Here is a 57671-nt window from a genome sequence, read left to right on the forward strand (position 1 = left end):
GGAGATTCACATAGAAATTGTTGTAACGACTGTGAATTTGGCAAGCCAACAACTTTAGCAATAGCCGGTAAGGATTTGCGCTTAACCTCTGAAATCAGACCCACATGTAAATGTTTGAAGGCCTCAAAACTTCTGACTTCAGCGAACAGGTCTCGATAGGACTCGCAGTAGTCATCGATAAATTTGACGGTAGGTTGAGCAGCTCGGGGTGTCACCATGAGTACGGTTTGACCAACTTGGGCCGATAGCTACTCCTATTTTATACTGCTAGAGTCATTAAAGAGCGCTAAGGTTGTAGCTGGATTTGGAGTTCGTTTAGATAGAGCTCGGTGCCGATGGGGCCAGGTAGACCCAGACATAAATAGGCAGGGATAAAATAGACCCGTCCGGCTTTACTGGCGGTTAGGGACTGTGCGATCGCATTCTTCTCCCAAGCTTGTTTCAATGTTTGGGTTTGCTGCTGCTCAAATGCGGTCATATCGGTCAGACTAGATGTCTCCCAATCATAACCAAACAGTAGGATTGAATCAGCGTCATCCAGCTCTGGCAATGCTTCTATGGATATTTCAGCCACCGAGGTGGGGTCATCTGCTGCGACGTCTTCTAGATAAACGGGTTGAAACCCCAGGTCTTGCACCAAAGCGCCACAGCGACTATTCGTATGGCTAATCGTGTTGAATGCCTGCATATCCCCAGAGGTGAGCATGAGTACCTGGGGATGGTTTTTGACCACCGGGGCAAACTGGGCTTTGGCCTGCTCAATGCGAGTATTAGTTTCGGCTAGAAGTGCATCGGCGCGATCGCTCAGACCCAAGGCTTGCCCAATAGCACTTAGATTAGTATTGCCACCCACGATATTTAAGCTGAGTGTGGGTGCAATGGTCGTTAACTGCTCGTACTGAGTTGCTTCCAAGCCAGGGGCCAAAATTAGATCCGGTTGGGCTTTGACAATGGCTTCTATGGAGGGTTGGTAAGCTAACCCGACATTGACTGGCTGAGTGGTTACTTTGTTGCCTAAATAGGGGATTTGTTGGCTGGGGTTGTCGTAATCACCCTGGTGAAAGGCAATATGATCGCCATAGCCAGAGGGTTGTGCCCCTAGTGCTAACAGCTGTTCTAATAAATACGGACCCAGCACCACAATGGTTTGAGGCTGCCCGCAAATCTCGGTGTCGCCCATCTCATGTTGAACGGTGCGACAGTCTGTTGACCCAGCAGATGAGACTTCAGGAGTCTTGCCAGAGTTAGTATCTGGCTGTTGAGTGCTGCTCTGACAGGCAATAGCCCATGAGGCCAAGGATATTACTAATAGCCGTTTACACCATGTAGAAAATCTCACACGCGTTTATTCCCTGACGTCTACTGATTAGGATGACATCCTGATTGAGTGAATGCCGTGGACTAATGAAAACGTTACTGACACTGAACCCACTACCGAATTCTAGAACCACTTAGCTTAGCAGGACGTCCCCACTTGAGCCGGTGGAATCAAACGCCATGAGCGTTTGGTCAAAATGTGTAGGCAACAGACGCTCTGACCGTCAGCGGATCGCCAGGCATCACCTGTCTAAAATTCAACCCATCGACGGATTCAATGTAGTTTATGTCAAAGAGATTATTGATATTTAACCCTAGTCGCCAATTGTCTTGGCGATAGAATACCGCCGCATTGGTCGTGAAATAGCTATCGGCTGCAAAGTTATTGGCTAAATCTCCCTGGCGTTCATCGACAAAGTTAAAGCCCAGACCAAATCCCAATCCTTCTAAATCGCCTGACTGAATCTGATAGGTCGTCCACAGGCTAGCGCTATGCTCTGGAATGCCGATCAAGCGGTTGCCCACAATATCAGTTGTATCTTCTGTGATTTCAGCGTCAATGTAGGCGTAGGAGGCAACAATATTCCAACCCGGTAAAATCTCACCGGTTATGTCAAAGTCAATGCCTCGACTACGCTGTTTTCCTGTGGAGATAAAGGCAAATGCTACATCCGGATCGGCTACTAACACATTGCTTTTGGTGATATTAAAATAGGCAAGTGTGGCCGCTAACCTATTTTCAATCAGTTCTGCCCTCACACCCACTTCAAAGCCTTCACCTTCTTGAGAGTCAAATGCCTGACCTTGGGCATCGGTACCGGTATTGGGGTTAAACGACTGGGCATAGTTGGCATAGAGAGAAACTGGCTCAATCGGCTGATAGACAATACCGATGCGAGGGGTAATGGAATCGTCAAACTGGTCAGTTTCTAGGTCGGTCAAGACATTCGTTGTCTCTTGGTCAACGGTGTCGTAGCGTAATCCGGCAGCCAGGATAAGATTGTCTAACAGGTCAATTTGATCCTGCACATAAATGCCTAGGCGATTGGTTTTAATATCACTGCCAAAGGCAATGGGAATACTCTCGGAGTCCGGCTCTGGCGTACTGTAGTCTGGGTTGAAAACATCGAGAAACGTTGTAAATTCAGGCGTTGGCGAAAATCGGGTGATACTCAACCCTTCGGTACGGGAGACATCGACGCCAAACAGCAGGGTATGCTCAACAGAGCCAGTGTTAAACTCGCCTTGCAGGTTGGTATAGAGGGCGTAGACATCGTCGTCACTATCGCGATCGACAAATCCTCGACCAAGCGTACCGGTAGTGTCGTCAAAAAAGAAGGGTAGGTCAATGACACTATAGTCAAATTCATCGGAAATAAAGCTAAACCGATTGCGTAACTGCCAGTTGTCGCTAAAGCGATGTTCAAATGTGTAGCCTAGGCTTAGGTACTCTTTGGCGATGGTATCATCGGGATTGTTGATCACTCGGTCTTCCGGGATAATGGTATCTCCATCTCCTGATAGCACCGTGCCAAAATCAGCCGGATCGTTGTCGTCAATGTACTCCAGATTGAGGCTGAGGTCGGTGCGATCGCTAATGGCCCAGCTCACTGTGGGTGCAACAAAGAAACGATCAAAATTGCTGTCATAGTCACGAACGCTATCTTCATGACGGTAAAGGGCATTTAAGCGATAGAGCACACGACCGTCTTCGCTCAGGGGGCCTGAGAGATCAACACTCGGGCTAATCTCTCGATTGCCGCCCTGCAGCTGTAGATTGTAATAAGGTTCCGACAGCGGTTGCTTGGAGACTAAATTAATCAAACCACCTGGTTCTGCTTGACCATATAAAACAGAGGCAGGTCCTTTGAGCACTTCAACCCGCTCTAAATTCGCGACTTCTGGTGTGGTTGCTCCCCCACTACCAGCGAATCCCAGTAGCCGAAACCCATCTCGCAACAAGGGCGCATCATCAAAGCCACGCACGGCAAAATTGAGACCCTGGCTGTCAACATTACCTAAAAAGGTGACACTGGCTGCGTTATTGAGTACGTCCTCAATGCTGGTGGCCTGCTGGTCTTCGATCACCTGGCGCGGGATCACCTGAATCGATTGGGGAATATCGCGCAGGGGGGTATCAGTGCGGGTGGTGGTGCTGGCAGTGGGCACTAAATAACTGTCTTCGTTGTCACCGGTTACTACAATTCGAAGCGAGTCACTGGCTTGAGCAATTTGTGTCGGCTCTGCATTTTCTATCTCTATGGCAGCTCGCTCAATCTCGTTTACATCCGCTAAAGCCGGTTGCATGGCCACCAGGGCAAAGGCTCCTACCAGCTGAGTTAGCAATACCCGATTTACTACTGTCATCATGTTCTACCCACACACACCTCGTTGATCTGACTATTGAAATCTATTCCCATTAGTCAGATGAGGGCATGATAGGCCGAAACAGCGGTCATCATCTTTGTGAATCGGAATACTTTCTTTGGCAGTCGGAAAATTTATGTGTGTAGGCTGAGGACACTAGCAACGATGTCTAAGCTGATAAGCTTTGGGGCTGATGGCACACTGACGTTTAAAGGCGGTGCTAAACGCTTCGGGGTTGCGATAGCCCACCTGGAGCGCCACCTGGGCAATGGTGAGATGAGGGGCATGGAGCAGTAGCGTCTGAGCCTGCTCCATGCGACAGTCGCGTAAGTATCCAAATACCGTTGTACCCAATAATTGCCGAAATCCTCGTTTCAGGGTGCAGTCATTTAAGCCCACCTGATGGGCGAGTTCTAATAAGGTGGGGGGATCACATAGGTGTTGTGCCAAAATCGCCTGGGCGCATTGCACCCGTTCTACATCGCTGGGTTTCAATGTAATGGGTTTTGGTGTAGCCGCGTTTGCTTCCAGCTGAGCTATCTGCAGGGAAAATAGCTCCATGGCTTTACTTTCCAGGTACAGCTGCTGGGCCGAACCTTGATAGGGGCAGTAAAGAATTTGCTGCAAAACCTGGGTCATGGCCGGGGTGGTTTTTCCCAGTGATTGGTGAAATCGTTGGGTATCCTGCAGCATCTGCTGTATTGGCCGGGGCAAGCCGTCTCCTGCTAGGGTGAGTCCCTGGAAGTAGTCCATACTGGCACTGACCATCACCATCTGAATCGGTTGATTTGAGCACCATTCTTCGGTTTCAGTTAAATCGGGTAAATGATAAAGATAGTTATGTCCGGCGATTTCTTCATAGTCTGCTGCAATCCCCGGCACCTGAGGCGTCTTGACTCTAGAGCCACCTGCTAAGTAGAACTTGGCGGTAATGGGGAAAGAATCACCATGGGATCTTTTGAGTGCCATGGGTTGCTGCAATTGCGCCTTACGAATTTCAATTGTCAACCCTCCCCTTAACTCCAGAATGCAATTGTTTCCTTGACCGATTTGCGGTGGTAGCTGAACCTGATGGCCGAGAGCCAGCGGTTGATAAATGTGCCCATCTTGTTCATGGGCGTGCATCATCAGATTAAAAAAGTCGGTCTCGGTTAGCTCAAGGGCCATGCTTGCTCAAAAATCAATTAGGCTACTTTATACGCTGTGCATACTGGGATGTACTGAGAGCTTGCTGCTCAACTGCTTGCTGTACAGAGGTCCGTCTAGATTGATTTACCCATTCACTCAGCGTGATCTTGGGGCGATAGGAGTAGCTACTTTTAACAAGCTGTTTAGCGACTGGTCGTGATGCTTTTGCAATTGCTGGCAATAACTTTGGCCCTAATAACACCACACCCAGGCCCAGCAAAGATAGCTGATTGCCGTCATGTCCATCTTCTAAAAGTTCGCGAAAGTGAAAGGTAATGACTGACTTTTCTAAATGAATAAGAGACATAAAATCCACCTTGACCGCTCTTGACTGATTGCTTTTAGATGACGACGGGGTCGAATTGAAATGCCGCTGCTGATTTAGCTGATTTATAGGATCAATTCCTCTATATAAGAGTAAATGCTCTTGGATAGAACTCTTAGAATTAAATCCCGTTGCTAATCAGCAACATCAGGTTAGTTAATGACTAAAATTCTCAACTAGATACCCTGCTTTTAGTTGTACTCCATATCGGTTAAAACCGATGTAAATTTCTCTAACTCGCCATTGACTGAGGATTGAGCTGATGCTGCAATAGGAGCCTGAGGCTATTTAATCCAGCGGCGATGGCCGACCCATTATGAATTCCAGTTGCAATTGGGGTGACGCGACGAAGTGCGCATGCCAAGTAGCCAACCGCTAGTCAGGGCTAATCCAACTGCCAGACTTGGTTATGGCATTGATGCCATATTTCTCATTGATGAAGGGTACTTGTTAGGTCCTCATGTGTGTTGTTATTGTCAGGATTGTTTGTAAACCATTGTTGTCTACATCTGTTGTTTTGATTGCACCATATATATAAGAGCCACAAAGTTTAGCCAAAAATTGCAACAAAAGTTTTATATAGAGGTTTCCGGCTGGGATGAATACATTCTGGTGGCGTAAGTGAGTATTGAACTGAGTTAATAGGGAATCTTAGCTTGTTTTCTAGAAACATACGTTGCCATTTCCCCTAAGGCAAAGTCTTTACAGTCTCTGGCTCTTTTTGTCAGTGCATCATGGGGATTCACCGCACAGGCTAACTCCTTGCAACCAGTATAGTAAAGACAATGACCGCAGGGAGTCGTCTTCAGCTGATAAGCACGCCATAGCCAGTGGGCTATGTGCATGGCAGTATTGACGGTAAACCAGACCATAATGCCGAGTAGAAATAACGGTCCTAGCACAATTGCAATAAGTAGAAATGTAGTGGAGATCAGTTCATGTTCCATAGTCGAGAAAAAATCAGCTTCTGATTTTTTTTGCAATCAATTCATCTAGCGACCACTGTCCTGGACCATTGACTAAAAAGAACGTATAGAACGTTGCATATAATGATGCTGTTTCTAATGGAGTGACCTTCAGCCCGTTACCTTTAATATGAAAAAATATGGCAACCCCCATTGTTGCTAAAAGCGCCAAAGCGTTAGGGCGTGACAGCAGGCCTAACATAATCAACGCAGCACTAACCACCTCAATGTAGGCAGCACAATAGGTAAAAAATACCGGATAGGGCAGACCAATATAGCTGACAACATTATCGGCAAATCCTTGAATATCAGCGAGTTTGTCTAGACCGTTATGAATCATTAATCCCCCAGCAGCAAGTCTGGCAACGAGCCAGAAGACTTGAAATAAACTACTGTTAGAAGTATTTGATGCCAACAATACTTGAAGCAGCGATGGGGCTGTGGATACTTTTGGGGTTGCCTGAGGAGAAGCCATAAAACTATAGGGTAAGAGTGCTGGCAGGAAAACACAATTCTATCATTGTATTATTGCAATATTTTCTCAATAGTCAAGCCTTGGATTAAAAATTACTAGCCTGTTTATAGCTTGCCTGCCCACAGTGCGCTAATAGACTATGGTCAGCGGCAGCGGTGGAGAAGTGATTTATGATTAGCTATGCCGCACCACTATTGACTTGCGGATGAATTTACACGTGCCGCAGACGACGACGGGTTAAATAGTCCCCGCGGATACCGAACTCAAAAATAGGTCACTTCAGCGGGAGTGCGCTAATATTATTGAGAATTTATTCTATTAAGCAGAGATAACGCTCATGAGTTCATGTCCTTGTTGCTCTGGAAATTTACTGCGTCATGTTCGTGCGGCGGGTATCTATTGGATGTGTTTACGATGTCGCCAGGAAATGCCTCTAATCAATGGTGTGGAGTTTCCTCAACACTATCGGAATAAAACGACATATGTTGTTGAACGCGCCTAAAGCTAGAGCCCTATTATTCGTCAAACCAGGATTGAATGCTGTAGTCAGCAATTTAGATGTATTAGGATTAATTCTCAATAAAGCATGTATAACTTGCATCAGTGATAGTTAAGTTTTGATTGCTATTTATAGTCAAAGGTTTCAGATAGGGCGCATGCTAGATGAGACTTTTGGTTCTTCAGAATTTAGCTATTACATTCACTCGATTATCCATGGTTGAAATAGATTTTTTATTTTAACCATGGATTTTTTAGTCGCTGCTAGCGATGTTGTCGATTTTGAAATCAACTAATGCAGTGTAAAGTTAACGTTGGCAGACTACTCACCATTGTAAGCGTCTCCTAAGCGGAGTCGAAGAGGGGGCTGGCTGGGAAAGAATGAGAATAGTTATTAATATTATTAATATTAAGAGGGTTTACCATCATTTTCAGCAGCTGGAGTTTATTGAGCGCTCTGTTTTATGAGCTATCTCATAGAACAAACTAGGATTCTTTGACAAACTCAAACTATTGTCATCAGGTAACGGTTATGGCTCAGATTAACCTTAAAACCGCCCCAGGGCATCAGGTCTTAGCAGCAGCTGGTAAGCAAGCCCTGCGTCCAGGAGGATATACGGCTACTGAACAACTCTTTGCCTGGGCTGACTTTAAGCCCGGTGAAACTATCCTGGAATTAGCCGCCAGCTTTGGTTACAGTGCAATTTCCCTGGCTCAGCGCTATGGAGTGCGGGTGGTGGGGATTGAGAAAAACCCAGATAGCGTAGCTCGCGCCCAAGCAAACGTGGTAGCAGCTGGTTTGCAGGGCCAGGTCAGCATTATGGAAGGGGATATTTTTCACCTGGAACAGGTTACAGAACAGTTTGATTATGTGCTAGCAGAGGCTATTTTGACCATGCAGTCGGCTGGGGGCAAGGCCAAAATTTTGGCGGGTATTTGCGATCGCCTCAAAGCTAACGGCCAATTTCTCAGTCAGGAACTGCGGGTAAGCGGTACCGATACTAATGCCATCCATCGGGATCTGTCAACTACTATTCGGGTTAATGCGTCCCCCTTATCTACAGAAGGTTGGATTACTGCTTGTCAAACGGCAGGGCTGACTGTGGAAAAATATGACACTGGTCCCATGACACTGCTGAGCCCTCGCCGGATTGCCCAGGAAGAAGGATTAGCCTCACTGCTAACCATTGGTTGGAATATGCTCACCCGTCCGGTTCTCCGTCAGCGCATTCTCTCCATGCGAGAAACCTTTATCCGTCACAGCAGTGACTTGGGCTATGTCGTGCTTTGCGCCAGAAAGGAGGGGTAAACCATGTCTGTTACTCTGATTTCCGCTGATACCGCTTTTGTTCAGCTTAGAGACCATTTTGAATATCCTGAGTCGGGGATACTCAGCAAGGTGCTTTGGAAAAATGAGCTATGCCAGTACAGTTTGTTTTGCCTGGCAGCGGATACTGAAATTTCAGAACACACTGCTACGCGCAATGCTACGGTTCAAGTATTAGAGGGGACAGGATCGTTAACGTTAAACGGTGAGACTATTCCGCTAGCGCCAGGTGTGTTTATTTTCATGATGGCTAACGCACCCCATGCTCTAGAGGCCTCTTCCAATCTCGCGTTTATGCTCACATTGTCTGCTGTAGGTTAGTACTATGACAACTCTCTCAACAGAATCTCCCATTCATAATAAACAACAGTGATATCGCTCTACAGTATCCCCAGGGCATGGCGTATATGTCATGCCCTGGGGATGTTTTTTTGATCAGTGTGTCGGGATGGTAACGGCAGCAACATGCTCACAAAGATTCTGGAAGATTTCCTGGCTAAACATCGATATTCAGTAATGCATCTGACAACGTTTCAGGATAATCTTGCTAAGTGTTTACATGAGCGACTAGAATTCACAGTGTATAAGGAGTGCGGGTCCACAATTAAAATAGAAAAATAGTCCGACAACGTGTTGCACCGGAGCCGATAAGCGATATTGGTGAGCTTTAACGTTATGCTTATGAGGGGGAAGAATGAAATTGTTTTTTAAAAAACAGTCAGCTAACGAAGTCACACTGAAATGTGAGGATCTCCATTGTCAGATGTGCGTTCCAACAGTAAAACAGGCTTTACAACAGATAGATGGCATTTTAAACATAAGAGTACATCTTGGCAAAAAAACGATTGCTGTTTCGATTGATGAAAAAGCAGCGATAACCAGTGATGTACTGATAGACGCTCTAAAACCGACTGGTTACAGAGCTACTGCTCTTTAAGCTAAAACACGCTGGGAAAGTGTTAAGTGATTGGACTTTCTAGTTAAACTTTATCCACGTCCAGACCAGGAGTGTTTCCGTAGAAAAATCTACAGATTTCAATGCAGGAAAGCTACAAATAGTTAAGTTACGGCTGCTACCGGAAAGGAAACGTTAACCTCTCGTTTATTTCTAATCCCTTGTGCTATCGTCGAGATAAAGGCTCATGAAGCAATCCTCTGATGATTAGGCGTTTGGCACTTAGTTTGGGACTACTGGTTAGTATCTGGTCAGCCGGTACTACCTTCGCCACTGCTGCTGAGCTGGATGTTGTTGACTCTGCCACATTGGGCACTCACCGTAATTTACCCTGGTCGGAGCCGGTGCAAATTGACGATCCGTTTGAGGGTAGCTTTATTGGGGTATTTGACCGCCATTCCTTTAGCGATCGCTTTTTGAATACAACCGCTCGCATTGAGGTGCAAAGCCTCTGGAGTCGTGATTTTATTCGAGTGCTGTCGATTATTCGCGATCGCGACTGTCTCAGCGGGTCATTTCGTGTTTCTTCAGATCTAAGCTGCTCAGAATTTAGTAATGCTAGAAATATCATTCAACTTTTCATCAAATTTGATGGCGATGTGTTTCAAGTTGATGGACAAAATAATGTGTTCTCAGTCAGCGATGAGTTAGCCCAGGCGTTGCAAAACGCACCAGAGACAACGCTTGATATTCGATTGGTGACTGAAAGCGGCGAAGCAATCGATAGTAAGATTGGAGAGGGCACCGTTAGAGCTTGGAAAACTGTCTATGCCACTGATCTGGCTCAGCCACTCTAAGACAGCATTTGTACATCAATTCCGTGACAAATTGGCCAAACTTCCTGACTCTAATGACGATAAATGTATTCGCATTAGTAACAATGCTGCTATAACAGCAGTAACAGAACTGACATAAAAAGGAGCGGCTACTGATACTGTTGCATAGAGCCAGCCAGCTATGAGACTGGCGGGTAGTGCGGCCAAGCCAACTACCATGTGAAAGGTGCCGGTTTCAGCGCCTCGTCGATTTGGATGTACCAGATCGGCAACAAATGCTTTTTGGACACCCCGCGTTAAAGTGCCATAGAGACCGTACAACATAAACAGTAACCAAATAACAGCAGGAGTCTCGGCTCGGGCGAATCCAAGATAGGTGATAGCAAAGACAAGATATCCACTGACTAGTAGCGGTCGTCGCCCTATTTGGTCAGATAGACGACCGGCGATCAGTCCTAATCCAACGGCTACCAGGTTAAAAGCTGCGTATAGTAACAGAAGTGTTGGGCCGGTAAAGCTTAAATCTTGGGCTCGTAATAACAGAAAAACATCCGATGAATTTCCTAAACTAAAGAGGGTAACGGCTAGTAAATACTGTCGATAGGTGGGGCTTAATCCTCGTAATGTAAATTGGGGCCGTGCTTTTCTAGTTTGGGGACGTTGTTCTTTGACCTGAGTTAGTAAGATCAAAACACCCAGGAGAGCTGGGAAAAATGCGATCGCAAACACGCCTCGATAATTTCCTACAGAGTGTTGCAAAAAAACAAAACCCACCAGCGGTCCCAGCACTTCACCCACCGTTTCCAAACTATGGTGCAAGCCAAATGCCTGTCCCCGTTGAGCAACAGTACAATTCTCAACAATTAGAACATCTCGTGGTGCAGCTCGTAGTCCTTTGCCAATTCGATCAAACAAACGTGCCCCTAACACATGGACCCAGGTGCCTGACAGAGCTAACCCAAGTTTAGACAAAGCCCCTAAGCTATAACCGGCCAACGCAAATGGTTTGCGCCGACCGGCCCAGTCCGATAGCCAGCCAGAGTATAGTTTCAAAATACTGGCCGCGCTCTCAGCAATCCCCTCGATAATTCCCACTGTCCACACTGGAGCACCCAACATGCTCGTCAAGAAAAAAGGTGTTAGTGGATACACCATCTTGCTGGCAAAATCAGTCAGCAAGCTTACCCAGCCTAGAGCTTGAACGGTCCGTGTCAGCTTACGTGATTGATTAGTCATAAATCCTACTGGGGGTTCTCAGGATGAAGTAGCAGGGGGATAAGGTGATCTGTCCTATCCCCCTACCCTCAAAAATTAAGCTTGAGGCATGAACAGAGCCAAGCTGCCAAACAGTAAAAACAGTCCTCCACCTAATGCAGTCAGTGTACGTTCTGAAACCTTTCCACAGAGCCAACGGCCACAGTTGGTGGCAATAGCTGCACAAATAGCATGGCCCAGGACGGCACCCATCACTACTCCGACAGGTGGATTGGCTGCGGCCAGAGCAATGGTAGCAATTTGGGTGCGATCGCCCCACTCAGCGACAAAGGTTAATCCAAAGGCTTCCGCCATAATCGCCAGGGGAGTTTCTTTGGGTTTTCTCTGCTCTGCCTTCTGCACTGCCTCAGCAGCATCTTTCTCTTCCGAGCCTGTTTCGCGCATCTGACTGGCCTGATATAGCAGCCGAACACCAAAGATGATGAATAAACTAATCTCAGCCCATTTCACGATTGCATCAGGTAAAAGTGTGGCCACCTGCCCCATTAGCACTGATAGCAACGTCATCAACGCTAACGCTCCCACCGCCCCTGCAAATACCCAACGGCGACGATGGCGCATGGCTAAAATAGCAGCGATAAAAAAAGTCTTATCGCCTAGCTCAGAGACAGTAATCAATAACAGACTGGCCGTAAATGCAGCTAGCATCCTTTCAAATTCCTCAGATCGCAACGGTCTCTGACACGAATTTGACGAGGCACAAGACTCCACCAAATCCGCGTCAGCAGATTTAGTGAAGGTCTCGCTAATGACTAGTGGAAATTCCCTATCATTCTCTGAACCAGGCTCATCACCAGTATGTTGATTCAGAGATGTCGGCTAAACCGATAGCTACTCCCCTTCGAGAAGGATTATACGACAAATAGGGTCTTTATGATTTTTAATTGCATGATTTCCTATAAAATACATACACAAATGAAAAATATTAGCATTATGTCAGCAGGACATGGCCGACCTTGCCCTTACATTTTCCACCAGTAACCTTAGTGAAATGTTTGCCGAGGCGCAGCAGCAAACCGGTGCGGCCTGCCAGTCTAATGTACGTGAGTCTGTCTACACCTTAGAGAAACCCTTTGGTCGATTAACCTATCGCTGTATTCGCTTAAGGGAGGGGTTAGAACTATCCATTAACCAGTTGCAGCTAGAAGAGAATCTTCGAGTGATTCAAACAACCCAAAATTACTCAGCTTTGGGGCTGAGTTTTTGCATTATGGGAGAGTTTCAAGGACAATATAAAGGTTCATCAGCGGTGCAGTGTGCAGGACCGAGTAAAAATTTTCTGGGCCTTTCCCAAGGCGATTTTAGGTGTATTACTGACTATTCTGCCAAGCATCCCATTTCGATGCTGACCATCAATGTTTCACCAGAGTGGTTGGGGGAGCTTTGTCCTGAAACCTTTGAACGTAAGAGTCTGGGTAAAACCGTCAATGTCCAAACCTCCCAAGCAGAAATTCTCGGCACCGTTGGCTGGACGACGCCCACTATGTTAGCGGCGGTACAACAAATTTTAGCCTGTCCCTACCAGGGTAAGGTGAAACAGCTTTATCTAGAAAGCAAGACTCTGGAGCTGCTCGCACTCAAACTAGAACAAATGGGACAGCCAGAGTTATCGAATGACAACAAAATTACTCTAAAAACCGATGATGTCCACCGTCTTTACCAGGCCAGGAAAATTTTGCTGACAGACCTTGAGCATCCCCCATCAATTATAGAATTAGCGAGGCGGGTGGGGATCAACGACTTTAAGCTGAAGCGAGGCTTTCGTCAGATTTTTGGGACCACCGTATTTGGCTGTCTGTATGACTATCGTATGGAACGGGCCAAACAACTTTTGGATACCCATAATTTAAAGGTGGCTCAGATTGCCCAAACGGTAGGTTATGCAAATCCGAGTCAGTTTTCAGCAGCATTTAAGCGAAAATTTGGCTTTTCGCCTAAATACTATAGAAGCCAGCAGCAGGCACTGTAATCTATGGCCTAGTAGGTCCGTGCCCACCTTACAGATAAAAACACTCCCGCTTGGGGTTAAATAAACTCCGTTTCGGAGTTGAATTGTGTAAACACTATTGCGTATGTTTCTCAATTATGCCTTGGAGTGTGAGGAAATTGAGAACGATAGACGGTATGGCTTGGGGCGGCGTCATCGCAGTCATGGCAGCTGCACCTGTGAGCGCGTCGGTGGTGCAGGTCAGCGAGGTCAGGGTGAATCCGATTGAGGATGGGGTGGAAATTGTCCTGGTATTAGCAGACGGTGGTGAGCTAGAAGTATTGCCATCCCAAGATGGGGCGAGCTGGATTGCTAATATTTCCAACGCTCAGCTCAGTGAAGGCTTTGAGCAATTGAGTGTGACAGCAGGGATTGCGCAGGTTTCGGTGCAACCTTTGGATGACAATACTATCCGGGTGAGCGTGGTCGGTGAAAATGGAACGCCCGTGGGAATGGTGGATCAGAGAGATCGCAATCTCATCCTTACTATTACTCCGATCGAGTCAGCCGGAGAGGACCCACTACGCCTGGTAGTCATTGGCGAAACCGAGGGCAGCGACTATTTTGCTCCCCGTGCCAACACTGCCACTCGTACCGATACCCCTTTGCTGGATATTCCCCAGGCGGTGCAGGTGATTCCTGAGCAGGTGTTGGACGACCGGCAGGTGAGCGACCTGGACGAAGCGTTGGAAAATGTTAGCGGTGTGGTAGCTGACAATAGCGAAGGCGCGGGCGTTGAGTTTAGCCTGCGGGGGTTTCAGGGCGCACGAGTGTTACGTAACGGCTTTAATGTGGCTGGAGGAGATCCGTTATCAAGCATATTGGCTTTGCCGGAGGTGGCGAATCTGGAGCAGATTGAGGTGCTCAAGGGGCCGTCGTCGATTCTCTATGGTGAAATTCAGCCCGGTGGGGTGATTAACCTGGTGACCAAGCGCCCCACGGCGGAGCCCCTATATAACCTTGAGCTACAGGCTGGCAGCCTCAGCTTCTTTCGGCCTCAGCTAGATATTTCTGATCAGGTAGCGCCAGATGTCCGCTATCGGCTGAATTTCTTGGTGGAATGGGACGATGGCTTTCGTGATTTTGACCAGGAGATTGAGCGGGAGTTTGTTGCGCCGGTGGTGACCTGGGATATTGGTGACAACACCAACCTCACGGTTGATTTAGAGTACCTCACCGACGAACGTCCCTTTGACACTGGCCTGCTAGCCGTGGGCGATGACGTGATCGATGTGCCCCAGGACCGGGTAGTGGGTGAACTTGAGGATGTCGTAGAGCGCAGTTTCTTTAGTACGGGCTACGAGCTAAATCATCGGTTTAGTGAGAACTGGTCTGTGCGCAATGCCTTTCGCTACAGCAGTCAAAACTATGATTCTAATGCCTTTTTTCCCCTGGTCTTTGATGAAACGACCGGTTTGGTGGCCCGCCTGAATAGTGCTACTGACTGGTACCAGGACTATGCAGGGGTACAAACTGATTTGGTCGGCAAATTTGAGACCGGCAGCATTGACCACACCTTGCTATTGGGGTTGGACTACAGCCGCAGTCGTGCCGACATTGTTGCCCTGATCGATCCGCCAATCCCTACGAATCTGGCACCGATTAACATTTTTGATCCGGTCTATGGTCTGGCCCAACGCCGTTCATTTGATGAACTCTCAGCGGCAGCCAGGATACAGGAGGTCAACACGACGCGGTTTGGAGTATTTCTACAGGATCAGATTAGTTTCTCTGATGCCCTCAAGTTAGTAGCTGGGATTCGCTATGAGACTGTAGAACAAGATCTCACTAATGGGCAGGCGCTGTTTGACCCACTTGGCCGTTCCGTTAGTCAGAATGTGGACGATTTTACGCCACGACTGGGGTTGGTGTATCAGCCTATCCCCGAGCTGGCAATCTATGGCAGCTATTCTCGTTCCTTTGTCCCCAGCGGTTCCACAGACATTGCCGGAGATTTTCTCGCACCTGAAGAAGGAGAAGGCTACGAAATCGGTTTAAAAACAGAACTGTGGGACCAGCGGCTGATTGCGACATTGGCTTATTTTGATATTACTAAGCGCAATGTAGCGACCCCCGATCCTGATGCACCTGCATTTTTGAATGCTGCGATCGCAACCGGAGAACAACGCAGTCAGGGCCTTGAACTCGATATCGCTGGTGAGATTTTACCTGGCTGGAATCTAATCGCCAACTACGCCTACACCGATGCCAGAATTACCGAAGACAACCAATTCCCCGAGGGCAATGGTCTTGTCGGCATCCCCGAACACAGTGCTGGCTTATGGACCACCTACACATTTCAAACCGGTGCCTTAGAAGGGTTAGGATTTGGTCTTGGCTTTAACTATGTGGGCGAACGCCCTGGTGACTTGGCCGATAGTTTTAGGTTAGATGACTATTTCACCACCGATGCGGCAATTTCCTATGGGCAAGAGAATTGGCAGCTAGCGCTGAATTTTAAAAATCTTTTTGATGTTGATTTTATTCAGGGCATTCCGATTTCGAGAACACGGGGAATTGAACCGGGTGATCCGTTTACCGTTGTTGGGTCTATTGCGTTTGAATTTTAATTTCCCTATCGGAGTACAAGGGTGTGCCTTCAAAACAAACTCTTCAAAAATTTATTCTTCTGGGCAGCTTATATCTGTCCCAGTTTATGCCATTCTGGTTTTTATCTCAGGCTCTACCCGTCCTCTTGCGACAGCAGGGCATGTCCCTAGAAGCCATTGGCCTCTTACCACTGGTGGCCATTGCCATTGCGTTTAAGTTTCTCTGGTCGCCGCTAATTGATCGCTATAGCTATGCTCGCTGGGGTCACTATCGTTTCTGGATAATCTTGTTCCAGCTGTTAGTAGTGGCGATTACGGTTGTCTGTAGCCTGCTTAATTTAGAAACCCAGCTGCCGTTTATCCTGTTGGGGCTGGCTATAATGGGTACCTGTTGCGCCAGTCAAGATATTGCCACGGATGCTTTGGCAGTAAGACTATTAGAGCCTTATGAGCGAGGAATGGGTAATGCGGTTCAAGGGATTGGCGGTGCTTTAGGTAGAATGATCGGCGGTGGCGGTATGCTGATTTTGCTCAATCGCTGGGGCTGGACCAATAGTTTGTTGAGCTTAGCCGCTGTGATGGTGATTGCTCTGGTGCCGGTCTTGATTTATCGTGAACCCCACCGCAAGATTTCTGAGACAAATACTGTATTTGGGCAACAAAACTACTTCAAGGTTTTTATTAAGTTTGTACAGCGTCCTGGAATGGGGACTTGGCTGCTTGTTTTAGGGTTATATGCGGCTACCCATAATTTATCGGCAACAATGTTTACACCACTGCTGGTGGATGCAGGATTATCGATGGCAGACATTGGTTCACTACAGGGTGTTTTTGGTATCAGTGTGAGCATATTGGGGACGCTGGCTGCCGGAATACTGATTGGTAAGCTGGGTCGTAAAGGGACACTGCTGGTGGCAGGTGCGATCTCATTAACCGGAATTTTGTTTTACCAGCTACCCACCTTTGGGTTTACTCAATTACCTGTTTTGTACAGCATTGTCAGCTTTGCTTTTTTCTCATTAGGCATGGTGGGCACAACAGCATTTACCATCATGATGGATAAAAGCCGACCGGAGATGGCGGGGACAGACTATACGCTGCAGACCTCGTTGATTGCCATAGGCAGCGTGCTATCAGCTGCTGTAAGTGGCGTTTTGGCAGAGGCGATTGGCTATCGTGGAGTGTTTGCTCTGAGTGGTGTTTTAGGCATGGTGTGTTTAGCCGTCATTGCTAAAAAACTAACATTATCGACTCATTCTGTCTCTAGGGATGAACAAATAAAGTCTCAATTAGAAAAGAGTGTTTGAGACTTATCCTTAAAACAGCACATAGTTGCCGGGACATCTCTTATGGTCTATGTGGCTTGGCAATCGCCAACATCAAAGATTCCAAACATTCTGACTCAGATTGTCCAGCTGTATCAATTACAATTCTATTCTTTGTCCAATTGTGATACTCACGGTTCACGACATCGTTCCATGTTGGCAACTTCAAAGAACTTTATCAGGGTGTCGCCAGCATAAATTGAAAAGACTATAGTGACCAGGAAATTGGCTCAATGCCTTTTTCTTGCAAATACCCATTGGCTTTTGAAAAATGCCGGTTACCAAAGAAACCACGATGCGCAGATAGTGGCGAAGGGTGGGGCGAGGTCAGCACAAGATGCCGTTCACGATCAATAAATTTTCTTTTCTGTTGTGCATAACTGCCCCACAGCAGAAAAACTAGATTTTTTTGTTGCTGGTTTAAGGCATCGATAATGGCATCCGTAAATTGTTCCCAGCCTTTTCCCTTATGGGAAGCAGCTTTGTGTTGTTCCACCGTTAATACGCTGTTGAGCAGTAACACGCCTTGATCTGCCCAGCTTTGCAGACAGCCATGTCTGGGTGGTTTAATGCCCAAGTCTTGTTCAATTTCTTTGAAAATATTGACTAAGGAAGGTGGTGGTGCAATGCCCTGAGGAACAGAAAAGCACAAGCCATGGGCCTGACCTGGTCCGTGATAAGGGTCTTGCCCAAGAATCACAACTTTAACCTGGTCAAACGGTGTACTATCCATAGCATTGAAAATCAGCGAGCCACGTGGGTAAATTATTTTGCCAGCGGCCTTTTCCGCCTTTAAAAATTTTTTCAGTGCCTGCATGTAGGGAGTAGTAAACACATCTTCTAGAACCGCTTTCCAGGTGGGTTCAAGTTTAATAGTGTTAGTAGGAGGGGGAGTGGCGTCTGTTGTCATGGGAGGGGCTGTTCCAACGGCACAAAACTAACAGACTGCTAGGTCTGTCTTTAGGGCAGAGGTTTAGAATACTTATGATACCGTCAAAGTATGCCAATGTAATGATTCAACCTGTTTAGGACATACCATTGTTAGGTTGCTGAACTGTTGGATTGATAACTATGTGTGATAAGCAAACACAACTCAGAGCCGAGTATCAATTCCGCATAAACCGTGTATTTGACTACATTGAGGTTAACTTAGAGCGTAACCTGACGCTCTCTGAGCTAGCTGAGGTAGCCATGTTTTCCCCTTATCATTTTCACCGCCTCTTTCGGGCAATGGTGGGCGAAACACCTAATCAGTTCGTCCAGCGAGTCAGACTCGAAAAGGCCGCTGCCTTGCTTCTAAACAATCTTGCCCGATCTGTCACCGAAGTTGCGCTGGATTGCGGATTTTCGAGTTCGGCCACGTTTGCTAGAGCATTTCGTGACCAGTTTGGGCTAAGCGCGAGTGAGTGGCGCGCAGGCAAAGGGCAGATAAAGCGCAAGAATTGCAAAGTCGATAGCAAGCAGGGACAAATGCTTCGCAATTGGCGCAAAGAATATGACATCGTAGCTCTCTACAGTAGAGATACATTCAATCATTTGTTATGGAGATTAACCATGAAAAGTGGCTATCAAGGAGATCTCAAGTTTGATGTCGAGGTCAAAGAACTGTCTGATATGACAGTTGCCTATGTGCGACATGTCGGTCCATACAAGGGAGATTCCGAGTTGTTTGGGCGACTATTTGGTCAGCTCTATACTTGGGCAGGCCCTAGAGGGTTAATGGGTAGACCAGGCTCCAAACTGATGTCTGTCTACCATGATTCTCCGGAGATCACTGACGATTCTAAACTTCGTCTCAGTATCTGTATGACAGTGCCTGAGGATACGCCAGTCGATGGTGAGATTGGCAAGATGATTATCAATTCTGGGACTTATGCCGTCGGACACTTCACGATCAACGTCGATCAGTATGAGGATGCGTGGAATGCTTTGATGGGTGCCTGGCTACCGGAGAGTGGATATCAACCAGCGGATGGCTTATGCTTTGAAGATTATCTTAATGATCCCAAAACGCATCCAGAGGGTAAGCACATCGTAGATATTCATATACCAGTCAAGCCGCTTTAGGTCTACATCTAGGGATGTGAATGAGCGCGTGGTTTAAAGCTTTAACCACCGCTCAACTGCACTGTTATGCAAAGGGAGCGAAAATGTACCATCCAAGACTGAAAGGTAGTTACACCGAAATGGGTAAGAAATACGGTGCTTTACTATATAAAAATGGTTTCGTATTTCCAAAGGTTAGTAATGATCAAATAGAATTTGGGATAAATAGTTATCCTATTTTGAAAGACTTTTATCCAGGTATTTGTGAAGAGATAAAAGCTTTTTCAGAAGAAGTTAAGGTAAGCGAAATAGAGGTGGCGGCCTTTCTCCTTAGTATCGGTGTAATGTCAAATGCAGGGCAGTGTAGCATATTGGCGGCTAACACCAAGAACGGTGTTGTATTTGGCAGGAACTATGATTTTCTGCTGAGTTTAAAGAAATTTACAGAAAGTAGTCTCATTTGCCCTGACAACAAACTGGCATACGTTAGTCAGTCAGATGTCTTTATTGGGCGGGAAGATGGGCTTAATGAGGCAGGTCTGGCAATCGCTATGACTACTATTCTAGGGAAAGAAAAACAATATGGTGTGAATTTTTATTTTATAGTTCGATATATATTAGAACATTGCCAAACGACAGAAGAAGCAATAGATATTGTTGCTAATGTTGACACGTCTCAATCTAATAACTTTTTGATTGCTGACAAGAATGGGAGCCTTGTAGTTGTTGAGAAATCACCAGGCAAATATGCGATAAGAAAATCTGAGAATGTAATTTTTTGCACTAATCATTTTTTATCTAAAAAGATGCAAGGTGAACAGGCAGAAAAACCGGATTGGAGTAAAACAGAGGAGCGGTTAAAAACAATTGATTTAAGGCTTTCTTCCAGTAAAGAACTAAGTGTTGATGATATAAAAAATATTCTATGTGATAGGGATGGCTGTGTTTGTCTTAATCTTAAAAAAGAAAATTTTGGTACTTTATGGTCAATCATTTCAAATTTAAATACTTTAAAGTTATGGCGCTGTGAAGGACTCCCGAAGGTACAAAAATATAAAGAAGACACAAGGCTCAACGAGTGGCTAATCAAACATCATAAAAAAGTGAAGCGGATAAACCGCTGAATGCAATATTAGGCTGCATGAGCAGATATGTTGTTGAGCCGTTATATCTGTGAGAATGACGTTTACAGAAGAGTTAGGGAGTGAATTAATTTAAACAACCTGGGGAGGAATGATGCGGATAACTGGATTATTTTTATCTCGATTTGCGATCGCTCTTTGGATGGCCTTGGCGATCTCATTTTTGATGCTGCTAATGTCAAACGCTCCCAGCGTCCCCAACAATGCGCCGTTTGCAAGCTTGTCGATTCGGGAGAAAAGCTCTATCGTCCACTTGCCCAATCGCATTTTCCGCTGTGTGAGTGAAAATAAACAATTTGAATGTCAAACAGAAATCCACAATCGTTTGTTGCAGGTAAATCTGAGCCATAGCAATCAGCATCAATTTGGTGACTATCAATTCAGCGGATGCAATGCTTTTTATGATGGTAAATCGATTGATTGTGAAAACCGAGGTTCGACCTATGCGCCAGTCATCGCTCAAATTTACGAAGTCAAAAATCTAGATTTAACTGCCTCAGAACTGCGATCGCTCCAGCAGCAATATTGGGGAATAAACTTGCTGAGTCAGCTTGGAGAAGTGCGTCTATTCTGGATTAGCTCAGGATTGTCAGTCGCTGCTGGTTTAATTGCCGCAAGCTTCACCTGGCAATGTCCAAACAAGCTTACTAAAATTTTTTCCAGCCTATTTTGTGGATTTGGAGCCTCTCAAAGTGTGGGAGGTGTTGTATGGCATCTGCCGTTTGATGGGGTAATAGCCTACGGTATTGCTCCAAGCACTTTGATTCTTATAGTTATAGCGATTTCGATTATCAGTGGAATTGTGATTGCAATTACAACCTTATTTTTGCTGGCGCGGCGGACAGATCCCATGCTCACTGCGTTGCTGGGATTTGGCAGTGGTCTTGGTGTTTTTGGTTTAAGCAGGCAAGTTCTGAGTTGGAAAGTTCGTGAAATTCTCGATTTTATCCGTCTTACTTTTGGGCTAGAGACGTCAACGATGTCTCCAAGCATTCTTCAAGCCTTAATAATTGCAGTAGCGCTCGCTCTGGCAATTGCTGCTGCAACCTTACTTTGGTCGCGAACCAATCGATCAATCAAATCGTTTATGCTGCTAAGCAACGGTTTCGGTTCAGTGGCGGTTGTCAGTAGCTTCTTTGTATTACTGCTCCTTGGTTTGGGCTATGCAGATTAGAGAACAAAAAGTCTTGGTGATGATATAAAATTGCTTGTCGCTGCTAAACACGACTGTTAATTGTCAAGAAAGAAAAAATAGCTTAAAGCGGCTGCAGTCTCCTACAGATGCAGACCGGCTACAGTGGATTTTTGGTGCTTATTTCCAAAACCGAGATTTTCGCATTGGCGATGATCTTGAAGTCCCTCTATTCTTTGGAACGGAAGTGGGGGAATCAACCTATGATCAAACCACCTATGCAGGGTTTGCTCAGGTGGACTATGAGCCAACTGAAGATTTGACGCTAACTGCCGGACTACGATACGAATATTGGCAAGAGGAACTCAATCGTGATGCTCAAACCTTTGAACTTTTCGATGGCACCACTGCACCTGCTTCTTTCTTTCCAGTATCTGAAATTAGTGACTCTGACATCGATGGTGATGTTTGGCAGCCCAAGTTTGCAGTTAACTACCAGTTTAGTCCCAATGTGGCAGCCTACGGCAGCATCTCGTGCGGTTATCGACCCGGTACTTACAACTCTCTTACCTTTACTGATGATGAGCTGTTTGTTGAGCCAGAGAATTCCTGGAACTATGAAATTGGTCTAAAAACGTCCTGGTTAGATAATCGTCTTGGCATTAACCTTGCGGCCTTTTACAACGATATTGATAGTGTCCAGGTAGCTGGTGTTAGATAACTCGTTGCTATTTGCCGATATTTTTAATGCAGCAGCCCGCGCTGTGGGTGCTGATTTCTATACTGCTCAAATAGCGCTGATGTGAGAATCTGATGGCACCGCTAGAAAACTGTAGCTTAACCACGTAAATCAACATACTTCAAACGTCAATCCTGCATCTTTCACCAAACGTTTGATCAAGACATCGCCAAACATCGCTGCCGGTGTCCAAAATCCCCCCGCCTTAACAGACGGTGGAAAATCCTCTGCCAAACATAATCCCGCCTGGCCCAAAATCTTAGCTGTCGATCAAGTCCTTAAGCTGCATCATTTGAGGTAAAGGCCTGACAGTTCCAGAGAATCAGTTCATAGCTTACTTCTATAGGCTTTTGGCGTCATATTGCTATGTCGACGAAAGACCTTTGTAAAGTAACTCTGGTCACGAAAGCCCACCTGCTGACAAATATCAGCGATCGCCAGTGCCCTTTGAGCCAGCAGTGCCTTTGCCCGCTCGATGCGGCATCGTGTTATGTATTGCAGCAGCGTCTCACCCGTACTTTGCTTAAACAGAGTGGCAAAATAATGACTGCTCAGTGGCACAATACTAGCAACCTTCGTCAGGCTCAGGTCTTCTGCTAAATGCTCTTGGATGTAGGCCATCACCCGTCTTAAGCTAGACGGCGACAGACCCTCTTGAGCGGTTTGCATCGGCTGCTTCGCAGTTGAATAGTGCTTCAGCAGGTGCATCACCAGCGTCGTCGCCATCGACTCTACATAAAGCTGACTGTTAATCAGCGACGTTCCACCAATGTCTTGCTCTATCTCTGACTTGAGTAATAGCCCAATCTGTCGCAAAAACGGGTCGTAGACCTTACGGTGAGAAACAATCTCAACGCAGTCGAGATCCACGAATTCAGAGGCGATACAGGTTAAAAATGTCGGCTCCAAGTAAAGCGCAATGAACTCAGTCTCGCTCGGCCAGTGTTCTTTAAAGGTATGGTGCGCAGGGTAAATGCAGCTCTCGCCATAGCCTGAAATCTCTTGCTGCCGTCCATCGCCTTGCCTGGCGAGTGCTCCAGAAGACCACCCTAAATCGATGCCGATAATGTACTGCTTGGAAGCGTGCTCAGGTACTTCATGGGCGGGTTGCCGATAGTATCCCAAATGAAGACCTTGCCAAGCTGCACAACTGCTCGATAGCAGTGGCAAGCGAGGATACACCTGTAAGATATGGTCGTCCTTGGTGTAGTCGATTTCTAATGACACTTGCAAGCGCCTTATTGCGATATCACAACAGTCCAGCATTCTTGCATAGGCTAGCACGAATCAAATTTCCTCAGTTTGCTGATAAAGCGCCAGCTATAGACAGTGGCTGCTGTCGTTGCCCCCGAGTAGTAGCCTATCCACAAACCTTGTGCCCCTAGTCCGACCCAGAAACCCAGGGTGTAGCCGCTGATTAGCCCTACCCCGAGATAGGCCAGCATATTTAACAGCACCGGCACTCGAGTATCTTGCAGCCCATACAGTGCCCCGAGCGTCGTCTTCTGAATCCCGTCAAAGACATTGCCCAGGGCAACAACGACGATTAAAGGGTTCACCAGTTTGATCAACTCGGCATTCTCAGGGTCGCTGAGGTCAACATAAAGCCCAATTATAGGCTGCCGAAACAGCAGCAGGGCGATCGCCACCAGAGTTGTCATGCCAATTATTATGGCAATGCTGACACCCCCAGCCCGTCTCATGCCCTGAAGGTCTTGCCGCCCAAACCACTGGCCCACCAGCGCGGTCACTGCAAACGACATCCCTTGCGGAATCATGAATACTATTATTGCGGTCTGTAGGGCAACTTGATGGGCCGCTAGCGCGTCGGTCCCTAACAGACCAATGAGATAGATCACCACCAACATCAGACCATATTCAAACAAAATAGAAACGCCAATGGGCGTGCCAATCACAACAAGCTCCTGCATCAGGGAAAATCTGAGCCGATACCACCGCTGAAACAGCCTATAAACCTTTAGCTTTGGGTGCCAGAGCAGGTAAACCACCAGCGCAAAAAACATGCCCCACCAGGCCATCACGCTGGCCAGGGCCAGTCCCGCCAACTCCAGACGGGGCGCACCAAACTTGCCAAACCCTAAAGCGTAGTTGCCTGCAATGTTAAACAGCGTCCCCACTACCACAATGGTCATGATCGGTTGGGCCTGAGACAGACCGGAGACCACGCCTCGAAACATGGCGAAGCCCACCGCTGGAAACAGTCCCCAAAGCACTACATTGAGATAGCTCGTTGCCAGGGCAACAGTTTTTGGCTCCTGACCTAGACCCAACATCACAGCGTCCATGTGGCTCATGCCCACCATAGTCAAGACAGCCAGTCCTACCGTAAGCAGCAATCCCTGCTGCGCCACTTGCTCAATTCGTGTTTTTTGCTCTGCGCCATAGCCAGCCGCTACGAGCGGGCTTACCCCCATCACCACACCGGCTAGGGCATTGAGAAACACCTGAAAGGTAAACGATGCCAGTCCACCGGCAGCCAGCTCTTCTCGTCCTAGGTGCCCCATCATCACGGTGTCGACAAACCCGGTAGCGGCTTGGACAACTTGAGCACTGATAAGAGGAATAGCGAGCTGTAGAAGCGCTTTGATTTCAGTTCGGGTTGAAGAAACAGAAAGATTCGTCATAGGAGTCTAAGCGGTTGCGCATGAAAAGCTCAGGTTTGAAATTAAGGACAAGCGCCCCTATCCACTCACAGCATCAAAAAATGGCCACAAAGCCATGCTGTGATTTCAACCTAGAGCAGTTCAAAACAAAAGGCTGGTAGATTCTTCCTATAACTATGGCGATCTTCTGGTGTCTGCCTCAATCAACCACTTAGTAGCCACCACTACATCATTGCTGTTTATTCGAAGCGTAGGTTGTCTGACTTGGCTCTTTCCCCGGTTTAGGAATCAATGTATTCTCTACCAGATCACCACTGCCAGCGGTGAAAGAGGCCAGTGGTGCTCCCTGAGATGCGACCCTGGGTTGTTTTTGCGCGCATTTTGATGCGATCGCAAACTTGCCCACAATCTCTACTGCATACCTCACAATTTCCTCAGATTTCTAACTCAAACTTCAAAACAAGCAATGGGATACGTTGATTGACAATCCCGAAGCCAGAATCTGGAAGCAAGTATTTTGATTCCTGACTCCTGGTCAGCCAGCTCATTCTCATTGAATATCCTTCCACAGATAAAATTGATTCTTTTCGAATCCCATAAAAGTGTTAGATATCAAAAAGAATCAGCCCTATTACTCCGGCAATCAAACAGGCATGATTTTTTGTGTAGATCCCTTAAAATTGATTCTTTAAAAGGAGAAAAACCGCTCGAATCTCATAAAATTGTTAGGTATCAAAAAGAATCGGCCCTAACTTCTATAGGAGGCTTCCTATGTCGCATCAAAAAGTTGTTCTTCTAGATGGCAGAGGCGTAGGCGACGATGATCTGAGTCCAGTGTTAGAAACGCTCATGGACGAGCTGCGCAGTAGTGGCGCAACGGTGCAAACGTTTCCATTGAAAGACATCAAGATGGGCTCCTGTATCGGTTGTTTTAGCTGCTGGATAAAAACACCAGGGCTCTGTGTGGAGCCTGATGCGGGTCGTGACATTGTCCAAGCAATCGTCCAGAGTGATGTGACTATTCTATTCACCCCTGTGACATTTGGTGGCTATTCGTCAGAGATCAAAAAGATTCAAGATCGCTGGATACCATTGGTGTTACCTGACTTTTGTATCCATCACGGGGAAGTTCACCACCTACCCCGATATTCACACTATCCACGGCTGGTCGGCATTGGCATTCAACGTCAGCCGAATGACATGGAAGCTAACCTATTCAATGTGTTGGTAGGACGCAACGCCCTCAACTTTCATGCCCCTACCTATGCTGCAGAGGTGATCTTGAGTACCGATAGATCAGACAGAGTCCGTCAACAACTTCAAAAGGTACTGATTAGGAAGGATCCGTTTCCGGTTAAGAAAGTGGTCAAATCACTGATGCCAATGGCAGAGAGCACCACCATGACGGTTCCAGTCATGGCGACTCCTGGTCGAGCATTGCTGATCGTCGGTAGCCCTAGGGTTAAATCCTCCAGCAGCTCCGGTATTTTGGGTGGATACGTGTTGGAACAACTCAAACAGCGGGGCTGGGAGACTGAGTCATTGACGCTTAGGGGACACCTGCTGAAGGGTGTAGGGCAAGCCAAATTTCTCACGACTGTTGACCAGGCTGATTTAATCCTGTTTGCCTTCCCTTTGTATATCGATTCCCTGCCATTCCTAATGATGAGATCGCTTGAGGTGATGGCTAAGCATCTCTCTGCCCATTCTCAGGAAAGTCCAAAGCGACTCTTTGCGATCGCAAACAATGGCTTTCCCGAAGCCCATCACAACGCTCTGGCCTTAGCCATCTGTCAACAGTTTGCCCTCGATACCAACATGGTTTGGTTGGGGGGCTTAGCCGTAGGTGCTGGAACAGTTGTCTGCCAAAATCCACCTGTCGAGGGACTTAGGCAGGCAGGGCGACCCCCTATGAAGCATGGGATTCAGGCCCTGGATATAGTCAGTGCATCCCTGGCAGAGGGACAAAGCGTTCCTCCCAAAGCGGCTAAATTGATGGCTAAAACGCCGATTCCTTTGATGCTCTTTAGCCTGTGGCGATGGCTGTTTGTCACAATGGCCAAATGGGGCTGGCGACGAGGTGCTGCTATTAACCAGGTTGGAGCAAAAGATCTGTTGGCTCAACCTTATGGAACAGTATGAGAAGCACCTAAAACATTCTCACTTGGTAATTTCGAATTAAATAGTTGCACGCTTGAGCCAACAGTCAAATAAATAATCACCGCTATAAAAGTCACCGCTATCAGCACACTTCAAACGTCAACCCAGCTGCTTTCACCAAACGTTCGATCAAGACATCGCCAAACATCGCTGCCGGTGTCCAAAATCCCCCCGCCTTAGCAGACGGTGGAAAATCCTCTGCCAAACATAATCCCGCCTGGCCCAAAATCTTAGCTGTGGACCCATAGCCTGGATCGCGATCGCCCGTCACCTTCACCTGAATAGTTTGGCCCTCGGCAGTTGTCCCCCAGAACCGCAAATCATAAAACCCCTGCTCCTGGGCGGCCTGACTTGGCCCTTCCCCCGGTTTAGGAATCAGCGTATTCTCCAATAACCAGCGCGTCGGTGAGAATGCCATGGCCGCTGCTACACCGACTAAACTAACACTAAGACCCTGAGCCACCAGCCAACCTGTGGCATTAGCCCCGGTCAATACCGCCTCATCATACTGAAACTGTTTACCGTAGGCATAATCCAGCAAAGCATTCGACCGCAGCACGATTCGGGTATTAATGGCCGCCATCACAAAAGGCGACACCCACCCTTGAAAATCCGGATCGTACTGTACCGGAACCAGGATCGGGGGATGCTCCAAAGACTGGCTAGGGCAAAGGGAATAAGGGTTGTCCAACTCCTGACGCAGGGCCGGATCACCACTAGCCTCTTTTGCCAAATTAATACCACTGGCAGCAGTCCCCCCCGAGACACCACCTCGGGCTGCTATAAGGCGCATTTTGATGCGATCGCAAACTCCCCCAAACTGTTGTTTTGCCTGTTGCTGCAGATAGTACACACCTAAATCAGACGGAATCGAGTCAAACCCACAGCTGTGGACAATCCGTGCCCCAGAACGCTCAGCAGTGGCACTATATCGCTGAATCATCTGGCGAATCCACTGGGGCTCCCCGGTCAGATCGCAATAGTCAGTGCCAGTCTCCGCACACACCTTAACCAGCGGTTCCCCGTACAGGGCGTAGGGACCAACGGTGGAGATAACAACCTGGGTTTGGTCACACATATGCCGCAGACTGGCTTCATCGGCAACGTCTGCGATGATCTGGGGGAGGTTGCTGGCTCCTAGATCAGACACCAGGGCATTTAACTTAGCCTGGGAACGACCTGCGATCGCCCACGTAACAGAGCCATTTCCCCCAACCTGCTTTAGCAAATACTCACAGAGAATACGGCCAACAAATCCTGTTGCCCCAAAAACGACCAAATCATAGCGGTGAGTGTGATCAACCATGTCAATTTCTACCATTAATTGTTATCTCAGTGATGCTGTTGTCACAACCCCCAAATCTCCACTGCTTCCAGCTCTTCAGCAGGCTCAAACCCAAAGACCCGGCTATAAAAATAAAATTCAGCGTCCAAAGCCCGCTTGATGTTGTCCGCTTTGCGAAAACCGTGTTGTTCTCCTTCAAACAACAAATATGCCACCGGGATAGTCTTTTCCCGTAGAGCATTGACCATTAACTCAGCCTGGTTGGGGGGTACAATTTTGTCTTCATCCCCCTGCAGGAAAATAACCGGACAGGAAAGCTGGTCAGCAAAGTTGATGGGCGAGCGGGCCTCATAGAGGTCTTTGCGCTCAGGGTAGGGACCCACCAGGCTGTCCAGATAGCGCGACTCAAACTTATGGGTATCCATCGCCAGGGCTGCCATATCGCTAACGCCATAGTAGCTGGCTCCTGCCTTAAAGACATCGCGAAACGTCAGCGCTCCCAGGGTGGTGTAGCCCCCGGCACTACCACCGTCAATCGCTAGCTGCTCGGGGTCAGCTTTGCCCTGAGCCACCAGATAGTTGGCCCCGTTAACACAGTCATCAATATCAACAATCCCCCAGTTCCCCTTCAGCCGCTCACGGTAGGCCCGACCATAGCCCGTACTGCCACCATAGTTCACATCCAACACGGCAAAGCCACGGCTAGTCCAATATTGAATTGCGGGATTAAAGTTTGAAGAGGTGGCTGCTGTGGGTCCGCCGTGGCTCTTCACCAGCAGAGGGGGACGGCTACCCTCAGGGGCAATGTAGTCTTTGTTTTTAGGTGGATAATAGATGCCATAGGCAGAGAGATTGTTACTGGTTGGAAATGTAATCGTCTCCGGAGTTGAGAGATAGCCCTGATCAATTTCTAAGGTGCTAGAACGTCTGAGCTCAGTGGTCTCGCCCGTTAATAAATCGAAACGAACCAAAACGCTGGGCTGTCTGGGGGAACCCCCTAAAAAGACAATAAAATCGGCTCCTACCTGAAGACCGCCTATGCTGGCATAGGGTGTGTCAATTTTAGTGAGGGTGAGAGTCGTCGTATCTAGTTGCGCTAACTGTTGTATACCCTTGTGTTTGTAGGTACACACTAAAGTCTGAGCAGAGACAAACCCGTAGGTTGACATGCCAAACCCCCACTGGGGCAAGCCAAATTCAGCCTCTAATGGGTAGAGGGGTTCAATGGTTTGATGATGCCAACGATAGAGATTCCACCAGCCAGTGGCATCGCCAATAAAGTATAAAATTCCATCCGGGGACCACTGGGGTTGAAAGATGGACTCGTTCAGGCTACCCGCCACCTTTTGAGGCTTTGCCAGGGTGCCGTCAGTGGCAATCTTGGCTACCCAGAGTTCGGTGCCATCCCAGGGCATGTTGGGATGATTCCAGCTGAGCCAGGCTAGCTGTGTGCCATCGGGGCTGAGGCGAGGGGTGGAGTAAAAATCACAGCCCGAGACTAAAACTGTTTGGGTCTGATCGTCGAGGGCAATGGCAACAATGGTATTGATGGCAGCCTGGTCGCTTTGGGTATGGTCTTCGCGAACACAGATCAGTCGCTGCCGGGGGCGATCCACAACTCCATCGGCATACCGTAATGCTTGCTCGGGGGTGAGTGGCTTGGGTACTGGATCTGACGATTGCTGATACAGTCTCTGGTCTAGAAAATTGGCAAAGTATATCTCACCTTGATCTATCCAGTAGGCTCCACCGCCATATTCATGCACACGAGTGCGAACATTAAAGTCGGTGGGGGTAACATCCGAGATTTCTCCATCAGTCGTGCGGCGCACAATCAGGCTACGGCCTTTTTCAGTGGGGCGCAGCTCATTCCAGTAAATATCACTGCCATCCAGATGGATGCTCCCGAGGCGGATGGAATTAGACACAATTACCTCAGAAGTAATGGGGGATTGCCAAGCGCCGTAGGGTGCTGTTTTTGCCATAGATGTCCTCACTGTGTTTCTGATACCTCATTACATAATCAGGGAGTATGCTGATGTGTCTACCTGAATCAACAATGCTAACTAATATTCAGTCTCTTGAGAATCTATCTAAACACCTACAACGTCAGACCATATTTAGGAACATTTGTAATGTATTGAGCCTTGATTCAAGGTGCAAAGTCTAATAGCTTAGGTGGGGTGATAGGACATGCGATCGCACGTTTAGCAACTCTCGACTTCATCTATGTTGACCCTAATCAGCGTCCTTGCAGTTGTTTCAACAGGTGTAAAAAACCTTTGGATATACTGTCTGAGTGGATAGTTTGTTCTGATGATGAGCCCAGGTCTTTGGCCGTAACCAGAGTACTATTGGCGAGCACCTGGGTCATCTCTTGGGCCGCTTTGTAGGGCACCATAGCATCATGCTCCGCATGCCATAGCGTCACCGGTTGTTGAAGCGCTGAAATATCAAACCCCCAAGGGCGAATCTGCAGCTGACTTTCTCGGGCCATACCGATATGGTGGTTGGCGCGAGCATCTTTCAATATATTGAGCATGTGGGGATGATCAGATTGCTGCACAGAAAAAGCCTCTAGCCATGTTGCATAGTCAGCCTGAATCTCGGCCATGGGTCTGACTAAAAAACGGTTATAGGTGACTTGATCGTCATGGGAATAGTGACGGATAACATTTTCTAAAAAGACGGCGGGCACACCATCTAATACCCAAACATGAGTAATGATGTCAGGAAACGCAAAAGCCGTTGCATAGGCATAAACCGCCCCAGCAGAACAGCCAACGGCAATAGCAGATTGAATATTTAAGGCATGGATGAGTTGAGAAAAGATAATATTCCAGTCGGCAACACATTCTATGGAAAAAATAGACGAATCTCCATAGCCCGGTCGCTCTAGCACAATGCAACGTACACCTGCTTGCTCGATGGCCTGTATCCATTCATCGCCGAGCCACGAGCTGCCGAGCAGACCATGGAATAGGAGTAGAGTGTGTTGTCCTTGTCCATATACTTGATAGGCAATTTTGCCGTCCTTAAGGACAATAAATTGTTTTGACATTTTGCAATATTTGCATAGCTTGACTCTCCGTCTATTCTAGTTAAGAATAATTCCCAATTGCTGGCTAAGTACTTCTCCTGGAAAGACAGCCAGTGCACCCATGCCTAACCTGAGATCAGTCCTATGCCCCTCGATCACGCTCGGACCATTACTCAAGTCGAATATGATGCCATTTGGCAAGAAGCCAGTGAGTGTGGTGAGGTGGCCTGGAAATGGAACGGGATTGAATGCTGGCAGTCTATTCCCCAGGGATTGGGAAAAGGTGAGAAACGAGTTATTAGGCTACAGCCAGGGCTAACGCTCTATATCTATACCAGCTGGTATGTGCGATCGCTGCAGTTAAACTATCACTCCACTACCAAAGACAAGCTGCTGTCCAATTTTTATTTACTGGGGGGGCACCGCACAATTAACCCTGGTATTCAGCTCGAAGCCGACAGAGAGGAAACGGCGGGTGAAACCTGCCTCTGTCATATTGCTGAGGCGCAATCGATTGAATACTACCCGGCTGAACAACCCCACAAAAATCTCGGCATTGCCATTGATTTTGAACGACTGCGCTCATTTGGGTTTGCCCAGGAAGATGCACCGCCCCCCTTGCGACAGCTGGCCCAGGGGAAAGTCGTGGACAGTTTCCATCAATCTTTGAATCACACCACCCCGATGATGCAACAGATTCTCCAGCAGTTGCTGGACTGTCCCTATGGCGGGGCTGTAAAACGGATGTATTTAGAAAGCAAGGTGTTGGAGCTTTTGGCACTGCAGTTTCATCACCTGAGTAAGGTACAGCGTTCGGAGCTGGGGCTTCCTAAATTACGGTCAGGCGATATTGAACGGCTGCAGCTAGCGCGAGACATTCTAAGACAAAAATTTAACGACCCACCCTCTCTGCTAGAGCTGGCCAGGCAGGTGGGGCTAAATGACTATAAGCTCAAGCGAGGCTTTCGTCAGGTGTTTGATACGACGGTGTTTGGCTATGTGCATGCCTGTCGTATGGAGCAGGCTCAGCATCTGCTGTGCGATCGCGGCTTGAGAATTGCTGATGTCGCCGAACGGGTAGGCTATGCCAGTCCTAGCCGATTTTGCCATGCCTTCAAGCGACATACAGAGCTGACTCCCAGCGATTATCGCCGTCAGTTTAAGGCGTGACGAAAAAAAATCCTGATCGGACAGAAAAAAAATCCGTTTGCGACAACCTTAAATTTCTCAAATCCCGTATCGTCAAGTTTATTAGGAATCTTTCTTGATTGACTTTAGTTGCGTGAGTGTGAGGCTATGGGTAAGCAGGATATGGGGTATCGGATCGTGTCGCTCTTGGCATCTGCGCCGCTCTTGGCATCTGCGCCGCTCTTGGCGTCTGCGCCGCTCTTGGCATCTGCGCCGCTCTTGGCGTCGAGTTGGGCACTGTTGGGCCAGTCAGCCTGGGCGGAGGAGACTATCCGACCCAATCATCTATCAGCTCCTTCCATAGTCCAAGGAGAACACTCCCTGGCTCAGGCATTTGTCCAGGTGATTGACGTCCAGGTAAACCCCACAGAGGTAGGGGTGGAGGTGATGCTTAAAACCGCAGATGGAGTATTGGAGCCCTCTGGCACATCTGTTGTGGGCAATGCCCTGATTGCCGAGATTCCCAACGCGGTGCTGGCCAATGGCGAAGCGTTTCAGGCGGTGGACCCGGCAGAGGGGATCGCTTTAGTTTCTGTCGATCCCACGGCGAACGGTCTGCGTGTCACCATTACAGGAGCTGATGCCCCTCCCATGGCAGAGGTGCGGGCGGAGGCACAAGGACTAGTGCTGAGCATCGCTACAGCAGCCGGTGATGATTCGCTGCGTCTGTTGGTGACAGGTGAGCAAGAACAAGACTATCGTGCCACCCAAGCCACCGTTGGCACCCGGACAGCAACATCGATTTTGGAGGTGCCACAATCGATTCAGGTGGTGCCTCAGTCAGTGCTCGAAGACCAAAATGCAACCCTCAATAGCGCCCTGAGAAATATCAGTGGTGTACAATCCTCTGCTGCTTCAGTGCGATCGCAGGTGACGTCTGTTATTATTCGCGGGTTTGATATCGACAACACGTTAATCAATGGTTTGAGAGACCCGACGTTTACAGATCTCGGTCTTGGGCAAACCAATATTGAGCGCGTGGAAGTACTTAAAGGTCCCGCTTCTGTGTTGTATGGTCTAGGGGATCCGGGCGGCACGATTAATGTTGTTACCAAACAGCCGCTACGGGAACCATTCTATGAATTAGATTACACCATAGACAATTTTGGGCTGCAACGCCCTGCCTTTGATGTATCTGGCCCATTGAATGCTGATCAAACCCTATTGTATCGACTCAATGGCTTTGTTGAATTTGGCGAGAACTTTGTGGATTTTGAAGACGTTGAGTCTCGTCCTTTTATCGCCCCCACGCTGGCGTGGCAAATTAATGACGATACAACCTTGACGCTAGAAGCCAACTATTTGAGAAATAATACAACGGGTGATGCACCCTCGTTACCGGCTGTGGGCACGGTGATTGACAACCCCAATGGTGAGATTGATCTAGATGTCAACTTGGGGGAACCTGATTTAACCGAAACTAGGGAACAGGTAACTCGTATTGGCTATCGTCTGGAGCATCAGCTTGATAATAACTGGGCCGTTCGCAGTGAGTTTGGCGGGGCCTTTTTCCGAGAGTTGACCAACACAATTGCCTTTCCCTTGGGGCTGCTATCCGACCAGCGCACCCTACTGCGAGCCCTAGTGGATGTGGATACTGACCGCGATAGCTATACCTTAAACAACAGCGTAGTGGGAAGTTTTAACACAGGCTCCATTGACCATCAGCTGCTGGTAGGAGTGGAACTGGCCAGGGAAAATTTGACGGATCGATTGGTGGCTAATTTTCTAGATCCGATTGATATTTTTGATCCGGTGTATAGCCCTGATAATGTTGGCTTTGAGGTGCTGCGGCAAGATGTTTTTAGTCGCACCGATTCGTTGGGGATCTATGCCCAAGATCAGATTTCGTTTACGGATGATCTGATCTTGGTGCTGGGGGGGCGATTTGATATTGCCGGGGTGAGCAATGATGATGCGATCGCACAAACCGACGAGTTTCAACAAGATGAAGCCTTTAGCCCCCGCGTGGGTTTAGTCTATCAGCCCAGTGATGATGTCTCTCTCTATGGCAGCTATGCCCGCTCGTTTACTCCCCAGGCCGGACAAACCTTTACCGGAGACTCCTTTAGACCAGAGCGCGGCACCCAATATGAGCTAGGTATTAAGGCAAATTTGTTGCAAGACAAACTATTTGCAAATCTTGCCTTTTTTGACCTGACCCGCACCAACGTCCTTACGACCGATCCAGATAATGGGTTGTTTCAAATTCAAACCGGGGAACAACGCTCTCGAGGCATTGAGCTAGACGTGCAAGGTGAAATTTTACCCGGCTGGAATGTGATTGCTAGCTATGCGCTAACGGATGCCGAAATTACAGAAGATGAAGTCTTTGAAGATGGAAACACTCTTTTTAATGTGCCTAGTCATTCAGGGAGTTTATGGACGGTATACGAGCTACAGCAGGGCTCCCTGGAAGGATTAGGCTTTGGCCTGGGACTATTCTTTGTAGGAGAGCGAGAAGGAGATCTTAACAACACCTTCGAGCTACCGTCCTATGTCCGTTCCGATGGGTTGGTGTACTATCAACGCGATCGCTTTCGTGCCCAAATCAATGTACAAAATCTGTTTGATATTGATTTCTTTGAGGCCTCACGCAGCGGTAATGACCTAGAAATTATTCCAGGTCAGCCCTTAACTGTGTCAGCACAGGTGTCATGGCAGTTCTGATGATAGATCTGGAGACATCCGATGACACAGCGTAACCACTGGAGATATATGGTCAAGCACTTAAGGGCATTTCTGGCAAAAAAGCTACCGGTTATCCAGGCCTCCAAACCCCTAAGATTGGGGGATTTAAGTCTTATTCTCCCCAGGATTGGGGGGCTAGGGGGGCCTTCAACCGCTATAGTCTTTTCAAGAAAACACCTAACACGTTTTATCTGGCCAGTACTGATTGGCTGCACATGCTTGCTCACAATCGCTTGTCAGCCCGATGGGTCTTCTCCTACACCTGTTGCCAACTGTCGGTCGGTTCAGCATGCCATGGGAGAAACCTGTATTCCCCAGACTCCTGAACGGATTGTGACGCTGACGATGCCTGCTTTGGCCAACCTGATTGCTCTAGGTATTCAACCGGTTGGGACGGCTACCTATGGTGCCTTTTACGGGATTACGGTGCAGCCCTATCTACAAGACAAAGTAGATGGAATTGACTGGGTTGGCAGTAATGATCAGCCTAATTTAGAAAAGCTGATACAGCTTAACCCTGATCTGATCCTGGGTATTAAAAAGCAACATGAGCCTATTTATAAACAACTGTCTCAGATTGCCCCAACGGTATTATTTGAACTAGAAGATCGCAGCCAATGGCAACAGCTTGTTTTAGACCTTGGTGCGGTCTTAGATCATACACCCGCCGCAGAAAAACTCTTGCGAACCTATGGTAAGCGCGTTAGTGAGTTGAGAGAACAGCTAGGGGAACAAGGTCTACAGCAGGAAGTCTCTATCGCCTATGTGATGGGAGGTGATATCTATTCAGAGGCTACTAACTCTTTCTCAGGCAGTATTTTGGCCGATGTAGGTCTACGTCGGTCACCAGCTCAAGAGAGAGTCGATCCAAATAATGACAGGCTGATTTTCTCGCAAGAGCGGATTGACACTATTGACGGAGATGTGTTGTTTGTCCCTAAAAGTGGCAACCAGCTGGACCAAGACCAAGATGCGTTTATGCAAAAGCCCCTCTGGCAAACCCTAAAGGCGGTGCAGCAAGGACGAGTGTATCGAGTCAATTTGTGGGACTGGACAGGTTTGGACATTTTGGCTGCCCATGAGGTGCTGGATGATTTATTCAAATATTTGGTAATTGAGGAGTAGGAGAGCATTGCCATGGCGAATTATTCCCCAGGGATCAGAGACAATTCTGGACAACTTTTATCACATCTTTATAACTACCTGCTCTCTGTTTCTCTACGCGAATCCCAAATTTTGACCCAACTGCGCCAGGAGACAGCCCAACAGCCTATGAGTGGTATGCAAATCTCACCTTACCAGGGTCAATTTATGGCCCTACTGCTGCGGCTAATGGGGGCAAAAAAAGTGTTGGAGATTGGCACGTTTACTGGCTATAGCGCCCTGTGGATGGCGTTGGCGTTACCCTCAGATGGCACCCTAACGGCCTGTGATATGAATGAAGAGTATGGTGCGATCGCACACCGCTATTGGCAAACCGCGGGCGTTGCTGACAAAATCACACTTCACCTTGCCCCAGCCCTCGATACCTTAGACAATCTCCTGGCCACAGGGCAAGCAGATACGTTTGACTTTGTTTTTATAGATGCTGACAAGGTTAACTATGGCCACTATTACGAAAAATCTTTAGATTTGCTTCGGCCCGGCGGCCTCATCGCTATTGATAATGTTCTCTGGTCTGGGGCCGTAGCCGATCCAACCATCACCGATCCCGACACGCTGGCACTGCGACACCTTAATCAAGCCCTGCATCAGGATGACCGCATTGAGCTAAGTCTTTTGCCCATAGCGGATGGGTTGACCCTGGCGCTGAAGCGCTTCTAGTAATCTGTCAAGTTCAAAATTTTGGTTAAGACTGATGCGGGAGTATGGAGAGACACGGAGATTGAGGATGGGTATCGGTAAGATCTCCAATGGGCTCTGTAGAAAAAGAAATTTTCGTGTCCAGCCACTGAACTGCACGGAATTGAGCCCTGAATACTGAATGAATTAGTCGCAGCGAAGAAATCTGATCCTGCGTTTAACATTGAAACTAATGACCATCTTCAAGGGCTATGGATAATCAATCAGCCAAAAAGTCGATATTGTGCCCTGCTATGGTGTTGAGCATAGCTGCTCTCATTAGCTGTCAAGATCCTAGCTCTATCTCGATTTCAGCCTCTACGCCAACACCTGATGCTGAGACATTGATACTTGAGACATCTAATAGCATTGAATCAACACATCCCTCCTCTGAGACCGCGTCTCTCTGGGAAAGTGATTTAAGCACCCCCAACTGGCTCACCCAGTGGCAACCTCGTCAAGAGAAATCCTGGGGACTGAATAACGTTGAAATAGTCTCGATGACTACTCCCCCTTTTGAGCATATCCTTAGGGTGCACTATCCAGCAGGTAGTGCCAGTCCCTCTGTTGCACGCAATACAGACTCACCTTTAGGGGGTGCTCAATTTTATGGAGACCTGTTTATACCTGCCCAAGACAAAATGCAATTGACTTACTATGTACGTTTTGCAAATGGGTTTGATTTTGTAAAAGGTGGGAAGCTTCCTGGCTTATTTGGTGGTACAGGAGCTAGTGGTGGCAGCATCCCTAACGGAACAGATGGATTTTCGGCACGACTCATGTGGCGTCAAAATGGCCAGGGTGAAGTTTATGCCTATATGCCCACCAGTGAAAACTATGGCACCTCCATTGGGCGGGGAACATGGACATTTCAACCAAATACTTGGTATAAAGTAACGCAAGAAATTCAGCTCAACACACCCAATATTAATGATGGACAGATTCGACTTTGGATCAATGACTCATTAGTGCTTGAGAAAGGAGATCTCCTATTTCGCACAGTTAACTCCTTACAAGTTGATGGAATTTTCTTCTCTACTTTTTTTGGTGGTAGTGATTCCTCTTGGGCGACGCCACAGGATACATATATTGACTTTGCCAACTTTTCCGTCAGCGTAGTGAATTAAATTAAGTCAACGTTTCAAAGCCCTTCTCCCTGGGGAGAAGGATTTAGGATGAGGGCAAATGCAGTGTCTGGAGCTACTTTTCAGGCTAGATCCCTAGATGTGTATACACAGTAGCCCCAAGGGGAGAGAGATTTTGGCTGTAGATGCCTGAGTGGCTCTTAAATGTCAGATAACACTTCGATATGGCTGAGGGAGCCATCTATAACTTGTTGTAGCTCAATACCATGTTGTGGATTAGTCAGTACGGCATCCTCAGATTTCAGAGTAAAGCCAGCCAGGTGAATTTGCAATAATTCGTCACCAGGTTGTTTGGGCTGGGCCTGTACAACCGCCTCTACTCCCATGGAAGAAGGATCAAAATGAGCGACCAATATGGTGCGTCCTGGACCATGGCCTTTCACCGTCAACTGTCCTCGATTAATGATTATAGGATGGTATAAATCGAGTTCACCAATAGGTAAGTGGAGTTCTACTAGTTGGTTACTGGCCTGATCTTGAGATAGATTATCGATTAGACTTTGTAGGATCTGACTATCATCTTGACCATCATTAGGCCAACAGCCATAGTCTATGACTTCAACAATTTTGGGTTCACTTAGGTTACTGGTTTGATAACTCAGTCGCAAACCCGCAATATCCCAAGCAGGATTGAGGGTGCCGGTCAGCCAACAAAGATAGACGCCAAAGACAAATAGCTGTACATACATTAAGAGTCTTGACGTACCTAACTTCATCGTTCGTTCCATCCCTTCACCATGGGCAGAAACACTTTGAGCGCCGCGATTACTCCACTTCTGTTGGGCAAGATTCATTTGAGTCCAAATTTTAACCAGTGCCCCGCCCCACTGAGATAATAGGAGCAATGGAAAATGGATAGGTTTTAACATTGAGCTCCTTCCCCAAAATGTCAGCATCAGCATCAGTGAACGACTAGATAGTACCCAAAAAACAACAATGGCTGTGGCTTTCCAATGACCTTGTATCAATGAAAAAATCAGAAAGCCAGGGGTAACCAAACAAGTCCAAAAGCTGATGCGTTGGTCCCACAGGCTATACCAGGTAAACCACCCAGTGATCCCGGGGCCCAGACTTAGAGCCCGACCATTGTTACGCAGCATATTCCCATACCAGCGACGCATATTGTTGTATGCGCGATCGATTACGGACCCTGATAGGGTTTCAATGGAGTAAATAGTGGCATCTGGTACGTAGAACATGTCATATTTATGACGCAACAACCAGTACCAAGTGCTCTTATCATCTCCAGACAGAAATTTAAACCGTCCCCAGAGCCAATCATTGAGAAAGTCTTGCTCTAATTGATCAGCAAAAGAGGGAGCTAATGCAGCTTTTGCCCGGAATAAGGAAAATCGTCCTGTCAAACACATCAATTTGTAAGACAACGAATCCGAGCACATTTGGATATGACGCTGAGCAAAGCGTAAATGAAACCATTCTGAGAAGAAGTAAGAACCTTGTACAACCGGCAGCTCATCGGTGGTTAATCCGCCAAGGGTAGGAAACAAGCGAAAAAAGGGCAAACAACGTCTTAGGGTTCCTGGCAATAATTCAGAATCCCCATCCATAAGAGCGATGACCGTATCAGCCGGTAAGTTGAGTTCTGCCAAATAGCGTAAGCCATCAGCCATCGCCTTACGCTTGCCATCTTTTTGTGTCATTTGAATGAGTCGAATATGCTCTAGACCTGGATCCTCCTGTTCTAAAATAGACTGGATAGCGGCATTTTCTTGATCGCTGCTGCTATTGACCAAAATAGTTGCCGGTTGAGACAAGGTTTGTATTTCTTTGGCAATAGCCCTAAACACTCGTTCTGTAATCCAGGGTTGTTCTTTATAGGTGGGAACTAAGAAGCATATATGGGGTAGGTCTTCCACCGGCACGGCATTGGCTTGACGTCGCCAGGCTGGGAAAACCCGATACATGTAGTAACGTGCCCGCGACATACGATATAAAAACCAACTCCACCGCCAACAACCCACTGCCCCCAAACTAATGAAGCTAAATACACTCCAGATAGCAAGATAACCAGGGTTTTGCAGTACATATAGGCCACCCAATCCCAAACAAAGCAAGGCTAAAAAGGTCACCATGCTGATGCTGTTGACCATTGTGGATTGTTGCCGTGACAAGGCAGTCATAGCAGAAGATTAATAAATAAATTACAAAGAAACTATTGGGGAACTACACATCATTCAATTGCTGATATCCAGCTTAAAATCGTAGCCAATTCTTCAGAAAAGCACCTGCACTTGTTGAAGTCCCAAATGTTAGCTTTGCAGACTCCCCCACTCCACAGAATTGGTAACTCTTTTCTGCTTCCTGATTGGCGGGAATCCTAACACGTATACGGGCTAATGATTGATCTATGAGGTTAGCAGGCACCGTGGGTAACAAAGCCTCAGCACGAGCTTTAGTAATTTCACCTGTACTAATAGCTGTTATAAAGTCGACATGACCAATAATAGTCTCGGGTTGACTCATACGCTGAATGCGGATCGGCTGATTGACATCAATACGTCTTGCCTGATCTGTGCTGATTAAAACTTCAACCCATAATTCATTGCAGTCCAATAAAGATAGAAGTTCTGCTGGACGATCAACCAGTTCTCCTGCGTCATGCTGAGTCGAATAAATCACTCCATCAAAAGGAGCCATCAGTGGAACCAAGGAGTTGTTAGAGTTAGCAATCGGAGACGCTATTTCAGTAGAAGTCTGGGGGGCATCTAATGGCTGTTCTATGAGTAGTTGAGCGATATGGTTCTCTTGGCGCTGGATTTCTTCGTACAGGTTTCGTTGCTGTGATTGTAAATCCCTGAGAGTAGATTCATTGGGAACTTGCTGGGCAACAGTCTTAATATTGATAGCAGAAATGTTCTGCTCCAACTGCGCTTCTTCTACAGCAAGTTGCTGGTGTATCCATTCAGCTTCTAATTCATCGACCTCGTGCTGAGAGACTGCTCCTTTTTCTAATAATAAGGAGAATCTTTCATATTTTCTACGTGCTGCAGTTTCTTGGGAAACTGCAGCCACGACAGCGGCATCAGCATACTTAGCAGTTTCAGCCGCAATATCGACTGTTGCTGTTTGCAAGATTTGTTCTTGTTGATATAGCTGATCTAATTGCTGATTTAATAATTGTAGAGTCTGCTGAGCGGATACCAATTGAATTTCTCTCACTTGAGAGGGGTCTGGTTCTTGATACCTAGCGGTTACAACTTCGGAAATACTATTGTCTAACAATGATTTCGGCAGAGGAGCTAACATAGCCAATACTTGTCCTTTACGAACCTGCACTCCTGGATGAGCATAAAAGCTTGCAATCGTACCGTCAATGGGAGCTTGAATACGCACAGCACGACCATTAACTAAACCATCTCTAACAGTTATGTGAGTCAGTCTATAGTAAATAGATGCCAAGCCAACACTAGTCGCTAACAGAGCAAGAGCTATATAAACTAATCCAGTCAAGCCACGTTGCCAAAGAGAATGCGGCTCTTCTAGTGGGGGTATTTTATATTGAGTTGTAGTGGGGTTAACTGTAGATTGAGACTCTTTAGAAATACTATCAACCATAAATTTCACTGAGACCTTAAAGCAGATTATGACAATCTGTGAAGACTACATAAGCAGGCGTACATCACGGACTCATAATTATCATTTTATTTAATAGGTGATAGATAAAAGAGCACTGTTCTCATTCTATCTATTACCTTGTTCACGCCATACACTTACATCCAGAGTTAAGCGTATGATGTTTTTATTGCTGACTACCTATACTGTCCTATAGCGTAAAATCAGTTAAGTCCTATTGATTATTCACTTTGAAAAATGGGGATAATTAACTAAGAGATCCTTCATAATAGAAGTAAGAAGTTTCTAATGAAAGCAAACGGAAGAGGACTATATATCTCTAGCTCAGAAGCACACTTCAGTGGAAATTTATAATTGGTTATTAGTGTTTTCAAGATCATTAAAAGCAACAATCTTGAAAACTAATATCTAACAGCTATATACATATTTCAGCCTCCTATTAAGTGAATTCAGCATAGCTCCATTTTCCTTATAAGTTGCAATCTCTCAATCTCACTAAGCAAGAAGCTTTAACTATGTAAAGTTTAAATGGTTTGGTCTGACAAGTATTCTGATAGACCCACCTCATCTCTTGAGGTTTTCTAGGTGAAGGTAACCTGTCAGATGCAGTCGCACAAATGTCAGGGAATTTGGCTTACTAACAAGTTTGGATATTGGGTTCACCCCAGTTTTTCAATCAGTAGAATTACTGATTGATTTCCCAAAATCTCATCAATCAGACTGAGTCACTGTTGAAAATTGTCTATTCAGATCAGCACAACGATGTCGTAAGGTTTGAGGAATATTGTTCTCTTCCCACTGAAACTATCATGTGTTTTAGAATAGGCTATCCTCAGTCAATACGACGGTTAGTGCAAACGACGGCGTTAGGTGTACTGTCTGGGATCATGGTCACCTTGCCTGTCCGCTCAGCAGACAAGCTTTACTTTGACTATGGTGTTTTGGGGCGACAGGTTTCGGTCTCATCCCTCGAAACATTTGCTACAGACGGCACCATAGACGATGAACTAGCACCGTACCTGAATCAGATTTCACCGGAAAATCGTCAGGAGTTTCAGCGGATCTTGAGTACTCCCTTAGTGGCTTTAAATGACGGTATTCCTGAACAAATAGCCGATCCGTTTGTGCTGTCCCAGTGGCTGTATTCTCCCATCGGAGAACTGGTTTTAGCGACTGCTGGACAGCTAATTCAAACTGAGGGACGTCAAAATGGTCAGCAGGCGATTCGAGCAGCGATGGTGCTGGCAGCGGCTGACCCGGCGGGTCTATCGCTGATTAATGTCCTCCGGTTCTACCCGACGAATGGTATCAGGCTGGATTTGCCACAAATTTTGGCGCTATCTGAGGCTATTGAGACCAATATTGAAACTACTGACAGTTTAGTGCAGGCGACAATTCAACAGTCTGTTGCTGTTGCTGCCACTGAGCCGAGGTTGGACTATCAGGCGCTACCCATGCTGGCAGATGTGCCTCGGTTTGATGTGGTGAAGCAATCGCTGCTGCTGGAGGATCGCGATCGCAACCGCACATACCCTACCGATCTCTATCTCCCTGCCGACCTCAGTGCCGTTTCTGGCCCGCTTCCAGTGATGGTGTTTTCCCATGGCTACGGCGACACCCGCACCAACCCTGAGTCAGTAGCCGCCGCTCGTAGCTTAGCCGCCAATGGCTTTGTGGTCGCTGTACCAGAACACATTGGCAGTAACACAGCCTATCAGGATGATTTGGCCCTGGGGCTCAGCCGTGAATCTTTTGATGTGATGGAGTTTATCAATCGTCCCCTGGACATTCGTTTTCTCCTTGACACGCTAGAAGAGAAAAACAAAACTGATTTTCAGGGACGATTACAGCTGGATCGAGTTGGTCTGGCCGGGTATTCGTTTGGAGGGTACACCGTATTAGCCACAGCTGGGGCAACCATTGATGTTGCCCTCCTGGAGGAACAGTGTGATCTGGAGGCCGATTTTGTCCCTGACAATGTCAATATTGCCCTGCTGATTCAATGTCGGTTGCTAGAGCTAAAAGCTGCCCCCCAGATACTGCAACAGCTGACCGATGGTAGCCTGGCCGATGACCGCATTGCCTCTGTGTTTGCCCTGTCTCCCCTCAGCAATCTGTTTGGAGAAAAGGGCATGGGGAACATTCAAATGCCAGTGGTGATTGTGGGTGGGGCCTATGATATTGCCACACCCATTGTGCAAGAACAGCTAGCTGCTTTCCAGAGACTGACCACCGCTGAAAAATATTTTTACCTGGCTGAAAATCTGTCCCACACCTCTGCCTTGACAAGGGCTGTCCTAGACCTGGCATATCCCAGAAGTGGCATTGTAGATAGCTTTAATGCGAGTGAACAATGGCTGTTTAACCTTATGGTGACGCTGTTGATTGCCCATGCTCAGGTCGCTTTAATGGGGGATGAAACCTACAATCCCTACCTGACTGCTGCCTATGTGGAGTCCGTGAGCGTAGACCCCACCAGGCTACATCTGCTCAGGTCGTTACCCCCCTGTTTGTCTGAGCGTCGGTGTGCTGAAAATTAACGTTAGCGCATTAAACCCATGACTGGCAGGAGTTCGACGCTTTAGGGACGCTTTAGGGACACTGGTTTGATTACAGTTAAACCATTGAAAAACGACAAATTCTAACGTTCATTTCGAACCGTAACTAAGGAGCCTGAATCATGAAAACGTCTGGTGTTGTACAACTGCAGCAATCATCTGATGTTATCCAACTACAGCCATCACAAGTTTTAGATGCTGGTATGGTGGCCGCTAAGGCATTTGCAGACGATCCAGTCTTTACGTATATAATCGCTGACGATCGAGAATTTCGGCTGCAGTCTTTGACGTGGTTGATGCACAAACTGGTTGTGTATTCTACTCAGTACAATCATGTTTATACAACCCAGGATTTAGAAGGAATTGCCGCCGGGCTACCACCGGGAAAACTCTCTAGTAATCCGCTTGAGTTATTGAAAATGACCTGGGAGCTTCAGCTGTATGCCTTACCCACAAAATTTCGCTGGAATCGCTTGGGAAGATGTCTAACATTGTTATCGGCTGTTGAGCAGGCCCATCAACAAGATATGGGCGATTGCCCCCATTGGTATTTGGGCTTGATGGTGGTGAATCCCACAGCTCAGGGACAAGGTGTGGGCAGTCGGTTACTGCAGCCGATTTTGCAGCGGGCAATCCATGAAGGGGTAGCCTGCTATTTGGTGACGTTTACGGAACAAGCCGTACGCTTTTATCAGAAACATGGATTTGAAATCCTACAGGTCCAGAAAACAGCCCCCGATGCGCCACCCTTCTGGACAATGAAGCGCAACCCATAAGGTACGAGAATAAGACGATAGCTAGAAGTGGGCGGAGCCTTATCTCTAACTCTGTATAGTTGGAAACGGGCACGCCTTCAACTTTATCGTTCCCCTTTGGTAGATGTGCTTTCTCAACAGCTCAAAAACACTTTTAACGACAATGCTCAAAGGTTGTTGCAGTCTTAGAAGAGCATATCTTACCTCTAGTCCCAAATTTATTAGCAGACTTGAGATTGGGGATTGATGTGCTAGATGTTGCCATTAAACAACTGCCTCACGATGCCATGAATGACTATTACATTGTTCGCAAGTAACAAAAGTAGAGACTCCCATGACTATCGGCTCAGACTGTATAGATGTATAACAGCACCTGATTATCTCAACTTTTCTGACACCTATAAGTGTGCCATAGGAAGTTAAGATACTTTGATATTTCAAAGATTCACCTTTATCTTGAAATCCCTGCAATAACCTCCATCATGGATGATTTTGATGCCAGCCATAGATCTACAGACTTATAATTATATATCTCTTCTTTCTGAAGATGAGGCGGATGAAAGAAAATATTCTGATTTGATGAGGAAGATGAGAGGAACGTGGCTGAATCTATGAGAAATCCTTAAATTCTGTTGAAGATAAGGCAATGTTATTGCTTGGGTTCATTGAGATTAGTTTATTTGCTTGATTGAGTCCATTCGTTTTGCTGATCCGTGTTTACACTTGGTATGTTGCTATGGTTCAGAATGAGTAAAATGATACCTTGCTGATCGTTGTTCATTAATCTCAGAAAAGGTGAATCTTTGCTAACGATTTGTTGTGTTTTCAGCAAGTAGGCCAGAGCTGATGTACTTCTTGTTAGTTGGCTTGTGTATGGATTGATGAACGGAAACCCTGGTTTCAAGATCCCATTTCAAGATCCTGTAGAGGCTTTGTTCAAGATTGTGCTCCAGCTAGCTTTGAGGATTACTAAGTTTTTTAAGTTTTCTGTTTCGCTTCAAGCAATAAAACAATACCATTTTTGTTAAGATTTAGTTCTTAGGGTGTCTGTCTTTTAGCCCAGAGTGTTTCCCATGCCACAAACTCTCGTTCGTTATTCTAAAGTAGTTGAGATCGTTGGCGATATCATGCGGGTGCAAGTACCTGAGAGTGCTTACCTGAAAGATACCGGACCGCGCTATGGCGACTTAGCTGTGGTGGAAGGGGATGACGAAGATAGCCTATCTCTGGCTCAGGTAATCAATATTAAGCATGATACGGTTGCTCTCCAAGTGTTTGGTGGCACGAAAGGCGTAGCAACAAACTCGTCTGTTCGCTTTTTGGGGCATCCCATGGAGGTCACCTATTCTGACAACATTCTAGGGCGGGTATTTCGCGGCACGGGGGAGTCCATTGATGGCAGACCCGATCTATCACAGGATTCTAAAGTCCCCATTGGTGGACCGTCAGTTAATCCCATGCGGCGGGTGTTGGCATCTAAGATGATCCGCACCGATGTGCCGATGATTGATGTATTTAATTGCCTGGTTGAGAGTCAAAAGATACCCATTTTCTCGGTCGCTGGCGAGCCGTTTAACCCTTTCCTCGCTCGCATTGGCATTCAGGCTGATGCGGACATTGTGGTCTTTGGTGGTCTCGGTCTCATTTTTGATGATTACCACTTTTTTCGTACCACCTTTGAGGATGCCGGTGTGTTCTCTCGCACTGTGATGTTTGTTAACCTGGCCTCTGATCCAATTGTGGAACGCACCCTGATTCCCGATATGGCTCTGGCGGTAGCGGAACGATTTGCTGTGGAACAGGGGAAGCGGGTGTTGGTATTGCTGACAGACATGACCGCCTATGCCGATGCCCTTAAAGAGATCGGTATTGCCATGGATCAGGTGCCGTCAAATCGGGGCTATATGGGTGATCTGTATTCCCAACTGGCTCGTCGCTATGAGAAAGCCTGTGATTATGCCCAGGGGGGGTCAGTGACTATTCTTAGCGTGACTACAATGCCTGGGGATGATGTCACTCATCCAGTGCCAGATAATACTGGTTACATCACCGAGGGGCAATTCTATCTCCATGATGGGGTAATTGATCCCTTTGGTTCGCTGTCACGACTTAAGCAACATGTTATCGGCAAGGCAACTCGCGAAGATCATAGTCAGATTATGAATACGATGGTTCGCTTTTACTCCAATGCCAAAGATGCAGAACAGAAGCAGGCGATGGCGTTTGAGCTGTCTGATTTTGATCATAAGCTCTTGAAATTTGGTGAGCTATTTAAGCAGCGCTTTATGGACATTAATGTTTCTATTTCCCTAGAGCAGGCGCTCGACCTGGGGTGGAAAACGTTAGCCGAGTGCTTTGAGCCTCAAGAATTGTTGATGAAACAGGGGCTGATTGACAAGTACTTCCCAAAAGAGATGCAGCAATAGGAGGCGACCATGGCAAGGCTGGCATTAAACAAGGCGTCTCTGACCAAGCTTCAACGGCAACTCAAAACCTATAAAGATGTCTTGCCATCCCTCGACCTGAAACGCCGTCAGTTACTGGCTGAGCAGGCCAGAGCTAGACACAGGGTCAGGGAAATTAGTCAGCAGCTAGGAGAGTTAGACCCTCTGATTGCCAGCGAGCTGTTGATGATTTCTAATCAAGAGGTAGATCTGGCCGATATTGTTACGGTCGTTGGGGTGCAGATAGTGGAAGAAAATGTTGTGGGAACCCGGCTGCCCAAGTTAGATAAGTTTGATATTAAAGTACGCCAGTATGCTTTGTTGGGCAGGCCTCACTGGGTCGAGCGTGTGGTGGATGCCCTCACAACAGCGGTGGAGTTACGTCTGCAATTACAGGTGGCTGAGCAACGGCAAATGTTGTTAAACCAGGCCGCTCGCAAGATCACCCAGCGGGTCAACCTGTTTGATAAAGTGCTGATCCCAAGAGCCCAGGCAAATATTAAAAAAATCCAGATTTACTTGTCGGATGCCGCCCGGGCAGCCGTGGTGAACTCAAAGATTGCCAAGCGGAAGAAGGGAGTGGCCGCATGAGTATTGTTCCCTTAAATAAAGTCACCCTGTGCGGGTTAAGTGGTGATCAAGAGAAGGTGCTTGAGGGGCTACAGCGTTTGGGATGCCTCCACTTGATCCCACTCCAGCCACCGGCTCAAGAATCAGAGGCAGAGCTATTTGTGCGGGATGAAGAGGCCCATGAAGCGTTGCTATATCTGATGGATGTACGGCGTAGGCGACATCAGGTTTTGAAGCATGTGGATTTTGACTTTGATCACGTGTTAGCAGCGGCTCTGGCCAATAAACAAAACCGTCGGGAGGCAGAGGACAGGCGATATTTTTTAGTGAATCGCATCCGAGATTTAGAGCCCTGGGGTGATTTTACCTTACCCGATCTCGACCAACTGGGGGGTTACCGACTCTGGTTTTATCGGGTGCCCTACGCGAAGATGAAATCTCTCCAGGATTTGGAATGGCCCTGGCAGCAGGTCTCTGCGGATCATCGATTTACCTATGTTGTAGTCATTGCTAAACAGGAGCCTCCCGCTAACGCCCTGCCTGTTGCTCGAACGTACACCGGGGCAGTCTCTCTAACAGATTTAAAGCATGAGTTACAACGGGTTGAAATCCAGCTAGAAGACTTGGATGCCGAACACGAGGCCCTCAGCCGTTGGATACACTTATTCTCTAAGAATCTGGCGCGGGCTGACGATCGGGCAGCGATTCAGTATGCCGGTACCCAAACCCGTAAGGAAGTTGGCATCTTTATGGTCCAGGGTTGGATGCCCGCCCGAGAGTTAGAACAATTGGAAGCGTTTGCTGAACAACAGGAACTGGCACTCCTGGTTGAACCGGCCCGTCCTGACGATGCCCCACCCACCCTGATGGATAATCCGCCCGAGCTGAGTAGTGGGCAAGATTTGGTCAGCTTTTACCAGACCCCCGGCTACCGTACCTGGGACCCGTCGATTGCGGTTTTCTTCTCGTTTGCCGTTTTCTTTGCGATGATTCTCTCGGATGCTGGCTATGCCCTGGTGCTGGCAGTCATTGTGGCTTGTTACTGGCCGTCCATGGGGAGCAGTGCAGGCGGTCGACATTTCCGGATCCTATCGGTAATGGGATTGATAGCGGCCATCATCTATGGTGTTTTGGTCGGTAGCTACTTCGGTGCCGGGCCTGAGCAGATCCCACGCATCGGGTCATGGCTCACCCGTTTTCAGGTGCTAAATATCAACAATTACGATGCCATGATGCAGCTTGCGATCGCAATCGGCTGTCTGCATATTACGTTCGCGAATATAATTGCCGCTATTGGTGCCGGTGGATTTGCTGGAAAAGCAAAACCCTTGGGTTGGATTGTTGTTATTGCTGGTGGATTAACCTTGTCCCTAGGTCTGGGAGAGGCCGCTGGACATCATCTAGGCATTGGCTTACTAGTAGGCGGTTTCTTAGTGATCTTCTTAGGGGGATTTCTCGGCAGTCGCCAAAAAAATTTGCCCCTACGGTTGGTGGCCGGTCTGGGTTCGTTAACTCAAATCTCCAAACTGTTTGGGGATATTATGAGTTATCTACGATTATTCGCGCTAGGATTGGCCAGTGCCTCATTGGCCTTAACCTTCAACCAGCTAGCCCACCAGGTATATCAATCAGTACCAGGGTTAGGGTTGTTGCTCAGCATTCTGATTCTGTTACTGGGCCATGGCATTAATTTGGCCTTGGGGATCATTAGTGGTTTTGTCCATGGTTTGCGGTTGAATTTTATTGAGTTTTTTAATTGGGGTATCACTGATGAAGGATATCCCTTTCAGGCATTTGCAAAAAAGGAGAGTAATCCGTGAATGAATTTATCATTCTCCTGGGGTGGATAGGCATATACGCTCCTGTGTCATTGGGGGCGATCGGCAGCGCCCTTGGCTGTAAGATCGCTGGACAAGCGGCAATTGGGGCCATGCTTGAGGTGAAGGGTGGATATGGTCGCTTTGTGGGTCTATCAGCTTTGCCCTCTTCCATGTCGATTTATGGCATTGTTGTTCTGTTTTCTCTAAACCGTCTTGTAACCGTGGACAATGCTGCCGGGTTATTCAGTATTGGTGTGGGGTCCGGGCTGGCGTTTTTGCTATCGGCGATCTATCAAGGTCAGGCCTGCGCATCTGCGATCGCAGGGGCAAAAGCCAAACCTGAAATCTTTGGGCTTTCTCTGGCACCTGCTGCCATTATTGAAGGTTTCGCCGTGTTTGCCTTTGTCTTCGCTCTGGTAGCGGCAGGTAGTCTGCCATAAGTTAAAACCACGCAAAAGGGGGGATGTAACTGTGTTGAACAATAAACCTCACCGATCAGATATGGTGCCAGCCGCCCATGGGGTTGATGCCCTAGTTGCCCGGCTGCGAGATGAAGGCGTCGCCGATGGTCGTGCTCAAGGGGAACAGATTGTAAAAGATGCCCAATTACGAGCCGAGTTAATTATCGAGCAAGCCCATGAAAAAGCGAGTGAGGTTCTGACTAAGGCCAGACAAGAGGCAGACAGTTTGGAAAAAGCCGGGAATCAAGCGCTAGAGGTTGCTGCCCGTGATGCCATGCTCTCTCTCAAACTGGAGTTAAATCAGCGATTTACCGGAGAGGTACGTCGCTTAGTCGGTGTCGAAGCTCAGAAACCAGAACTCTTACAGCGACTTATTCTAGAAATAGCAGGCCGCGCTAAAGACGAGATTGACGATGCGCAATCAGTGGAGATCTTGTTGCCTCGCAATGTGGCAGGGTTTGAGGAACTCAGTCGTAACCCTGAGGAATTGGAACAGGGGATATTAACCCATTTTATCCGTCTGATTAGTCAAGAAGCACTCCAAGAAGGAATCACCTTTGGTGTGGCTAACGATAATCACGGGGGCCTGAGGATCCGACTGGTGGATCAGGAAGTTGTGCTAGATATTAGCGATCGCGCCATTGCCGATGTACTTCTTCAGTATCTTCAACCCCGTTTCCGCGCACTTCTAGAAGGCATTGTCAAATAGGTATAACAATGTTTAAGGCCAACCAGTACGTCACCCTGATGGCAAGCCTGCCCTATCTTGGCGAACTTTTTGAAGCCCAGCAGACGCCGTTGTCGCGATTTAAACTGGAAGCTCGTCTGAAGATGCTGAGTGAGGAAGATGCTGTACTCCTGCAGCAAATACAGTCCTTAATTCGTTGGCACCATGTGCCCATATCGCGAACAGATGCGGAAATTGTAGCAGCAGCAGAGCAATTCTTTCAGCAGGTCAAAAATCCGCTCCTGCGAGAAGTTGTCGCGTTTCGCTTAGAGCTACATACGATCGTCGCCGCCCTCCGCCGTCGTCAGCGAGGCGAGAAAACCGCACCGGTGGGAGAACCCTGGGGGTATGGACGCTGGGTTAAGCACATAGAACGTCATTGGGCAGAACCCGCCTTTCGACTGCAGGGAAATTTTCCCTGGCTGTTAGAAGCCCAACAGTTGTTGCATGCCGATGAATCAGTGGCGTTAGAACGTGTGTTGTTTAGCTACGTTTGGAAACGATTAGGTCAGTTAGGGGCAGAGCACTACTTCGATTTTGAAGCAGTGGTAATTTATGTAATGCGTTGGGACTTGATTGATCGATGGGTTCGATACGATGGCCAGTTGGCCGTAGAGCGGTTCAAGAACCTGGTGGACGCTGGGGTAGGCGAATTTGATCAGCTGTTTGCATGAGGAGAGTTCGATGTCTGAAATGTACAAGCCAGCTAGGGTTGTTGCTGTTCAAGAAGATATTGTCACCATTAAAATGGCCCCGACGGACGGGCGTCCCTTAACCAAGAATGAAGTAGTCTACATTTCTCCCCAGCGGCGCAACGAAGGTCGGACCGAGAAACTCAAGGCTGAAGTGCTGCGGGTACGAGGGTATGAAGCCGATGCTCAGGTCTTTGAAAGTACGCGGGGGGTGGGAATTGGCGATCCTGTGGAGCAAACGGGCCAGTTACTCTCTGTCAGCTTGGGGCCGGGGTTACTCGGTCAAGTATATGACGGTCTACAAAACCCGCTAGATCTGTTGGCAGTATCCTACGGTACGTTTCTCCCTCGGGGTGTTGATGTCAAGGCCCTGGATGAACGGAAAAAATGGTCATTTGTGCCGACAGTACATTTGGGTGCCCAACTCAAGGCTGGCGATACTCTCGGTACGGTTCAGGAAGGTCGATTTCGCCATAAAATTATGGTCCCTTTCGATCAGCCGGGTGAGGTGGAGCTGATCTGGATTCAACAGGGGAGTTTCACCGTGAACACGCCGATTGCTCGCATCCGAGAGGCCAATGGTCGAGAGCATACCCTGGATATGACTCAACAATGGCCTGTACGGCGATCGGTGCCACAACGGTTGCTGACACAGCGCTTTTCAGAGCGACTTTACCCTGACGAGCCGCTGATGACAACCCAGCGGATCATTGATACCTTTTTCCCGATTGCCCGTGGGGGCACTGCCTGTATCCCAGGGCCTTTTGGGGCTGGCAAAACCGTATTGCAGCATACCCTGTCTCGATATGCCGCCGTTGATATTGTTCTGGTTGTTGCTTGCGGTGAGCGAGCGGGTGAAGTGGTAGAAACCATTACTGAATTTCCGGAACTGAAAGATCCAAAAACAGGGGCCTCGCTGATGGAGCGTACCATCATTATTTGCAATACGTCTTCCATGCCAGTGGCCTCCCGCGAGGCGTCTATCTATACTGGTATTACCTTGGGTGAGTACTATCGTCAAATGGGCTATGACGTTCTCCTCCTGGCGGATTCAACCTCTCGCTGGGCTCAGGCCATGCGAGAAACCTCAGGGCGGATGGAGGAAATTCCTGGGGAGGAAGCGTTTCCAGCTTATTTAGACTCTTCGATTAAAGGAGTATACGAGCGCTCTGGAGTGATTCGCACCAATGATGGCAGTGTGGGCAGTCTCACCATGGTCGGCACTGTTTCTCCGGCAGGAGGAAACTTTGAAGAGCCGGTCACCCAATCCACCATGAGCACCGTTAAAACCTTCTTAGGTCTTAGCTATGATCGGGCATACAAGCGTTTTTATCCAGCTATCGATCCGTTAATTTCTTGGTCGCGCTATCTGACCCAACTCACACCATGGTTAAAAAAGGAGATTGCCCCTGACTGGGTTGACCAGATTCAGGCCATGAATAATCTCTTGAAACAAGGGGATAGTATTTATCAGATGATGCAAGTCACAGGCGAGGATGGGGTGACTCTGGATGACTATGTGACTCATCAAAAATCCCTATTTCTGGACATGGTCTATCTACAACAGGATGCCTTTGATGCCATTGATTCCAGCACACCTCTAGCCCGTCAGAAAGAGAGCTTTGGCCTGGTCAATGACCTGGTGACTAGATGCTATCAGTTTGAAAATAAAGCGTCAGCCCGAGATTATTTTACTCACCTTACAGGGCTATATAAGAATCTCAATTATACTCAGAAAAAATCTCCTGAGTATACGGACTACTTAAAGCAAATTCATCATTTGGCAGATGCTGTTACCCTCAGTGAGCTTTCACAATTGGAGTGACCTGCCCACCATAGGCCACTCGCCGTCATGTGAGCGAAGTAGCCTATGGTCCCGAGACTGAACCTTCTATCTTAGAAAATCCGTCTCAGCATTGTTTTCCGCTGGTTCAACTTGTGTACCAGCTTTGATTAACTTAGTCATATGTCCTTGATTTCGGGAAAATCGTTCAACTTCCCATCTATTTATTTTTTCTACACTGAGACCCTTGAGATCTTTTTGAGACAATAGATCGTTATAGCTATTGGCATCATCAAAATTTTCAAACATAAGGACAGTATTTCGCCCATCTGCATGCAGCGTTGTGTAAATGCCTTCATTGCTAGAATGAGGGTTCATCAATAAAATAAAAACTTGACCTGGATGTGTAAAGCTCAATATTGGTGGATTGAAAACAAGTGACCATATAAAAGGAGGCCACACATAAGAGAGGTAACCTTTGGTTAGCTCCATTCCTTCTCTTACTGCACTGATTGGAATCTTAAGCTGATCATTGGCGATATTTGCGGAAATTTTGAAGAGAGAAGGAAGATCGGAGAAATACAAGCTTGCCACAACAGCGATTACAAAGAGACCAAAAAGATGTTCTTTCCCTGCCAAATAATTTTGTAGGCTTGCTGGTAGCCATGGAGAGATAACTGCATATCCAGAAAATCCTGGTAAAGGAAGTAATAGCAAAAGAAACAGAAGTATTAGATATCCTGCCATAATGGCCAATATAGGCCAAAGAAAATTAATTTGCCACTTTGTGACTGGCTCTAATGCCCTCCATTCAAGCGACTCAAATTTCATCATTGCTTCTTCACGAGCTGTTTTTTCAACGAACTGAGCTCCGATTTCCCAATTGTCTGCAAGACCTAACCAAAATGGGCTGGATATAGCCAAAATAAACAAGGCGATCATCACCAAGCCTGAAAGAGGAATAATGCTACGCCATATACGACTGCGAATACGGATAAGGTCAATCTCTGGGGAACGCCCAAATGCAAATCTAAGATTTGAAGGGAAACTAAAGTAGCCCTTCTCAATAGCAAGGTTATCGCCCGCCAAATAAGCTAAACATGCTTGGGTTAATCCAGAGATATAGAATACTGTTGGGAGAAGAAGTATAAAAGATATAATTAATAGTATAGAAGCTATATTTAACATTGCGAATTTTTATAGTGTGTATCTCTTTAATTGTTTTATGGAATTGTAGCGTAAGGTCCAGCTGAGAGCGCTGTTTGTATATAGAATGAATTATTAATAACAAACTGAATACCAAAATGACTTAGGATTGTTGGTACTACTTCATTATTGAAGCTAGCTTTACATCACGAGTGTGCGCATCAGCTAATTGAAAGATGCTACTGACTTCAGGATTGATGGCTGAAGCTTATTAAAGATGTTATGACGGTCTATTCAAGTGCCAGTAAGAATGGTAGCCCAGCCAGAGCCACTTTTAGTTGGCTGCCCTATATGTTGTAGAACCCAACCAGTGTAAGCTTCTACAACATATAGGGCAGCGATAGCCCGCGCTTCACCTGAAAACCACAACTGCTGCTACGTTTCAAGCTGAACATCTCTAATGCCGACAAGAGTAGCTTTCTTGATGTCTGACATAATGGATAATTCCTAATCTGCGTTTAGGTCCGCAATCACCTCTTCCGCTAAGCCAAAAGACAGCGTCATACCTGCACCACTAAGAGCTGTTACGATGGTCACTCCGGGTTCTGGTTGAGCAATAAACTCTGTCTTCCCTGGAAGCTTTGCATAGACTCCGTGCCAAGTCTCAGCAATATCCAAGGAAGGAACATTTGTGAAGCCCTTCAGATAATCCAAGATATATCGGTTCGGTTCAGCTCTATCGAATGGATCTGGATTATTCCCGTATTCATGAGTATCTCCAATAATTAACTCTCCTGATGCGTTTTGCGAAACCATTACATGAATTCCCCATTGCGGGAAATGAGGCGTTTCCTGCTCGATGCGCGTTTTCAAACTCCCTAGAGATGAGCAATCAGCAAAGGCGGCATAGTGGGTAAGTGTTAATCCACCACATAGGGGGACGCCAATGTTGAAACCCTCCGGCTGAGGAGCGGTGCGCATCATCTGCAGCTTAACTTTTGTGATGTTGCTAGCATTGTAGACTTCTGGATAAAGGGTCTCAAAATCAGCCCCACTACAAACCAAAATCTGTTCTGCTGTCCATTGTTCTCCTCCGGCGATCAGAGTAGGATGAGCGATGTCAGTGACAACTGTATTAAAGTGAAACTCAACACCGTATACCTGATTTAAGTAGTCAGGTAATTTAGCGATCGCTTCTCTCGGGTCAACAATGGCCTCAGTTTCACTCCAAAGAGCACCCAGCAGCCCTTGAGTAGATACCGCAGGGCTTTTTTGCCTGGCGTCCTCTGCTGTTAGCATCCGGGGAGGAATCTTGACAGATTGCCGCTGTGCCACAAACTCTTCTAGCACGGCTAGTTCATCCGGGCGGTAGGCCACATGTAAAGAACCACAGGGATTTATATGAAATCGAGCTTGCTCTGCCAGGCTCATCCAAATTTCACGAGATCTGAGGGCACGAGCTAGCAAGGGACCCGTTGGCTGACCAATTGGCCAGACCATCCCGAAGTTACGAATAGAGGCCCCAACACAGCGAGCATGACGCTCAAAGACTACAACTCGTTTGCCCTGTTTTGCTGCTGCCAGTGCATGGGCTAAGCCGACAATGCCAGCACCCACAACAGCAATATCGGCTACATGGCCTGCGTTTTCCATATCTTGGTTTCTCCAAATTTGATTAATCGCTTTGTGAAAAATCGAATGAATCGTGTTCTAGAAACTATATTCCGGCGATTCTTTCTTTCAATTCAACCAGTGAATCAAGTAGGCCATGATGAGGGCACAGTTCTAATTGCTCACGCGTATGTGTACCGTTGGTTATCCCGAGTGCCCAGCGACAGTGAGCATTGATACCTGCTGCTAGATCCGATGGAGTATCGCCAATAACGATTACTGCTTGAGGATCTTTGACCCCTAGTTGATACATCGCCTTCTGAATCATGTAGGGAGCAGGTCTACCCTCGTTGTTATAAATTTCAGAGGGAGTTACCGACGCCTGGATAACACTGTTAGCACTCCCTACATAGTTCTTATCTAACCCTCTATCCCAACCGAGGCGACCCAGAATAACATCAGTTACTTTTCTGTAGAAACCTGTGTTCAAAGCGATTTGAATGCCTTCAGCTTTGAGCCATGAAAATAGCTCAAGACATCCTTCTGTGGGCAAGACAGGTTGAGTACGGTAATGCTCCTCCAGTTTTTTTTTGAAGATTTGATAAGAAGACTCTACCTGACTGGAACAGACAGGATCTTCAGCACCTATCTGTTCCTTCCACAAGGTCTCAAACACTAAACGCTTTGACCAGCCTTGCATTGCGGTCACTTTTGCCGGGTCTGCATCCAGTCCAGTTTCTTGAGCTGCCCTGTGAAAGCAGTCCTGCACCTCATGCTTATCTTGAACAGTTGTGCCAGCCATATCAAACACAACAAGCTGAATTTTAGACATCTTTGACTCCTGTTGATGATCAGATTCGCAATCAGTACCTGTCTAGACATCTAGATAGTATGTCAAATTAAATAATGTGGCTACCCTTGCTTGACCTGTGCTATCTAGATACCTAGACTTAAACTCTTAGCAGATTGCTAAGAGAGCTCGCCCTATCTGCTTATGTTTCAGTCAACACAGCCCGTCTATGTACAAATTGCCAATGATTTACGCCAAACTATTCAGCAGGGCGTTTATCAAATTGGGGATAAACTACCGAGTCAGCAAAAGCTAGGAGAGCGATTTGGGGTTAACCGTCATACGGTGCGTCAAGCT

Annotated in this window: 50 protein-coding genes and 1 pseudogene (1 of these 51 running past the window's edge); 28 read left to right on the forward strand and 23 right to left on the reverse strand. The window is 47.2% G+C overall.

Annotated features, from left to right (window positions below):
* From N836_RS64740 to N836_RS64770, 7 genes and pseudogenes are all read right to left on the reverse strand, one after another.
* A pseudogene (locus N836_RS64740) lies at positions 1-218 on the reverse strand (IS701 family transposase); the annotation flags it as partial.
* A gap of 68 nt (positions 219-286) precedes the next feature.
* Positions 287-1339, reverse strand: coding sequence for an ABC transporter substrate-binding protein (locus N836_RS64745; protein WP_031293883.1), 1053 nt, complete (start codon positions 1337-1339; stop codon positions 287-289).
* Positions 1340-1509: 170 nt separating this feature from the next.
* Positions 1510-3687 (reverse strand): TonB-dependent siderophore receptor, encoded by a 2178-nt coding sequence (locus N836_RS64750; protein ID WP_081716971.1) that lies wholly within the window; start codon positions 3685-3687, stop codon positions 1510-1512.
* Positions 3688-3840: 153 nt separating this feature from the next.
* Complete coding sequence (locus N836_RS64755) at positions 3841-4851, reverse strand: AraC family transcriptional regulator (RefSeq protein WP_023075485.1); 1011 nt, start codon at positions 4849-4851, stop codon at positions 3841-3843.
* A 22-nt stretch (positions 4852-4873) separates the two neighbouring features.
* Positions 4874-5179, reverse strand: a complete 306-nt coding sequence (locus N836_RS64760; RefSeq protein WP_023075486.1) for a hypothetical protein — start codon at positions 5177-5179, stop codon at positions 4874-4876.
* Positions 5180-5835: 656 nt separating this feature from the next.
* On the reverse strand, positions 5836-6144 hold the full coding sequence (locus N836_RS64765; RefSeq protein ID WP_023075487.1) for a hypothetical protein: 309 nt from the start codon (positions 6142-6144) through the stop codon (positions 5836-5838).
* A gap of 13 nt (positions 6145-6157) precedes the next feature.
* Positions 6158-6637 (reverse strand): DoxX family protein, encoded by a 480-nt coding sequence (locus N836_RS64770; RefSeq protein WP_023075488.1) that lies wholly within the window; start codon positions 6635-6637, stop codon positions 6158-6160.
* A gap of 337 nt (positions 6638-6974) precedes the next feature.
* Between N836_RS64770 and N836_RS77220 the strand changes: the two genes are divergently transcribed.
* The 5 genes from N836_RS77220 to N836_RS64790 all read left to right on the forward strand — a co-directional run bounded on the left by N836_RS77220 (position 6975) and on the right by N836_RS64790 (position 10214).
* On the forward strand, positions 6975-7139 hold the full coding sequence (locus N836_RS77220; RefSeq protein ID WP_200867469.1) for a hypothetical protein: 165 nt from the start codon (positions 6975-6977) through the stop codon (positions 7137-7139).
* A 528-nt stretch (positions 7140-7667) separates the two neighbouring features.
* Positions 7668-8444, forward strand: a complete 777-nt coding sequence (locus tag N836_RS64775; protein ID WP_023075489.1) for an SAM-dependent methyltransferase — start codon at positions 7668-7670, stop codon at positions 8442-8444.
* Positions 8445-8447: 3 nt separating this feature from the next.
* Positions 8448-8783, forward strand: a complete 336-nt coding sequence (locus tag N836_RS64780; RefSeq protein ID WP_023075490.1) for a cupin domain-containing protein — start codon at positions 8448-8450, stop codon at positions 8781-8783.
* Between the two features lie 373 nt (positions 8784-9156).
* Positions 9157-9399 carry a heavy-metal-associated domain-containing protein gene (locus N836_RS64785; RefSeq protein WP_023075491.1) on the forward strand — a complete coding sequence of 81 codons (243 nt, stop codon included), beginning with the start codon at positions 9157-9159 and terminating at the stop codon, positions 9397-9399.
* 221 nt (positions 9400-9620) lie between these two features.
* Complete coding sequence (locus N836_RS64790) at positions 9621-10214, forward strand: hypothetical protein (protein ID WP_023075492.1); 594 nt, start codon at positions 9621-9623, stop codon at positions 10212-10214.
* 15 nt (positions 10215-10229) lie between these two features.
* Here the strand turns inward: N836_RS64790 and N836_RS64795 are convergent, their stop codons facing one another.
* Positions 10230-11429 carry an MFS transporter gene (locus tag N836_RS64795; protein ID WP_023075493.1) on the reverse strand — a complete coding sequence of 400 codons (1200 nt, stop codon included), beginning with the start codon at positions 11427-11429 and terminating at the stop codon, positions 10230-10232.
* A gap of 75 nt (positions 11430-11504) precedes the next feature.
* Positions 11505-12116, reverse strand: a complete 612-nt coding sequence (locus N836_RS64800; protein WP_023075494.1) for a TMEM165/GDT1 family protein — start codon at positions 12114-12116, stop codon at positions 11505-11507.
* Positions 12117-12414: 298 nt separating this feature from the next.
* Here N836_RS64800 and N836_RS64805 point away from each other — a divergent pair, with 298 nt between their 5' ends.
* The 3 genes from N836_RS64805 (at position 12415) to N836_RS64815 (ending at position 17311) form a co-directional block, all read left to right on the forward strand.
* Positions 12415-13437, forward strand: a complete 1023-nt coding sequence (locus N836_RS64805) for a helix-turn-helix transcriptional regulator (RefSeq protein WP_023075495.1) — start codon at positions 12415-12417, stop codon at positions 13435-13437.
* Positions 13438-13574: 137 nt separating this feature from the next.
* The gene (locus tag N836_RS64810; protein ID WP_161635029.1) at positions 13575-16025 is read left to right on the forward strand and encodes a TonB-dependent siderophore receptor; all 2451 of its coding nucleotides are present in this window, start codon (positions 13575-13577) and stop codon (positions 16023-16025) included.
* A gap of 23 nt (positions 16026-16048) precedes the next feature.
* Positions 16049-17311: an MFS transporter gene (locus N836_RS64815; protein WP_036054423.1), complete on the forward strand. Its 1263-nt coding sequence runs from the start codon at positions 16049-16051 to the stop codon at positions 17309-17311.
* Positions 17312-17537: 226 nt separating this feature from the next.
* Here the strand turns inward: N836_RS64815 and ung are convergent, their stop codons facing one another.
* Complete coding sequence (gene ung, locus N836_RS64820) at positions 17538-18239, reverse strand: uracil-DNA glycosylase (protein WP_023075498.1); 702 nt, start codon at positions 18237-18239, stop codon at positions 17538-17540.
* 161 nt (positions 18240-18400) lie between these two features.
* Here ung and N836_RS64825 point away from each other — a divergent pair, with 161 nt between their 5' ends.
* Positions 18401-19396 (forward strand): AraC family transcriptional regulator, encoded by a 996-nt coding sequence (locus N836_RS64825; protein ID WP_023075499.1) that lies wholly within the window; start codon positions 18401-18403, stop codon positions 19394-19396.
* A 20-nt stretch (positions 19397-19416) separates the two neighbouring features.
* The gene (locus N836_RS64830; protein WP_023075500.1) at positions 19417-20499 is read left to right on the forward strand and encodes a C45 family autoproteolytic acyltransferase/hydolase; all 1083 of its coding nucleotides are present in this window, start codon (positions 19417-19419) and stop codon (positions 20497-20499) included.
* 90 nt (positions 20500-20589) lie between these two features.
* Here the strand turns inward: N836_RS64830 and N836_RS76115 are convergent, their stop codons facing one another.
* Positions 20590-20784, reverse strand: coding sequence for a hypothetical protein (locus N836_RS76115; protein ID WP_152532258.1), 195 nt, complete (start codon positions 20782-20784; stop codon positions 20590-20592).
* A gap of 10 nt (positions 20785-20794) precedes the next feature.
* Between N836_RS76115 and N836_RS64835 the strand changes: the two genes are divergently transcribed.
* Both N836_RS64835 and N836_RS64840 read left to right on the forward strand, forming a co-directional pair.
* Positions 20795-21691, forward strand: coding sequence for a hypothetical protein (locus N836_RS64835; protein WP_152532259.1), 897 nt, complete (start codon positions 20795-20797; stop codon positions 21689-21691).
* A gap of 34 nt (positions 21692-21725) precedes the next feature.
* Positions 21726-22370 carry a TonB-dependent receptor domain-containing protein gene (locus N836_RS64840; protein WP_023075502.1) on the forward strand — a complete coding sequence of 215 codons (645 nt, stop codon included), beginning with the start codon at positions 21726-21728 and terminating at the stop codon, positions 22368-22370.
* A 129-nt stretch (positions 22371-22499) separates the two neighbouring features.
* Here the strand turns inward: N836_RS64840 and N836_RS77975 are convergent, their stop codons facing one another.
* The 4 genes from N836_RS77975 to N836_RS64855 all read right to left on the reverse strand — a co-directional run bounded on the left by N836_RS77975 (position 22500) and on the right by N836_RS64855 (position 25439).
* Positions 22500-22622 (reverse strand): hypothetical protein, encoded by a 123-nt coding sequence (locus tag N836_RS77975; RefSeq protein ID WP_268744334.1) that lies wholly within the window; start codon positions 22620-22622, stop codon positions 22500-22502.
* Positions 22623-22715: 93 nt separating this feature from the next.
* On the reverse strand, positions 22716-23615 hold the full coding sequence (locus N836_RS64845) for a helix-turn-helix transcriptional regulator (RefSeq protein WP_023075504.1): 900 nt from the start codon (positions 23613-23615) through the stop codon (positions 22716-22718).
* A 50-nt stretch (positions 23616-23665) separates the two neighbouring features.
* Positions 23666-25033, reverse strand: coding sequence for an MATE family efflux transporter (locus N836_RS64850; protein WP_023075505.1), 1368 nt, complete (start codon positions 25031-25033; stop codon positions 23666-23668).
* A 208-nt stretch (positions 25034-25241) separates the two neighbouring features.
* Positions 25242-25439 (reverse strand): hypothetical protein, encoded by a 198-nt coding sequence (locus tag N836_RS64855; RefSeq protein WP_023075506.1) that lies wholly within the window; start codon positions 25437-25439, stop codon positions 25242-25244.
* 344 nt (positions 25440-25783) lie between these two features.
* On the opposite strand from N836_RS64855, the gene N836_RS64860 reads away from it, so the two are divergent.
* Positions 25784-27154, forward strand: coding sequence for an NAD(P)H-dependent oxidoreductase (locus N836_RS64860; RefSeq protein WP_023075507.1), 1371 nt, complete (start codon positions 25784-25786; stop codon positions 27152-27154).
* Positions 27155-27254: 100 nt separating this feature from the next.
* Here the strand turns inward: N836_RS64860 and N836_RS64865 are convergent, their stop codons facing one another.
* The 3 genes from N836_RS64865 to N836_RS64875 form a co-directional block, all read right to left on the reverse strand.
* The gene (locus tag N836_RS64865; RefSeq protein ID WP_031293893.1) at positions 27255-28478 is read right to left on the reverse strand and encodes a saccharopine dehydrogenase family protein; all 1224 of its coding nucleotides are present in this window, start codon (positions 28476-28478) and stop codon (positions 27255-27257) included.
* A gap of 41 nt (positions 28479-28519) precedes the next feature.
* Positions 28520-30442 (reverse strand): S9 family peptidase, encoded by a 1923-nt coding sequence (locus N836_RS64870; RefSeq protein WP_023075509.1) that lies wholly within the window; start codon positions 30440-30442, stop codon positions 28520-28522.
* Between the two features lie 257 nt (positions 30443-30699).
* Entirely contained in the window at positions 30700-31518 is an 819-nt protein-coding gene (locus N836_RS64875; RefSeq protein ID WP_023075510.1) for an alpha/beta fold hydrolase, read from the reverse strand.
* Positions 31519-31641: 123 nt separating this feature from the next.
* On the opposite strand from N836_RS64875, the gene N836_RS64880 reads away from it, so the two are divergent.
* The 5 genes from N836_RS64880 (at position 31642) to N836_RS64900 (ending at position 38345) form a co-directional block, all read left to right on the forward strand.
* Positions 31642-32667 (forward strand): helix-turn-helix transcriptional regulator, encoded by a 1026-nt coding sequence (locus N836_RS64880; protein ID WP_023075511.1) that lies wholly within the window; start codon positions 31642-31644, stop codon positions 32665-32667.
* Between the two features lie 126 nt (positions 32668-32793).
* Positions 32794-35355 carry a TonB-dependent siderophore receptor gene (locus tag N836_RS64885; protein WP_023075512.1) on the forward strand — a complete coding sequence of 854 codons (2562 nt, stop codon included), beginning with the start codon at positions 32794-32796 and terminating at the stop codon, positions 35353-35355.
* A gap of 21 nt (positions 35356-35376) precedes the next feature.
* The gene (locus N836_RS64890; RefSeq protein WP_081716972.1) at positions 35377-36501 is read left to right on the forward strand and encodes an ABC transporter substrate-binding protein; all 1125 of its coding nucleotides are present in this window, start codon (positions 35377-35379) and stop codon (positions 36499-36501) included.
* 12 nt (positions 36502-36513) lie between these two features.
* Entirely contained in the window at positions 36514-37200 is a 687-nt protein-coding gene (locus tag N836_RS64895; RefSeq protein WP_023075514.1) for an O-methyltransferase, read from the forward strand.
* Positions 37201-37430: 230 nt separating this feature from the next.
* Positions 37431-38345, forward strand: coding sequence for a polysaccharide lyase (locus N836_RS64900; protein ID WP_031293895.1), 915 nt, complete (start codon positions 37431-37433; stop codon positions 38343-38345).
* A gap of 158 nt (positions 38346-38503) precedes the next feature.
* Here the strand turns inward: N836_RS64900 and N836_RS64905 are convergent, their stop codons facing one another.
* Complete coding sequence (locus N836_RS64905; protein ID WP_081716973.1) at positions 38504-40504, reverse strand: glycosyltransferase; 2001 nt, start codon at positions 40502-40504, stop codon at positions 38504-38506.
* A gap of 73 nt (positions 40505-40577) precedes the next feature.
* A complete protein-coding gene (locus N836_RS64910) occupies positions 40578-41939 on the reverse strand; it encodes an HlyD family secretion protein (RefSeq protein WP_023075517.1) in 1362 nt (453 codons plus the stop codon).
* Positions 41940-42766: 827 nt separating this feature from the next.
* Between N836_RS64910 and N836_RS64915 the strand changes: the two genes are divergently transcribed.
* From N836_RS64915 to N836_RS64955, 9 genes are all read left to right on the forward strand, one after another.
* Complete coding sequence (locus N836_RS64915) at positions 42767-44497, forward strand: alpha/beta hydrolase (RefSeq protein ID WP_031293898.1); 1731 nt, start codon at positions 42767-42769, stop codon at positions 44495-44497.
* Between the two features lie 140 nt (positions 44498-44637).
* Complete coding sequence (locus tag N836_RS64920) at positions 44638-45291, forward strand: GNAT family N-acetyltransferase (protein WP_023075519.1); 654 nt, start codon at positions 44638-44640, stop codon at positions 45289-45291.
* A 1052-nt stretch (positions 45292-46343) separates the two neighbouring features.
* Entirely contained in the window at positions 46344-47696 is a 1353-nt protein-coding gene (locus N836_RS64925) for a V-type ATP synthase subunit B (RefSeq protein WP_023075521.1), read from the forward strand.
* Between the two features lie 9 nt (positions 47697-47705).
* Positions 47706-48305, forward strand: coding sequence for a V-type ATP synthase subunit D (locus tag N836_RS64930; protein WP_023075522.1), 600 nt, complete (start codon positions 47706-47708; stop codon positions 48303-48305).
* Positions 48302-50104: a V-type ATP synthase subunit I gene (locus tag N836_RS64935; RefSeq protein ID WP_023075523.1), complete on the forward strand. Its 1803-nt coding sequence runs from the start codon at positions 48302-48304 to the stop codon at positions 50102-50104. Before N836_RS64930 ends, N836_RS64935 begins: the two co-directional genes overlap by 4 nt.
* Positions 50101-50544 (forward strand): ATP synthase subunit C, encoded by a 444-nt coding sequence (locus tag N836_RS64940; protein ID WP_023075524.1) that lies wholly within the window; start codon positions 50101-50103, stop codon positions 50542-50544. Before N836_RS64935 ends, N836_RS64940 begins: the two co-directional genes overlap by 4 nt.
* 31 nt (positions 50545-50575) lie before the next feature.
* Positions 50576-51274: a hypothetical protein gene (locus N836_RS64945; protein ID WP_235071163.1), complete on the forward strand. Its 699-nt coding sequence runs from the start codon at positions 50576-50578 to the stop codon at positions 51272-51274.
* A gap of 8 nt (positions 51275-51282) precedes the next feature.
* On the forward strand, positions 51283-51966 hold the full coding sequence (locus tag N836_RS64950) for a DUF2764 family protein (protein ID WP_023075526.1): 684 nt from the start codon (positions 51283-51285) through the stop codon (positions 51964-51966).
* A 10-nt stretch (positions 51967-51976) separates the two neighbouring features.
* Positions 51977-53809, forward strand: coding sequence for a V-type ATP synthase subunit A (locus N836_RS64955; protein WP_023075527.1), 1833 nt, complete (start codon positions 51977-51979; stop codon positions 53807-53809).
* 66 nt (positions 53810-53875) lie between these two features.
* On the opposite strand, the gene N836_RS73800 is transcribed toward N836_RS64955, so the two are convergent.
* The 3 genes from N836_RS73800 to N836_RS64965 all read right to left on the reverse strand — a co-directional run bounded on the left by N836_RS73800 (position 53876) and on the right by N836_RS64965 (position 57356).
* Positions 53876-54955, reverse strand: coding sequence for a DUF3110 domain-containing protein (locus tag N836_RS73800; RefSeq protein WP_023075528.1), 1080 nt, complete (start codon positions 54953-54955; stop codon positions 53876-53878).
* A 465-nt stretch (positions 54956-55420) separates the two neighbouring features.
* Positions 55421-56566: a TIGR03364 family FAD-dependent oxidoreductase gene (locus tag N836_RS64960; RefSeq protein WP_023075529.1), complete on the reverse strand. Its 1146-nt coding sequence runs from the start codon at positions 56564-56566 to the stop codon at positions 55421-55423.
* A gap of 64 nt (positions 56567-56630) precedes the next feature.
* The gene (locus N836_RS64965; RefSeq protein WP_023075530.1) at positions 56631-57356 is read right to left on the reverse strand and encodes an HAD family hydrolase; all 726 of its coding nucleotides are present in this window, start codon (positions 57354-57356) and stop codon (positions 56631-56633) included.
* Positions 57357-57518: 162 nt separating this feature from the next.
* Here N836_RS64965 and phnF point away from each other — a divergent pair, with 162 nt between their 5' ends.
* Positions 57519-57671: the 5' portion of a phosphonate metabolism transcriptional regulator PhnF gene (phnF, locus tag N836_RS64970; RefSeq protein WP_023075531.1), read on the forward strand. The gene runs 561 nt beyond the window's last position; 153 of the gene's 714 nt are visible here — the first part of the coding sequence; its start codon is at positions 57519-57521; the stop codon falls past the right edge of the window.

It is taken from the genome of Leptolyngbya sp. Heron Island J, assembly GCF_000482245.1.
Lineage (GTDB): Bacteria > Cyanobacteriota > Cyanobacteriia > Phormidesmidales > Phormidesmidaceae > Leptothoe.

Excerpts from the sequence above, each read along its gene's own strand:
- N836_RS77220 (WP_200867469.1), top strand. The coding sequence starts at position 6,975 with ATGAGTTCATGTCCTTGTTGCTCTGGAAATTTACTGCGTCATGTTCGT.
- N836_RS64760 (WP_023075486.1), bottom strand. The coding sequence starts at position 5,179 with ATGTCTCTTATTCATTTAGAAAAGTCAGTCATTACCTTTCACTTTCGC.
- N836_RS73800 (WP_023075528.1), bottom strand. The coding sequence starts at position 54,955 with ATGTTAAATATAGCTTCTATACTATTAATTATATCTTTTATACTTCTT.
- N836_RS64765 (WP_023075487.1), bottom strand. The coding sequence starts at position 6,144 with ATGGAACATGAACTGATCTCCACTACATTTCTACTTATTGCAATTGTG.
- N836_RS64960 (WP_023075529.1), bottom strand. The coding sequence starts at position 56,566 with ATGGAAAACGCAGGCCATGTAGCCGATATTGCTGTTGTGGGTGCTGGC.
- N836_RS64935 (WP_023075523.1), top strand. The coding sequence starts at position 48,302 with ATGAGTATTGTTCCCTTAAATAAAGTCACCCTGTGCGGGTTAAGTGGT.
- N836_RS76115 (WP_152532258.1), bottom strand. The coding sequence starts at position 20,784 with ATGCGATTGGGCAAGTGGACGATAGAGCTTTTCTCCCGAATCGACAAG.
- N836_RS64880 (WP_023075511.1), top strand. The coding sequence starts at position 31,642 with ATGCCCCTCGATCACGCTCGGACCATTACTCAAGTCGAATATGATGCC.
- N836_RS64950 (WP_023075526.1), top strand. The coding sequence starts at position 51,283 with ATGTTTAAGGCCAACCAGTACGTCACCCTGATGGCAAGCCTGCCCTAT.
- N836_RS64780 (WP_023075490.1), top strand. The coding sequence starts at position 8,448 with ATGTCTGTTACTCTGATTTCCGCTGATACCGCTTTTGTTCAGCTTAGA.
- N836_RS64800 (WP_023075494.1), bottom strand. The coding sequence starts at position 12,116 with ATGCTAGCTGCATTTACGGCCAGTCTGTTATTGATTACTGTCTCTGAG.
- N836_RS64920 (WP_023075519.1), top strand. The coding sequence starts at position 44,638 with ATGAAAACGTCTGGTGTTGTACAACTGCAGCAATCATCTGATGTTATC.
- N836_RS64830 (WP_023075500.1), top strand. The coding sequence starts at position 19,417 with ATGAGCGCGTGGTTTAAAGCTTTAACCACCGCTCAACTGCACTGTTAT.
- N836_RS64825 (WP_023075499.1), top strand. The coding sequence starts at position 18,401 with ATGTGTGATAAGCAAACACAACTCAGAGCCGAGTATCAATTCCGCATA.
- N836_RS64750 (WP_081716971.1), bottom strand. The coding sequence starts at position 3,687 with ATGATGACAGTAGTAAATCGGGTATTGCTAACTCAGCTGGTAGGAGCC.
- N836_RS64885 (WP_023075512.1), top strand. The coding sequence starts at position 32,794 with ATGGGTAAGCAGGATATGGGGTATCGGATCGTGTCGCTCTTGGCATCT.
- N836_RS64755 (WP_023075485.1), bottom strand. The coding sequence starts at position 4,851 with ATGGCCCTTGAGCTAACCGAGACCGACTTTTTTAATCTGATGATGCAC.
- N836_RS64890 (WP_081716972.1), top strand. The coding sequence starts at position 35,377 with ATGACACAGCGTAACCACTGGAGATATATGGTCAAGCACTTAAGGGCA.
- N836_RS64955 (WP_023075527.1), top strand. The coding sequence starts at position 51,977 with ATGTCTGAAATGTACAAGCCAGCTAGGGTTGTTGCTGTTCAAGAAGAT.
- N836_RS64785 (WP_023075491.1), top strand. The coding sequence starts at position 9,157 with ATGAAATTGTTTTTTAAAAAACAGTCAGCTAACGAAGTCACACTGAAA.
- N836_RS64895 (WP_023075514.1), top strand. The coding sequence starts at position 36,514 with ATGGCGAATTATTCCCCAGGGATCAGAGACAATTCTGGACAACTTTTA.
- N836_RS64865 (WP_031293893.1), bottom strand. The coding sequence starts at position 28,478 with ATGGTTGATCACACTCACCGCTATGATTTGGTCGTTTTTGGGGCAACA.
- N836_RS64870 (WP_023075509.1), bottom strand. The coding sequence starts at position 30,442 with ATGGCAAAAACAGCACCCTACGGCGCTTGGCAATCCCCCATTACTTCT.
- N836_RS64860 (WP_023075507.1), top strand. The coding sequence starts at position 25,784 with ATGTCGCATCAAAAAGTTGTTCTTCTAGATGGCAGAGGCGTAGGCGAC.
- N836_RS64915 (WP_031293898.1), top strand. The coding sequence starts at position 42,767 with ATGTGTTTTAGAATAGGCTATCCTCAGTCAATACGACGGTTAGTGCAA.
- N836_RS64910 (WP_023075517.1), bottom strand. The coding sequence starts at position 41,939 with ATGGTTGATAGTATTTCTAAAGAGTCTCAATCTACAGTTAACCCCACT.
- N836_RS64965 (WP_023075530.1), bottom strand. The coding sequence starts at position 57,356 with ATGTCTAAAATTCAGCTTGTTGTGTTTGATATGGCTGGCACAACTGTT.
- N836_RS64875 (WP_023075510.1), bottom strand. The coding sequence starts at position 31,518 with ATGTCAAAACAATTTATTGTCCTTAAGGACGGCAAAATTGCCTATCAA.
- ung (WP_023075498.1), bottom strand. The coding sequence starts at position 18,239 with ATGACAACAGACGCCACTCCCCCTCCTACTAACACTATTAAACTTGAA.
- N836_RS64790 (WP_023075492.1), top strand. The coding sequence starts at position 9,621 with ATGATTAGGCGTTTGGCACTTAGTTTGGGACTACTGGTTAGTATCTGG.
- N836_RS64900 (WP_031293895.1), top strand. The coding sequence starts at position 37,431 with ATGGATAATCAATCAGCCAAAAAGTCGATATTGTGCCCTGCTATGGTG.
- N836_RS64770 (WP_023075488.1), bottom strand. The coding sequence starts at position 6,637 with ATGGCTTCTCCTCAGGCAACCCCAAAAGTATCCACAGCCCCATCGCTG.
- N836_RS64775 (WP_023075489.1), top strand. The coding sequence starts at position 7,668 with ATGGCTCAGATTAACCTTAAAACCGCCCCAGGGCATCAGGTCTTAGCA.
- N836_RS64925 (WP_023075521.1), top strand. The coding sequence starts at position 46,344 with ATGCCACAAACTCTCGTTCGTTATTCTAAAGTAGTTGAGATCGTTGGC.
- N836_RS64795 (WP_023075493.1), bottom strand. The coding sequence starts at position 11,429 with ATGACTAATCAATCACGTAAGCTGACACGGACCGTTCAAGCTCTAGGC.
- N836_RS64805 (WP_023075495.1), top strand. The coding sequence starts at position 12,415 with ATGGCCGACCTTGCCCTTACATTTTCCACCAGTAACCTTAGTGAAATG.
- N836_RS64930 (WP_023075522.1), top strand. The coding sequence starts at position 47,706 with ATGGCAAGGCTGGCATTAAACAAGGCGTCTCTGACCAAGCTTCAACGG.
- N836_RS64905 (WP_081716973.1), bottom strand. The coding sequence starts at position 40,504 with ATGACTGCCTTGTCACGGCAACAATCCACAATGGTCAACAGCATCAGC.
- N836_RS64850 (WP_023075505.1), bottom strand. The coding sequence starts at position 25,033 with ATGACGAATCTTTCTGTTTCTTCAACCCGAACTGAAATCAAAGCGCTT.